Source organism: Mucilaginibacter sp. JRF, from assembly GCF_015223065.1.
Classification (GTDB): domain Bacteria; phylum Bacteroidota; class Bacteroidia; order Sphingobacteriales; family Sphingobacteriaceae; genus Mucilaginibacter.
In genome coordinates this window covers 287,028-344,698 of the sequence record NZ_JADFBY010000003.1, presented here as the reverse complement: position 1 = coordinate 344,698, position 57,671 = coordinate 287,028, and the positions used below count along the sequence as shown (strand labels likewise).

The window sequence follows — 57,671 nt, the reverse complement described above, 5'->3', positions numbered from 1 at the left end:
GGATAACATATTGTACAGGCAACGAATTGCGGGCACCGCTACCGCCGCCGCTTATGGTTTGCTCCTGCGATACCAGGGCGCGAGCATCAGGCATTTTGGCCAGTTTGGCATTTAGCCAGTCGGCAATTTCCTGTTGCGAGCGCGAGCGTTCATTGGGCAATACCAAGCCTATGCGCCCAAAACCTGAGTTGGCCGCCCCCGCGCCACCGCGCGATGGCGAAATGATCTCGAGGTTTACATTAGCTTCGGGTATCGAGTCGGTTATCAGTTGGGCAACCTCATCCATATAATGGGTCATGTACTCGTAAGTAGCACCCTCAACGCCGGTAACGCTATAGCGCAGCATGCTTCGGTCATCCAGCGGAGCTAATTCTGACGGGATGGTTTTTGAGGTAAAAAAGAATACTGCTATACCTACTGATACCACCAGGATAGCAACAGCTACCCATTTGCGCTTCATAAAGTTGATAAGCGTTTCGGTATAGCCGCTGGTCATCTTTACAAAGAAAGGCTCCGTTTTTAGGTAGAAGTTTGATTTTTTTTGATCCTTACGTATCATGATAACGCTTAGCATCGGCGTTAATGATAGTGATACAAAGGCCGATATCAACACCGCGCAGGCTACCACTACCGCGAATTCGCGGAACAAACGACCGGTAAAACCTTGCAGAAATATAATAGGCAAGAACACCGCGGCCAGGGTAATTGAGGTTGATATTACAGCGAACAATATCTCCGCCGAACCCTCAAACGCGGCCTTACGCACGGGCATGCCTTCTTCTATTTTTTTGAAGATGTTTTCGGTTACCACAATACCATCATCAACCACCAAACCGGTTGCCAGTACAATACCCAACAGGGTAAGTATATTCACCGAGTAGCCCAGTGTGTACATGATAAAGAATGTACCGATAAGTGATACCGGTATATCTATCAGCGGACGGAAAGCGATCAGCCAGTCGCGGAAGAAAAGGTAGATAATGATAACCACCAGTACGAACGACAGGATCAGCGTTTCCTCCACCTCTTTGATGGATTGCTTGATGAATTTGGTATTATCCATTGTCACCTTAAGCTGAATATCGGGTGGTACATCTTTCTTGATCTGCTCCAGGCGGCGGTAAAACTCGTCGGCTATCTCTACATAGTTGGCACCCGGTTGTGGTACCAAACCCAAACCCACTTTAGGCACGCCATCCTCTTTAAGGGCGGTTTGCTCATTGGCCGAGCCTAATACGGCGTAGCCAATATCGCGCAGGCGGATAACCTTATTGCTATCACTGCGGATGATCATGTTATTAAAATCATCCTGCGTGCGCAGCTTGCCTATGGCGCGTATGGTAACCTCGGTATTGTTACCCTCCAGTTTACCGGCGGGCAGTTCCACGTTTTCCTGCGCAAGGGCGGCGCTTATATCGGTAGCGGCAAGGCCCATGGCGGTTAACTTATTCGGATCGATCCATAAACGCATGGCGTACTGGCGTTGCCCTAACAGGTTAATGGAGCTTACGCCGGGTATGGTTTGCAGGGCTTCCTGCAAATCGTTCTCGGCGTAATCATTTATCTGCATAATGTTACGCGTGTTACTGCTAACGATCAGGGTTATAATGTTATCGGCATTGGCATCGGCCTTGGTAACCACCGGCGGGGCATTAATATCCTGCGGTAGCTGGCGTTGCGCTTGCGATACCTTATCGCGCACATCATTGGCAGCGGTTTCCAGGTCGGCATCCAGATCGAATTCGACCGTTATATTGCTTGAACCTACCGAACTGGTTGACGATATATTACGGATGCCTTGCACACCGTTAATAGCCTTTTCGAGCGGCTCGGTGATCTGCGATTCAATAACATCCGAGTTGGCGCCCGAGTAGGACGTAGATACTGAGATGATAGGCGGATCAACCGAAGGGAAATCGCGCACGCCCAAATAGCGGTACCCTACAATACCGAATATCACAATGGTTACCGACATTACAGCCGCCAGTACGGGCCTTTTTATACTTACCGACGATAAACTCATTTCCTGCTCACCTTTTGTATTTTAACCGGCGCTTTTTGCCTTAACTGTATTATGCCCGATATGATCACGCTATCGCCGTTCTTTAAACCATCGGTTATCTCTATCTGCGTATCGGTACGCAAACCGGTTTTTACTTCGCGCTGTACGGCCATGCCGCTATCAACCACAAAAACATAATTGGTTTTTATATCGGGGATAACGCTTTGCGTAGGCACCATAATGGTTTTAGGTATCTGGTCGAGAGCGAGGCTTATTTTGGCAAAGCTGCCCGCGGTTAATGCACCATCCGGGTTAGCGGCACGGGCACGTACGGTAATGGTACGCGAGTTAACATCAACCGATGGTTCAATGGCATACACCGTAGCGCTGAATTTTTTTGATGAACTCTCGGTAGTAAAATTGATTTTACCGCCTGCCTTAACCAGCGAAAGGTATTTTTCAGGCACCGAAAAGGTAAGCTTAGCCGGATCGATATTTACCAGCGTAGCGATAGGCGTTTGCGGTGATATATACCCACCCGGACTAATATTACGCAAACCAATAGTGCCCGAAAATGGTGCGCGTACCTCGGTACGGGTTATTTGCGCCTTAACGGCATCACTTTGCGCCTTTAATGCATTGTATGATGCCAGCGAGGTTTGGTACTCCTGCTTGCTGATGGCTTCCTTCTCCAGCAACTGGCGGTTGCGGTCCTCATTCTCTTTGGCCAGCGCTACATTGTATTCGTTTTGGGCTAAGGATGCCTGAAGATCCCGATTGTATATTTTAACCAGCAACTGGCCTTTTTTTACACGGCTGCCCTCGTTAAAGTAAATACCCGTAACATCGCCCGATGCCTGGGCTACCAGGTTAACCTGCTCGTTAGCGCTGATGGTACCGGTAATATCAATAACGGTGTTCAGCGTGGTGTCATGGGCAAGCAATACGTTTACAGGTACCGGCCCGCCCCGGCGGCTTTTACCTCCGCCGCCCGCGGCAGCATCGTTCTTAGCAGCTCCTTCGCCAAAGAATTTGTTGTACAATAGGTACCCCACCAGCAGTACCAGCAGGGTGTAAATAATATATCTGATCTTCATAACTTACAATATGCCCCTCAACAGGCTTAGCGAACGTGCTACAGGATGTGTATTTGATACCTGTAATATCTGCACCAAAATAATCGTAATTGGTTCACAAAAGGTTTTATGTATCAACCATTTTACATCTCATTTGTGTTACAAAAGCTTTACCCTACAAGGCAAAATTTTATAAATTGCCGGATGAAAAAATTTCTATCATTAGTTTATACTTTTTTAATACTGAATTTAATGAGCATTACGGCCTTTGCGGCACCTGCGGCTAAGATCAGCTACACGGTTACTTTTCCTGAAGCACAAGCGCACTATGTTGATATTGAGATGAAGTTGAGCGGATTAGCGCAAAAAACAACCAACCTAAAAATGCCCGTTTGGACACCCGGATCATACCTGGTGCGTGAGTTTGCCAAAAATGTGGAGGGCTTTACCGCCTGGAACGGCAGCAAGGCTATTGAAGCCGGTAAGGTGAATAAAAATACCTGGCGCATAAATACCACCGGCATTACCGAGCTTACGGTTAAGTATCGTGTGTATGCCAATGAAGTATCGGTACGTACCGCTTTTATTGATGCATCGCATGCTTTCCTGTCAACATCGGGCTTGTTTTTGTACCCACAAGGGATGCTTAGCCAGCCATCAACCATAAAAATAGTGCCTTACAAAGGCTGGACAACCGTATCAACCAGCCTTGAGCAGGTAGGCGGCGATCAGTTCACGGTTACGGCTCCTAACTACGACATATTGTTTGATTCGCCGATTGAGGTAGGTACACAGGATGTATTTAATTTTAAAGCGGCAGGCGTTAACTACGAAGTAGCCATGTACGGCGGCGGCAATTACGATAAGGAACGCCTTAAGGTTGATATGCCTAAAGTAATTGAGCAGCACACCAAAATATTTGGCGAAAACCCTAATAAACGTTATGTATTCATAGTACATAACTTTCAGCGTGGTGGCGGCGGCCTGGAGCACCTGAGCTCAACAGTATTAGGTGCATCGCGCGATGGTTATGCTACCGAGCGTGGTTACCTGGGCTTTTTAGAGCTGGTATCGCACGAGCATTTTCACCTGTGGAATGTTAAACGCTTGCGCCCGATAGCGCTTGGTCCGTTTGATTACGAGAACGAAAATTACACCACCAACCTTTGGATAGCCGAAGGCTTTACCGCTTACTACGAAGCTAAAGCCATGCGCCATGCCGGTTTATTACCTGCGGATGGTTATGTAAATACCTTGGCCGGCAGCCTGAGCAATCACGATAATCAGCCGGGCAGCAAAATACAATCAGCAGCCGAGGCCAGCTTTGATGCCTGGATCAAATTTTATCGCCCTAACGAAAACTCGAACAACTCAACCATATCATATTATGGTAAAGGCTCTATCATTGCCTACATGCTCGATCTGGAGATCATCAACAGCTCAAACGCTAAATACTCGTTGGATGATGTGATGAAGTACATGTATAACGAGTACTACAAGGTTAAAAAGCGTGGTTATACCGATGCCGAGTTTAAGCTTGGTTTGGAGAAATTCGCGGGCAAAAAGCTGGACGACTTTTACAAGAAATACATTACCGGCGTTGAATTCCCTGATAATGCCACCTACTTTGGTTACGCCGGTTACAAGGTTACTGATGAACTGGCCGGTACCGATGTGCCTGCATTGGGTATAGCTACATCAAGCGGCGGTGGTCGTTTGGTGGTTACGGCCGTTAGTCGTGCCAGCTCGGCATGGGTTGATGGTATCAACGTTAACGATGAAATAACCGCTGTTGATGGCAGCCCGGTTACTGATGCCGCCGCCATTGTGAACGGCAAAAAGGTAGGCGACAAAATAAACGTTACGATTACGCGCGATGGTAAGCAGCTGATATTACCGGTTACCCTGCTGAAAAGCACCCGCGTTAAATACAAAATTGAACCGGCTGATAACGCTACCGAAAAACAATTAGCTGTACGCAAAAAATGGCTTAACCTGTAATTCAGAGTACACAGTATGTTCGCAAAAAAGGCCGTTAGTTATTCACTAACGGCCTTTTTTATTGTCTAATCGGTATAAATGGGTTTCGGCATAGTTTATGGTACAGTATAGTTATCTATCAATGTTTAACTATAAAAAATAAAACTATGAGATCTCTATTGTATATTATTGCTGTTATCCTGATAATAGGTTGGGCAATAGGTGTATTTGCTTACACTGCAACAGGTTTAATTCACGCATTATTGGTAATAGCAATTATAGCATTGCTGTTGGGCATTATTCGCCGCGATACAGCAATATAATTACTTAATAACCTAACCAAAGGGGAGCAGCGATGCTCCCTTTTTTGTTGGGGTTAGTTTTGGGTTTTGTTTAAGGTGTAGTGAACAAAGATGCATTTTATCAGGAGGGCAAGTAACCCTGATGATATTGCTGAAACTATTATTAAACCCATGCCGATATGATAATGCGGGAATACGAATAAGGATATTACCCTCAATAAAGCTATACCTAAAAATAACAAGGCACAATCCCTCCAAAATTTTAGTATACCGGGATTGTTTGCAACAGTTGTTTTGGGTAATAAGATTATGCTATAAGCAATTACGCTCAAACCTATAACTGTGCTAAAATGCTGCATCAGCTTAAAATAATGTACACCAATAATGCTTTTGCTTGCCAAAAAATCAATGTGTAGCACAAACCAGCCAGTTACATGTGTAAAGGCATCCCAAAACAAATGGCTTAACGCGCCAAGGGCTAATGATAGTATGATAACGAACCACCGCATTGCTGATGGAGCAGATTGTTTATTATCGTTTTTTAATAGCCAAAACCGCTGCCGCAAGTAATCGGGTAAATGATCTATCAATAGATTTTTAACATAGGTTTGGTACAGCAAAAACAACAGTAAGCCGACAGGTAAATCAAAATACAATATGCCCAACGGAGTGTGGCTGTACAACGATTTGATATCCATCCGCAGAAAATACTCAAAATCGGGAGTGAGGCTGCCTATCACAAGTGCGGTGAGAGAAATATAACGTTCAGAGATTCGGCCTAATGGTAATACTATTGCAGGATGAGCAGCTGTAAAAGGCATTCGGTTTTTTTATTTGTTAAAGATGTGAAAAAATACCGGGTGAGCACAACCTGCAACAAAAAAGCCGTTCCTGATCAGGAACGGCTCACTCATAAATCATATTAATCGCTAAAAACTATTGCTTTGTTGAAGTGGTTTTACCGATCGCGTATAACCTATTATCATATAAGCTACAATTTGTGCGGCCTGTTGTTTGAGTAATTATGCGCCTTTTTTTGTTTTAAGGCTATCCATAAGCTGCTCGTACAGATCGGTGCCCTTGGTTTTTTGCGGTTTGAGCTTTTTGATGGTTGGCCGCTTGCCTTTGGCTTTCGCCTTAATGATCTTCAGTAACTCGGTATGGTACTCATCCTTAAATTTCGATACATCAAAATCCTCAGCGTACTGATTGATGAGGGCGAGGCCTACATCCAGTTCCTTTTTGCTCACCTTTACTTCGCCGGCAATGTTCAGGTCTTCAGTGCTGCGTATCTCCTGCCCAAAGCGTATTTTGGTTATTACCAGCACCCCATCAACCGGGTGAATAATGCACAGGTTTTCGGTGCTGCGTAACACAAACCGCCCGAGCCCCGCTTTTTTTGATTTGATGAGCGCCTGCATCAGCAGGGCATAGGCTTTGTTGTTTTTGGTATCGGGCTCAGTGTAGTACGATGTTTCGTAATACATCGGGTTAACATCGGCAATGTCAACAAAGCTCTCTATCTCTATCACCTTACTTTTTTCGGGCGCGGCATCCTCAAAATCGCGTTCCTCTAAAATGATATAGTCTTCATCAAGCTTGTAACCCTTAACAATTTTCTCGTAGGGTACTTCCTTATGTGTTTTTTCGTTTACGCGCTGATAGCGGATGCGTGAATGGTCGCGCCCGTCGAGCATATCCAGATCGAGCGAGCTGCTTTGCACGGCCGAGTATAATTTAACGGGTATGCTCACCAACCCAAACCCTATTGAGCCTTTCCATATTGATCTCATAACAAAGCGTTTAATGCTTTACTATAACTGTTATAAGTGCGAAAGGGTTTTGAGCCTTTGCTTATTTCATTACATTGGGTAACAGCGAAATGCCATATTTCTTCGCTATCTGGGGGTATACTTTAAGCAAGTTATTAGCTTTACCGTCTTTCTCAAATATAGCTTCCCAAGTACTTAGCGGCTCCCAAATGAACGAGCCTATGCCTTTACCATTGGGTACATTAAAGGCGATATCATTGACCTCGCGTTTAAGCATGGTGTATTCGGCTACCATAATTTGCTTATTGTATTTTTTAGAGAGTAGCGCCAGGTTGTTCTTCAGATCGGCAGGGGTGCCGTGCCATTTTGGGTAGTATGACAGGCCGATAACATCATAAGGCACGTTCCTGTCGCGCATGGCATCGTAAAAAAATTGCGATTCCAGCTCCTGCCCACCCAAGGCCACGTGCAGCATAATAATTGATTGCGGACTAACCTGCTGCACGCCCTTCACACCCGAGTATAGCAACTGCGCCAGCGAATCAAGATTGCCGATATGCGCATCAGGCCATATCATGCCGTGGTTTATTTCGTTGCCTACCTGCACCATTTCGGGCGTGGTGCCTTGCGCTTTAAGTTGCTGCATAACATCAACCGTAAAGTCATGCACCGCTGTTTTTAGTTCATTAAAGCTTTTACCTTCCCAGGCTTTGGGTTTGTACTGCTGTTGTGGGTCGGCCCAGTAATCGCTGTAATGAAAATCGAGCAACAGTTTTAGTCCGGCGGCTTTTACCCGTTTGGCCATTTGTTTGGTATGCTCCAGATCGCAAAAGCCCCCATTGGGCGAATAACCTTTCGGCTGCGCCGGATCATTAAAAATGCGCAGGCGTATGTAATTAAAGCCATGATCCTTCAATATCTCAATAGCATCCTTCTCCACTCCATCCACCGAGAATTTGATGCCTTTGGCTTCCAACTCAGGCAAAAAAGAAATATCGGCACCCAATATCTTATCCGTAGTGGTTTTGGCGGTATACACATTGTTAGTAACCTTGTGCGGTTTGCCGGGTTTAACGGCATGTATCTCGGTAGCGCCGGGCCAAAGGCTATCAACCTTGGCCTCAAATTTTATATGCTCTATTTTGTTGCCCGCTTTTAATACAATACGGGTAGTGCCATGCAAATCGGTTTTCCAGGTGCTATCGCTGATGCGTAATTGGTTAATGTTTTTGTTGCCATTAATGCTGGCTATACGGGCATCGCCAATAACTTTATATACTACCGGCAGGTTTGCCCCGTGCTGGTCTTTACCATTTTGGTCGATGATCTTTACAAGCAAAACGGCCTCATCTTTACCGTTGGCTATAAAGGTTGTTTTATATGGAGTTACCTGAACTTCGGTAGGTTTTGAATTTTGGGCTACCGAGCCAGTGGCCGGTAACAGCAATAATGCAGCTGTAATGGCTTTTAAAAAACGCATCATGAGGTTGTATAATTAGTGGGCTGTAAAGTTACCATCAAACAACCGATATTTAATAATATCAGCATGGAAAATACTTGCAGCCAAAACCTGAATAAACCAATTTGAATGCCGCATGTTATGCTTAACCATTTACTGTTGGCAATTTTGTTTACTATTGTTACGTTTACCACTTGATCGCATGATCATTTATTTTCAACATCACCTTATGCTTAAAAAAATAAGTGCCCTACTTGTAATACTTTCCATTTTAACCGGCGGATTAACACAGGCGCAGGACAAAACATCATTCGATAAAGGCCTGTATGCCCAAAAGGGCGACACGCTGAAATACCGCATACTATTCCCCGTGCAGTTTGATCCGAACGTGAAATACCCGTTGATCATTGTACTGCATGGCGCGGGCGAGCGTGGCAGCAATAACGAATCGCAACTGGCTTATGGTACTAAGCTCTTTCTTTCGCAGGAAGTAAGGCAGCAGTACCAGGCTATAGTGGTTTACCCGCAATGCCCTACGGATAGTTATTGGTCAAACGTTGATATTCAGAAGGACTCGCTCAGCGGCAAACGGAAATTCTATTTTCAGGAAGCAAAGGCCGAGCCTACCAAAGCTATGAAGGCCTTAATGGGTTTAACAAAGGAGCTGTTGAATAAACCTTATGTGAATAAGAAGCAAGTGTATATCGGTGGCCTGTCCATGGGGGGCATGGGTACGTTCGAGATGCTGCGCCGTCAGCCTAAAACCTTTGCCGCGGCATTTGCCATTTGTGGTGGAGATAATAGTTTGAACGCAAAAATATACGCTAAAAAAGTGCCGCTATGGGTATTTCATGGCGCTAAGGATAACGTAGTTCCGGCGGATCATTCAGAGGTAATGGTAGCCGCCATACGTCAGGCAGGTGGCGACCCACGTTACACGGTTTATCCCAATGCAACGCACGACAGCTGGACACAGGCTTTTGCCGAGCCCGACCTGCTGCCGTGGTTGTTCTCGCACAAAAAATAATTATTACAGGGCCGATGTTATCCACCAGGTGTTGCCGAACGGATCGGTAACGCCTGCGCTGCGGCCATAGCTTTGGTCGGCAGGTGGCATAATACTTTGCGACCCTGCATCAAGCGCCAGTTGATAGGCATTATCACAATCGGCCACATATACAAACATGCCTGCATTTTGTACGCTGTATTGCTCGGTAGCCTCGGCAAACATAATGCTGCTGCCAAATATGCTTACCTCGCCATGCATTAAGGTTTGATCGTCACGCAGGGTACGGCTCTTTTTCTCCGCATCAAAAACAGCCGATGTAAAATCATAAAATTTCAAGGCATCTTTCAAGATCAGATAAGGCATTACGGCCTGGTAGCCTTCGGATATGTTTACTTCTTTCATAACAGGTGGTTTATAGGTTTAACAATGGCAGGGGCGTACTGTTGTGTTAAATTTTTATGAGCGGTATGTTCAAGGTTTGTTAAAAGGTAACTTTTTTGCTTTTCGTTTCAATATAGCGTTTAATTTGCTAATTTTCGGAACTAAGATTTTCGTTTATAGATACATGTCCCTGAATTAAATATGCGTATTGATTTTAAACTATCGGTTGCGGCCCTGGCCCTTTGCGTAGCCTCAACCGGAGCCTTTGCGCAGGTAAAAAAGAAACCTGCACCATCGCCAAAACAAAAACCTGCCAACGTTGCCGAGCAGGTTAAAGCAAGCACATTACCTGTTGATAAAGATGTTATTATAGGCAAGCTGCCTAACGGTTTAACCTATTACATCAGGCAAAATGCCCAGCCGCAAAACCGTGCCGAGCTATACCTGGTTAACAAAGCCGGATCAATATTGGAGGCCGACAATCAGCAAGGCCTTGCCCACTTTACCGAGCACATGGCCTTTAACGGTACCCGCGATTTCCCGAAAAACGCGCTGGTTAACTACCTGCAAAGCTCGGGTGTAAAGTTTGGTGCCGATCTGAATGCCTTTACATCATTTGATGAAACTGTATATCAATTGCCTTTACCTACCGATAGCGCCAAGGTGTTTGAACGTGGTTTCGATATACTGGCCAACTGGGCTGGTTATGTAAGCTTTGATCAGGCTGAACTGGATAAAGAGCGTGGCGTTATTTTAGAGGAACTGCGCCTGCGTGGTAAAAACGCCCAGGAACGCCTGCAACAACAGGTGTTGCCTACTATGCTGAGCAATTCGCGCTATGCTACCCGTTTGCCAAAAGGTAAAGAGGATATCATCAAGAATTTTAACCTGGCTACCATAAAAAGTTTTTATGACGATTGGTATCGCCCTAACCTGCAAGCGGTAATTGCCGTGGGCGATTTTGATCCGAAACGTGTGGAGCAGCTTATAAAAGAGAAATTCTCGCAGCTTAAAAACCCGGCATCGCCAAAACCACGTACCGAATACATTGTAGCCAGTACGCCAGGCACCAGCGTAAAGTTCGCTACCGATCCGGAGTTTCCGTACACCGTGGCGCAAATTATTGTTAAGCTGCCGGGTACCGAAGTTAAAAACACTACTGATTATATGCAGAGCATGCGCACCGGCTTGTTCAACCAAATGCTGAATGCCCGTTTAAATGAGCTGCTGCAAAAATCAAACCCGCCGTTTTTATATGGCAGCGCCAGCTACGGCAATTTTATTGGTAAGCAGGATGCCTTTACATCAGTAGTAGTGGCCCGCCCCGGGGAGTTGGAAACCGCCGTTAAAACTTTAGTTGGCGAAACTGAACGTGCCCGCAAATTCGGCTTTACATTAACCGAGTTTGAACGTGCCAAGCAAAATGCCTTGGTACAAATGGGCGATGCCTTTAAAGAGCGCGACAAAACCCGTTCATCAAACTTTGTGAACGAATACCAGCAACACTTTTTAAACGGAACAGGCATACCGGGCATAGCCTGGGAGTATCAGTTCTACCTGGATAATATTGACAAGATCACCCTGCAACAAATGAACGCCATGGCCGCCAAATTTATTACAGGCCAAAGTCGTGCTATAATTGTTCAGGCTCCGGATAACGAAAAACCAAAATTGCCAACCGAAGCCGCTTTATTAAGCTGGATAGGCGAGGCCGGTAAAAATGTAACCGCTTATGTTGATAACGTGAGCACTAAGCCATTGATCGATAAAATACCGGAAGCCGGCGAGATCGTAGATCAAACCCGTGATGATTCTATCGGCGTTACTACCCTTACCTTTAAAAACGGGGTTAAGGCCATGCTAAAACCTACCGACTTTAAAAATAACCAGGTGATACTGACCGGCTACAGCTACGGCGGTACATCGGTAGTTAGTGATCTGGATTATACATCGGCAAATATGGCCGCGGGTGTTGTTGGTGGCAGCGGTGTAAGCGAGTTCAATCAAATTCAATTGCAAAAAATGATGACAGGTAAAAGCGTATCGGTTGAGCCCTACATCAGCGATTATACACAAGGCTTTAGCGGTAACGCCACCACTAAGGATCTGGGTACGGCCATGGAGCTGGTTTACCTGTACTTTACGCAGCCACGCAAGGATAACGATATATGGCAATCAAACATGAGCCAATGGCGCTCAGCATTGGTTAACCGTAACCTCGACCCTAACAGTGTGTTTCAGGATACGGTATCGGCAGTACTTAACCGCTATAACTTTAGGGCGATGATGCCAAGTGTAGGCCGTTTAAATACCGCCTCGCTCGATAAGGCTTACGATTTTTATAAGAGCAGCTTTGCCAATGCCAACGGCTTTGTATTTACACTGGTAGGCAGCTTTGATATTGATGCCGTTAAGCCTTTGTTAGCTACTTACCTGGGCAGCCTGCCATCAACCGCAACCAAGAGTACTTATAAGGACTTAGGCATGTACCCACCTGCGGGCATTGTTACCAAAACGGTAAACAAAGGTATCGGCGAAAAAAGTACAGTTCAACTGGTTTTCAGTGGCGATTATGATTATACCGAGGAGAACAACATGCAGCTTGACGCGCTGGAGGAAGTGCTTAACATTAAACTGATAGAGCGCCTGCGTGAGCAGGAGAGTGGTGTTTACGCGCCGGGTGTACGTTCTATGTATCAAAAAATTCCGGTAGGTCGTTATACTTTCACCATAAGCTTTGGTTGCGCGCCCGAGAATGTAGATAAACTGGTAGCTGCCACAATGGATGAGATCAACAAGATCAAGACCACAGGTGCTCAAGCTACCGATATTCAGAAATTTAAGGCTGAGGATATGCGCTCAAAACAAGTACAGCTGCGCGAAAACTATTTTTGGGCAGGTTACCTGGCCAGCGGTTCGCAGTATGGTTTAGATCCGCACCGAATCATCCGCTACCCAAAAACGGTTGAAAAAGTTACCGTACAAAGTACCAAGGATGCCGCCAACAAATACCTGAGCGGTAAAAACCTGGTAAAACTAATATTGATGCCTGAAAAGAAATAAGGCATCCAAAAGCATCAACAAAAGCGGCATACCCACAAGGTATGCCGCTTTTTTGTTTTAGTGAATATCCAGATATGAGCCGGCACTATCGTGCGCTTTATGCACGGTTATGGCTACACATTTTTTACTTTGTTTATCAATATCAAAGGTGATGCCCTTGTCGTTATCATCAAAAACCAGCAAGCCTTTTTCTGTGGCAGTGGCATTATCTACCGGCTTTAACTTGTAGTGTTTTTCAATATCTGTCAAAAGCTTTCCGGTGCCTATGCTATCCTCAGTTTTAAACCAGGGCGAATTCACCATGATCAGTTTAATGCGGCTTATCTCCTCATTGCCCATATTACGGCGGGCAAAAACAGCGGTGCGGTATTTATGGGTATCCTTACTGTACCAGGCCATCAGCGAGCTGCCCATCGCCGCGTCGGACGAGTCGGGTTGCCCAAGTTTTGCCATGGCACTATCCACAGGCAAACCAATGGTTAGGTGCCCGATGCCTTGTCCGGGTTTTATCATTTGATCCGGTTTTATTTCGGCCTTTAAGGCGATAGAGTCAGTATCAGTACTATCAACAGATGATTTAGTAGCCGGGCTATTGCAGGCCATCATCAGCGGAGCTACCATTATTACAAATATTTTCTTCATAAAAAACCAGAATTGATGTAGCTATAATAACCATTTACACCTTATATTGTTATTCACATTTATATGGGTACACCGGGGCAAAAGGTTATACAAAATTGGTACAAACTAAAAAGCTGGAAGCAGTTTCCGTTTCAAAAAGAGATGGAGGCTGTATACCTCGATGGTTATTCGGGCCTGTTGAACGCGCCGACCGGCAGCGGTAAAACATACGCCCTGTTTCTGCCTTTTTTGGCTGGTTATATCAATAAATATCCCGACACATGGCAAACCCGTAAGGATAATGGCTTGCTGATGATGTGGATAACACCCCTGCGTGCACTTACCAACGATATCCGCAAGGCCATGCAGGAGGCCTGCGACGAGATAGGCCTGCCCTGGAAGATAGCCACCCGCACCGGCGATACATCAGCCGCCGAAAAACAGGCCCTCAAAAAAAAGCTGCCCGAAGTACTGCTTACCACCCCCGAAAGTCTGCACCTGATGCTGGCCCAAAAGGAGTACCCCAAAATATTCAAAAGCCTGCAAGTAGTAGTGGTTGACGAATGGCACGAACTGCTCGGCACCAAACGCGGCGTACAGGTGGAGTTGGGGTTGAGCAGGTTGAAGAACCTTGGCAGTTTACAGTTTGCGGTGGGCAGTGAAAATGAGGCATCGAAGCAGGTAAATAATACAAGCCAACCGCCAACTGCGAACTGCAAACTGAAAATCTGGGGTATCAGCGCAACCATAGGCAACCTGGAGCAGGCGGCCGAAGTGCTGCTGGGAAATACCTTCCCGAAGGAAAGTATACGTATGGTGCGGGCTAATATTGAGAAGAAGCTGGATATACGATCCGTTATACCTGATAATATTGAAAACTACTCGTGGACTGGCCACATCGGCGTAAAGCTGTTGCCACAGGTGATGGATATTGTGGCCAAAAGCAAAACCACGCTGATATTTTGTAATACCCGTTCACAATCAGAGATATGGTATCATGCCATTTTAGATAATTACCCGGAGTATGCCGGTGTGATGGCCATGCACCACGGCTCGCTGGATAATGAGTTGCGCAACTGGGTAGAGCAGGCCCTGCATGCCGAAGCCTTAAAGCTGGTGGTATGTACTTCGAGCCTGGATCTGGGGGTGGATTTTCGTCCGGTAGATACCGTGGTGCAGGTGGGTAGCCCTAAAGGTGTAGCGCGCTTTATGCAGCGGGCGGGCAGGAGCGGGCACCATCCCGGCGCGGTATCAAGGGCGTATTTTGTGCCTACGCATTCGCTCGAACTGTTGGAAGGGGCGGCGCTGAAAGAAGCCATAAAACGTGGTGTTTTTGAAAGCCGCGACCCGATGCTGCTCACCATGGATGTGTTGGTGCAGTACATGGTGACGCTGGCCGTGTCCGATGGTTTTCGTGCCGATGAATTATTTGAGGAGGTAAAAACCACCTACGCCTTTGCCGATATTACCCAAAACGAATACGGGCAATTGCTTGATTTTATAACCCGGGGCGGCAAAACCCTGGCTCAGTATGATGAATTTTTAAAAGTAGAGGTAGAGAACGGATTGTACAAGGTGAACAGCCGCCGTGTAGCCATGCGGCACCGATTAAGCATAGGCACCATTACCAGCGAAATGACCATACGGGTGAGTTGGCTGAGTGGTGGTTCGCTGGGTACTATTGAGGAGGGCTTCATCTCAAAACTGAAACCGGGTAACACCTTTTGGTTCGCGGGGCGTAGCCTGGAGTTTGTGCGGGTTAAGGAGATGACGGCCTACGTAAAAAAATCGAATGCCAAAAAAGGACTGATCCCCAGTTGGGCGGGGGGCAGGATGCCCTTATCGTCGCAACTGTCGGCTGTGTTTAGGGATAAGCTGGATGAGGTATCGCACGGCGTGGAAAAAGATGTGGAGGTTAAGGCCTTGAAACCTTTATTCGCGCTGCAAAACAAAATATCGCACCTGCCGCAAAGCAATGAGTTCTTGATCGAGTCGTTCAAATCGCGCGAGGGGCATCATCTTATTTTTTATCCGTTTGAGGGGCGGTTGGTGCATGAGGGGATGGCCTCTATATTAGCTTATCGTATAACCAAGGTAAAGCCCGCCAGTTTCTCCATCGCCATGAATGATTACGGTTTTGAGCTGCTGGCCGATGAGGATATCGCTATTGAGGAGATTTTAGAGGATGCTGATTTTTTCTCCTTAGATAATCTGCTGGATGATATTCACAGCAGCCTGAACGCTAATGAAATGGCCCGGCGTAAATTCAGGGACATTGCACACATTGGCGGGTTGGTGTTTACGGGCTATCCCGGTCAGCAGATCAAGAACAAGCATTTGCAGGCATCAACCTCGTTGTTGTTCGAGGTGTTTACCGAATACGAGCCCGATAATCTGCTGATACGGCAAGCTTATAACGAGGCGTTGTCATTCCAGTTAGAGGAATTTCGTTTACGTGCCGCCCTACAACGCATCGCCGGGCAAAATATCATATTAAAACATATTGACAGGCCAACACCTTTCGCCTTCCCCATTATGGTAGATAACCTGAGTCGCGACAAGCTCACCACCGAAACCCTGGAAGAACGTGTAGCCAAAATGGCCCGCCGGTACGATTTGAGTGGTGATGATGAACCGCAGGCCAAACGCCCCTCGCGCAGGCAGGGAATTGTCCGTAAAAAGGGCTTTTAGTTGCCAAAAATTAATCGTGGCTTAATTTTTAATATAAAAAACTATATTTGCCACATAAAAATTCTCAAGGGGTGCCTTGCTTTGGTCAAATAAACTATCAACAGATGGTTTGCCAAAACTGAAAGACAGGCTGAGATCATACCCGTGCCCCGGCCCTGAAGGGAGTTATGCTGAGCGCTCAGTTATAACTCACCCCTTCAGGGGCCGGGGGCAGCACCTGATCCGGATAATGCCGGCGTAGGGAGAGGTAATAAGTTAAGTGTACTGCATGTTCGCCCTGACTTGCGGATGGTTTAACTAAATTTTCTGTACTAAACACATTGAAAAAATTAATCGTGGCGATCATCGCCCTGCTGTTGCCATATTTGGCATCGGCCCAGTTTTCCGTATCCGGAAAAGTAACCAATCAAAACGGCGAGGTATTGCCCGGTGCAACCGTAAGCATTGCCAGCGCGCAACAAAACACCGTAACCGATGCCTCCGGCCAGTACAAGGTAAGCCTGTCAACGGGTACTTACAGCGTAGTAGTTAACTACATCGGTTACCAGCAAACCACTAAAAGTATAGCGGTGCGGGGTAACCAAACCGTTAATTTTAACCTGGTACCATCAAACTACACTACCGAGGAGGTTACCATTACCGCAACCCGCGCGGGTAAAAACTCGCCAACGGCCTTTACTAACCTCAGCAAAAAGGATCTTGAGAAAAACAACTTCGGTCAGGACTTGCCATTTCTGCTTAACCAAACACCATCGGTAGTGGTAACATCTGATGCCGGCGCGGGTGTGGGCTATACAGGCATCCGTATCCGTGGCTCTGATCCATCTCGTATCAACGTAACCATCAACGGCATTCCGTATAACGATTCGGAAAGCCAGGGTTCGTTCTTTGTTGATATTCCCGACATCGCATCATCAGTAAATAACATACAGGTGCAGCGTGGTGTAGGTACCTCAACCAATGGCGCGGGTGCTTTTGGTGGCAGCATCAACGTACAAACCGCTACCCGCCGCGATACCGCTTATGCCGAGCTGAACAATTCCGCAGGCTCATTTGGTACGGTAAAAAACACCGTGAGTGTAGGTACGGGTTTGCTGGGTAACCATTTTAGTTTTGATGGCCGCTTATCGCGCATACACTCTGATGGTTATATCGACAGGGCATTCTCTAACCTTAAATCGTACTTTTTAAGCGGCGCTTATTATGGCAAAAACACCACTATCCGTGCCAACGTTTTTACCGGTTACGAGCGTACCTACCAGGCCTGGAACGGTGTGCCCGATTACGAGATACTGAACAACAGGCAGTATAACGAATACACCTACAAAGACCAGGTGGATGATTATACCCAAAACCATTACCAGTTATTGGTTGATCAGCGTATATCTGATAAATTATCTTTCAGCGGAGCCTTGCATTATACCAAAGGCAAGGGTTATTACGAGGAATTCCGTGAGGGCGATTCGGTGAAGAACTATGGTTTAAACCCTGTTATTTATGGTGCCGATACTTTGTTTACCAGCAATATTGTGCGCAGGCGTTGGTTGGATAATGATTTTTATGGCGTTACCTACGCTTTAAAATATCTGCCTAACGATAAATTGAATATGACCCTGGGCGGCGCCTATAACGAATACAAAGGCGGGCACTATGGTAATATCATCAACAGCAGCAACACCATCAATGTGCCTTATAATTATGAATACTATCGTGATGATGCCAAGAAGAACGATTTTAACATCTTCGCCCGTGCCGAGTGGAACCTGGATAAATGGTTGCTTTATGCCGATATGCAGTACCGCTACATCTACTATTCGTTTTTAGGTTATGATTTTAGCCTGAATAACGTGCAGCAGAGCGCTACGCTGAATTTCTTTAACCCGAAGGCGGGTGTTACTTACAAGATCAACGATCAAAGCAACGTATATGCCTCTTTCGCGGTAGGTAACCGCGAGCCTAACCGTAACGATTATACCAATTCATCGCCCCAAAGCCGACCAAAGGCCGAAAACCTGAAAGACTTTGAAGCGGGTTATCGCATCAATACCCCACGTTTTACAGCCGGTGTAAACGGTTTTTACATGCTCTACAAAAACCAGTTGATAGTAACCGGTCAGCTGAATGATGTAGGCTCAGCCATTCGCCGAAATGTAGAAGACAGCTACCGTGCCGGTATTGAATTTGATGGTCGTGTAAAAATAACCGATCAGCTGGCCTGGGGTGCAACGGCAACCGTAAGTACTAATAAGATAAAAAACTACGGCCAGTTCTTTACCAATTATGATGATAACAGCCTGGTTGAGCTACAGCTAAAGAAAACTACCATCGCTTTTTCACCGTCGTTCATCGGGTCGAGCGAGATCAGCTATTCGCCAATAAAAGGAGGGGAGATCGCCCTGTTGAGCAAATACATCAGCAGTCAGTTTTTGGATAACACCATGAACACCAACCCGGCGGGTTACACGGTTGATGCGGAAAGCATTAGCAACCCATACGCAGCCAACCGTAAAATAAGCGGCTACTTTGTTAATGATGTGCGTCTGCGTTACAATTTTAGCACCAAGGCGGTTAAGAACATCGGCATTGGTTTATTGGTGAACAACATCCTCAACAAAAAATACGAAGCCAGCGGCGCTACATACCCGGGGCTGAGTGGCAGCAATATTTATAATTACAATTATTACTACGTGCAGGCTACCAGGAATTTCCTGGCATCGTTGAGTTTGGCGTTTTAGTGACCCCACCTAAATCCTCCCCGAGGGGGAGGACTTTAGTTTAGCCTTCCTTGAGGAGGGTAGAGGGTGAAAAAGTTAAAAAGTCCTCCCCCTTGGGGAGGGTTGGGTGGGGTATTTAATACTTGTCATTCTGAACGATAGAGAGGAATCTGCACGCGTTCAATAGCAAAGCGACAGATTTCTCCTCGTACCTCGTTCGAAATGACAACGATTTTCATTTAGGAGGGGTATATGCAACATTGGATAGAACTATTCATCAAAGAAATAAAAGGAACCGGCCTGCTGCAATGGATAGCCACCATTTTTGGTGTGGCCGAGGTACTGCTGGCTAAGCGTAATAATATATTACTGTACCCGGCGGGTATCATCGGCATAGTGCTGTCGTTATATTTATTGGTTGATGTTCAGCTTTATGCCGAGGCGGCGTTGAATATGTATTACCTGGTGATGAGTATTTACGGCTGGGTGTACTGGATGAAAAAGCGCGATGAGCCACCTGTGCAGATCAGCTATGCCAACCGCAACGAATGGTATATTACCCTTGGCATCAGTTTAGGGGGATGGGCGGTGTTTTATGTGCTGCTGAAATACTTTACCCCGTCGGATGTGCCGATACTTGATTCCTTTGTATCATCAACCGCCTGGGCTGGGATGTGGCTTTTGGCCCGCCGGAAGATAGAGAACTGGGTATTGCTCAACATCAGCAATTTTGTGGCGGTGCCCCTGTTGTTTTATAAGAGTTTGCCCTTGTTTGCCTGCCTTACCATCTTTTTGTTCGTGGTGGCCATATTCGGTTATTACGATTGGAAGAAGAAGCTGGAGGGTAAACTAACCGTAGCTCACTGATCAAACATTACCTATGCATCCATCTACATTATTAAAACCCGAATGGGTTGATATTATACGCCGCCATGTGCCGGAAGCGGAAAAGACGGGCAAGCTGCACCCGGTGCAATTAGCGCTGGTGCATGAGCAGGGCTGGTTCAAGTTTTTGGTACCTGCCGCTTATGCAGGCCTCGAACTTAACCTGCCCGATCAGGTGCGTTTAGAGGAAAGCCTGGCTTGGGTCAACGGTAGTTTGGGCTGGGTGGTAACGCTGTGCAGTGGTGCGGGTTGGTTTGGTGGGTTTATTGAGCCTGATGCCGCCGGGGACATATTCGCTAACCCGCAACTTTGCCTGGCGGGCAGCGGCGCGCCAAGTGGTACTGCAACTATTACCGAGGATGGCTACATCATCAACGGCGAGTGGAAATATGCCAGCGGTATACAACATGCCACGCACGTAACTGCCAACTGCGTAATAAAGCAAGGCGACGAAACGGTGTTGAATGAGGATGGTTCTCCGTTGATATTGCCCTTTGTTTTTAACCGCGAGGATGTCAATATACAATCGGCATGGAAATATGTGGGTATGATGTGTACCGGCAGCGATGCTTACCGGGTAGATAACCTTTTTGTACCTGCTAACCGTTGCTTTAAAATAGATGCTTCGGCAGCTAAGGTTGACGGCGCGTTGTATTATTATCCCTTTATGCAATTAGCCGAGGCTACCCTTACCGCCAATATGAGCGGCTTGGCCATTCACTTTACCGATCTGTGCGAAACCTTGTTTGCCGATAAACCCTTTCGCGGGCGGTATAATGCTGTGCAGCAGCAAAAAGTGCAGCAGTTGTTGCAGGTAAGTGTAGAAAAGCTGAACAATGCACGTGCTGATTTTTACCAGGCGGTTGATGCATCGTGGCAGGCTGTGAGCCAAAAGGCTGATAGTGCCAAAGAGTTAAAGGCCGTGAGCACCACAGCGCATACCTTAGCTACTCTTGCGCGAAATGTGGTAGACGAGCTATACCCTTACTGCGGATTAATAGCCGCCAACCCCGATACCGAAATTAACCAGGTATGGCGCGATCTGCATACGGCAAGCCAGCACAGTTTGTTTACCTTTTCTACTTGATAGCAGGGAGGTTAACAGCATCAAAAATACTTTTTTGGGCAGCCATTTTTTCAACGTCCTGCCAGGTACGAGGGGCATCGGCCGATAGGTTGGTGCCTTTCTCTTTGCCGATCAATATGTCGTCCTCAATACGGACGCCAATGTTCCACCATTTTTTATCGCACTCGCTACCCGCAGGTATATAAATGCCCGGCTCAACGGTTATCACCATGTTCTCTTTCAGCTCGCCGCTGTAGTCACCCTTATCGTGCACATCAAGCCCCAGGTGGTGCGATACGCCATGCGGGTAATATTTACGCAGATCGGCCTCGGTTTTTATGATGCCTAATTTTATAAGTCCGGCGGCAAGTACTTCACCTGTTTTCTTTTCCAGATCGGCATAAGGTACACCGGCCTTGCAAAGCTTAAAAACTTCTTCCTGCGCATCATAAACCAGTTGGTAAATGGCCTTTTGTTCTTCGCTGAATTTGCCGTTGGCCGGTATGGTGCGGGTAACATCGGCCGAGTAGCCATGATATTCGGCACCCACATCAAGCAGCACCAGTTGATTATCTAACTTCATGGCGCTGTTTTCTTCGTAGTGTAAAATACAGCCGTTGCCGCCCACACCTATAATTGGCGGATAGCCTTCATCCTCGGCACCGTATTTTTTATGCACGTAAAGCAGTATGCCCTCCAACTCCCGTTCGGACATGGTTGGCTTTACCGCACGCATCACCTCAGCATGCGCAATGCTCGATAGTGCTACCGATTTTTTAAGCAACACCAATTCCTCGGGAGTTTTAACACCACGCAGCGCCAAGGTAAAATTCTGGAAGTTTTGCATGCCGCCCAACAGTGCTTTTATTTTGGCCTTGGCATCCTGTAACGATGCTGCATCGGGCTTGGCTATCAGTTGTTGTATAATGGGGCTGTTTTTGTAAGCCTCTTTTTCCAGTTTTGGCTTCAGGTAGGCAACAACCCGGGGCATCAGCTCAGGCGTGGCACGCTCGTACAAAAAGCCCAGATCGCCTGATAGTTCACTATCAATGGTAGGCGCGTTTACTTTTTCTTTAAAGGATTTGATCAATCCGGCCAGTTCACCGGTAGCATCAGCAGGCAGGCCATCATATATTACCTCGCTGAATTTTTTGAAGTCGATAGGGAAACCCGCGAAAGCTTCGCTGTTGTAGGCACGTTTAAAACCAAGCTTGGTCTTAGCCCCATCAACACCCAGGCGTTTACCGGTCCATATTTCGCGGGAGGCATCGCGCTTGCGTACAAAAAGCACTTCGTTGTAAGCACTGTCGCCGGCACCTTGCATATCCTTAAATATCAGCAAGGCGGCATCAGGTTCCTTATATCCCGAAAAATAATACAGGTCAGGATTGGCATGATACACATAGTTCACATCGTTGGAGAAAACACGCTCAGGGTAAGCAAATATTACCGTTACCGAGTTGGCGGGCATCATATCGCGCAGTGCCTGTCGCCTAACCGCATGGAACGACGCGCTCAGGTAATCAGTAGGTGACTTATCAGTAGTTTGGGCGATGGCTTGTACAGCGCCAATACCTGCTATAGCTAATGTTAAAATTGCTTTGCCGAGGAGTTTCATTGTTGGTGTGATAATGTGTTGGATATTACAGGCATGAATATACAATTAATAAATTCACTCCATAATATCTCCCGGCTTAATTTGTTAAAGCCAAAACATCATCACTAAAAGAAAATCTTACTCCGATAGGATAGTAAACCTGAAATCCAGCGGTTCAAAGTGTTTTATCAGCTCATCAATAAATTCCTGACCCCATTTTACATAGAACAATCCGAAATTCTCGGCACGTTCCTGTAAACTGTTTTTAGGAAATAGCTCGGCCTTGATGTGCTCTACCTGCTCCAGGCGGATATGGTAATTAGCACGTTCGGCTTTTACCATCTTTTTCTCCAGGTTATCAATGGCATGCTTAAGTCGTGCACTTACGGCCTCGGTTGATGGGGCAAGGGTTGGGTCGATCTTGTAGGCGCGTAGTTTTATCTTCTCAAAAATGGATTTTAGTTCGCGCCATTCTTCGTTTAGCGATAGGGTATGTTCGCTGTGTTTTTTTACCCAGTTATTCTTTATCAGGTCGGCAGACTTAAATATATCCACCGGCGAGAGCTCCATCTGGCCTATCTTGGCCGATATGCGTTTAGGGATCACCAGGCCCGAGTTTCGCAATATCAGTATCGGGAAGTCGACACCGTAATGGTCAAAGTTAGCTTTCAGTTCGAGCCAGTAAACCACCTCGGCACCACCGCCAATGTAGGCTATGTTAGGCAAAATACACTCCTGGTAAAGCGGGCGCATTACTACATTCGGACTAAAACGCTCGGCATGGTCAGCTACTTCGGTTTTCAACTCAGCCTCGCTGAAGGCTATCTCCGTATTTAAAACCTTGTAGGCGTCGCCCTCAAATACTATACGCTCGCGCAAGCCATCCAGCAGGTAAAAAAAGTTGATCTCGCGTGGGTTAACCTGTATGCCAACACCCAGTTTTTCTAATTCCTGATTGGTGGCGCTGATATGTTTAAAGCTGTTTTGCTCAATGATGTCGCGCTCAATAATTGGCGCGAATTGTTTTTTAAAGGCGATATCATCCGCGTCAATAACCACCAAACCGTACTGACCGAACAAGGCGTTCACTAAATAGCGGGTAGCATCGGCCAGTTTATCAAAGCCGGTGTAGGCCTTTTCAACTATTTGCGCTAATGGCAGGGCATGGTTTTCCAAACCCAAAACACCCTTATATTGGTTAAGCGCCTGACGCATACTATCCGGATTAATGCGGCCTGTAGCGCCTGATGCCTCGTACCACCAGTGTACTTTTTTGCCGCCTATGTTGGTATAGTTTATCTCGGCAAAATCATGGTCCTCACTGGCCATCCAGTAAACGGGCACAAAGTTTTTATCAGGAAATTGGGCTTTTAGTTGTTGAGTAAGCTTAATGGCGGTAACTATCTTATAGATAAAATACAGCGGCCCCGCGAAAATATTAAGCTGATGGCCCGTAGTTACGGTATACGTATCGGCCGATGAAAGTTCTTTTACACGTTCAAGCGGTGTGCGGGTCAGCTCGCCGTCAATATGGGTAATTGCGTTGTACTGGCGGGTAAGCACATCAACCAATACCTGCCTGTCGGCAGTTACGGTTTTAGCGGCCAGCAGTTTGGCAAAGCCGTCCATATCCGGGCGGTAGCCATAAAACGGACGAAGCGCCGGGGCATCGTCCACGTAATCAATAACCGTTTGCGAAAAGAAACCGGTATCCTTATAGCTGATACAGTTAGCATCCATCAGCCCAAAAGTAAACGATTAGGTTAAAAGAACCGAAAGTTTAATTTATTTTACAATCTGTCCATAAAGGTCGAAGTCCTCGGCATTGTCAATTTTAACGTTAACAAAGCCACCAACGGTTGCATAATCAACATTAGCATCAATCAACACCTCGTTATCCACCTCGGGCGAATCAAACTCGGTACGGCCAACAAAATAGCCGCCATCCTTTTTGTCTATCAGTACTTTATAGGTATTGCCAATCTTCTCCTGGTTTTTCTCGAATGATATGCCCTGCTGAATTTCCATAATGGCATCGGCGCGTTCCTGTTTTACTTCATCAGGTACATCATCAACCAGTGTATGGGCATGTGTTTTTTCTTCGTGCGAATAGGTGAAACAACCCAAACGATCAAAGCGGGTATCTTCAACCCATTGGGCCATTTCTTCAAAATCCTGCACGGTTTCGCCAGGGTAGCCGGTTATCAGGGTGGTACGCAAAGCGATGTTAGGCACCCTGTCGCGTATCTCACTCACCAGGTCGATGGTTTTTTGTTTGGTGATACCACGACGCATTGATTTTAGCATGTTATCCGTAATATGCTGCAATGGCATATCCAGATATTTGCAGATGTTTTCGCGCTCGTTCATCACATCCAGCACTTCCATCGGGAAACCCGAAGGGTAGGCATATTGCAGCCTGATCCATTCGATGCCGTTAACATCCGACAGGCGGCGCAGCAATTCGTCCAGATTACGTTTGCCGTATAGGTCAAGGCCATAATAGGTCAAATCCTGGGCTATCAGTATTAATTCCTTAGTGCCGTTTTTGGCCAGGTTTTTAGCCTCGGTAACTAACTCGTCAATAGGTTTGGTAACATGCTTTCCGCGCATCAGCGGGATGGCGCAAAATGAACACGGACGGTTACAACCCTCAGCAATTTTAAAGTAAGCGAAATGAGATGGCGTGGTCAGCAAACGCTCACCTATTAACTCATGGCGATAGTTGGCGCCAATGGTAGTCAATACATCCTTAAGATCATTAGTACCAAAGTAGGCATCAATATTAGGTATCTCGGCCTGAAGCTCGGGCTTATAACGTTCGGACAGGCATCCGGTAACAATAACCTTACCCACTTTGCCCTGCTCCTTAAGCTCGCTGTATTGTAGTATGGTATCGATAGATTCCTGCTTGGCGTTATCAATAAAACCGCAGGTGTTGATCACCACAATATCATTACTGCTTACCTTATCGGCCTCATGCACCACATCAAAAGCATTGCCCTTAAGCTGCCCCATCAAAACTTCCGAATCGTAGATGTTTTTAGAGCAACCTAATGTAACTACGTTCACACGCGGTTTACTTATTGATTTTACCTGTCTGTTAATTTCCTTAGTCTTCATATTGCCAACCCGTCATTGCGAGGAACGAAGCAATCTCTTTTACTACTTGTCATTTAATGCGAGGTTGAGATTGCTTCGTCGTACCTCCTCGCAATGACTTTATATTATTATTTAGCTTTTAAACAAGCTATCTACAAAACTCTTGCGATCAAACAATTGCAGATGATCCATTGCTTCGCCTACACCGATGTATTTAACCGGTATCTTGAACTGGTCGGATATACCGATAACCACACCGCCTTTGGCTGTGCCATCGAGTTTGGTGAGGGCTAAGGCGTTAACTGCCGTTGCCTCGGTAAACTGCTTGCATTGCTCAATGGCGTTTTGGCCGGTTGAGGCATCAAGCACCAGTAATATTTCGTGCGGGGCACCGGGTACCACCTTTTGCATTACGTTCTTGATCTTGGTCAACTCGTTCATCAGGCCTACCTTGTTGTGTAAACGACCGGCGGTATCAATAATAGCAACATCATCACCGTTTGATACTGCCGAACGCAGAGTATCATAAGCTACAGATGCCGGGTCAGACCCCATGGCCTGTGCCACTACCTTTACGCCAACGCGCTCACCCCAAAGTTTGATCTGGTCAACCGCCGCCGCGCGGAAGGTATCCGCAGCGCCCAGCACTACCTGGTTGCCCGCTTGCTTTAGCTTGTGAGCCAGTTTGCCGATGGTAGTGGTTTTGCCTACGCCGTTAACGCCAACCACCATAATTACATAAGGTTTATGGCTGCCGTATTCAAAGCTGGCAAAATCGTTACTGTTGTTTTCGGCAAGCAGTTGCTGTATCTCATCGCGCAGCAGGGTATTAAGCTCAGATGTATTTACATACTTATCGCGCGCTACACGTGCCTGTATACGATCAATTATTTTAAGGGTTGTGCTAACACCAACGTCTGATGTTACGAGCACTTCTTCCAGATCGTCAAGCACATCATCATCAACGGTTGATTTACCGGCGATGGCCTTGGTTATTTTGGAGAAGAAATTGTCCTTGGTTTTTTCAAGCCCGGTGTCAAGCGCTTCCTGTTCCTGTACGGTATTTTCTTTTTTCTTGAAGAAATCAAATAAACCCATAATTATATGCAGATATTGATTATTTGCAAATATGCAGATATGTAAATGTGCAGATTAAAAGCTAAAAATGCGCAACCTGCAAAAATCTTTACATTACAGCCATACAGCTTTAATGCTGATTTGTGTCCCTTCCGTACGCCATGTGTCATGCTGAGCCTGTCGAAGCATTCCATCACCTCACCGCTTTCAATAAAGCTTGTGATTACATCTGCATATCCGCACATCTCCTCATCTACTTCCGGTACAACAAAAAAAGCCCTCTCGTTAAATACAAGACGGCTTCTGTAGCTTATCAGAACGTAAGGGAACGAATTAAGCTTTAGCTTCGTTAATAGCGTCCTTAACGTGATCGTTGTGTACGATAAGTTCTTTGAAAGTGTAAGCACCTGTTTTTGGTGATTTAACCGCGGTGATCACTTTAGAATATTCTTTGCCTTTACCTGTTTTCAGGGTTGCAACTACTTTCTTTGCCATCTCTGTTTAATTTTATGCTGATAAAACATGCCGATAATAGGAACCGGCAAATGCTATCAAGCTAATTACTTAATCTCTTTGTGAACTGTTACTTTACGCAGAACAGGGTTGAATTTTTTTAGTTCAAGCCTTTCAGTTGTATTTTTTTTGTTCTTGTTGGTAATGTAGCGAGACATGCCTGGCAAGCCGCTTTCTTTGTGCTCAGTGCACTCCAGTATTACCTGAACTCTGTTGCCTTTTTTAGCCATGGTATTTTTATATTATGGTATTAGCTACTTACTGCAAATAAATGCAGGCAGCTTGTTACCAAGTTCAATCTATTAAATGTAACCTTTTTTAACAAACTTGTTTATACAAGCGGTTATACCATTTTTGCTGATGGTTTTAACAGCAGAAGTAGATACCTTTAAGGTTATCCATTTATCTTCTTCAGGGATGTAAAACTTTTTAAGTTTTAAGTTAGGATAAAATTTACGCTTGGTTTTAACGTTCGAGTTTGAAACGTTGTTACCGTTCATATATCCTTTACCTGTTAAATCACAAATTCTTGACATGACAATTCGTATTAATTACAACCTCTGTTTTAAAGAGGAGTGCAAATATCTGAATTTTTTGATTAACAGGCAATAGTGATGTGGAAAATTTTTAAAAATCTTTATAATCAACACAAAAGCATGTTGAAAAATGTATTTTAGGCGGCATTAGTTAACCCCGTGGCTAATTATATTTTGTAACCAATTTTAACTTTTTAAACCAATGAAGATCACTTCGTTTGAGCAATACGAGCAAGCGTACAAGCAAAGCGTTGAACAGCCAGAGCAATTTTGGGCCGGTGTTGCTGAGAATTTTACATGGAAAATGAAATGGGACAAGGTTCTGGAATGGAACTTTAAAGACCCTGATGTTAAATGGTTTAACGGGGCCAAACTTAATATTACCGAGAACTGCCTCGACCGCCATCTGGAAAAAAATGCCGACACCCCGGCCATCATCTGGGAACCTAATGACCCAAGTGAAGATTTCAGGATACTTACCTACAAGCAACTGCACGATAAGGTGTGCCAGTTTGCCAACGTACTAAAAAACAACGGCGCCAAAAAAGGCGACCGTATATGTATATATATGCCGATGGTACCCGAGCTGGCTATTTCAGTTTTGGCCTGTGCCCGTATCGGCGCTATACACTCGGTAGTTTTTGGCGGCTTTTCAGCCCAATCCATTGCCGACAGGATAAAGGATGCGGATTGCAATATCGTGATCACATCTGACGGAGCTTACCGCGGCAATAAGGATATCCAAATGAAGAACGTGATTGACGATGCGCTGGTTCAGTGCCCGTCGGTTAAGCGTACCATCGTGTTAACACGTACACACACACCGGTATCAATGATCAAGGGGCGTGATGTTTGGTGGGAAGATGAGATCAAAAAAGTTGAAACACAAGGTAATCCCGAATGCCCTGCCGAGGAAATGGATGCCGAGGATATGCTTTTCATCCTGTACACATCGGGCTCAACCGGTAAACCTAAGGGTGTGGTACATACCTGCGGTGGCTACATGGTTTACGCGGGATATACCTTCGCCAATGTATTTCAATATAATCCGGGCGAAGTTTACTTCTGTACAGCTGATATTGGTTGGATAACCGGACACTCGTACATTGTTTACGGGCCGCTATCGCAAGGGGCAACCACGCTGATGTTTGAGGGCGTGCCTACCTTTCCGGATGCAAGTCGCCTGTGGCAGATAACCGAAAAGCATAAGGTTAACATTTTATATACCGCGCCAACGGCAATACGCTCGCTAATGGGTTTCGGGCCTGATTATTTGAAAGGTCACGATCTAAGCTCGCTTAAAAAGCTGGGATCGGTAGGGGAGCCAATTAACGAGGAAGCCTGGCATTGGCTGGATGATAACATAGGCCATAACAAATGCCCTATAGTTGATACCTGGTGGCAAACCGAAACCGGCGGCATCATGATAACCCCGATAGCGGGCGTTACCCCAACCAAACCAGGCTATGCCACTTTACCACTACCGGGTATACAACCAGTTTTGGTTGATGAGAACGGCAAGGAGATAGAAGGCAACGGCGTTAGCGGTAACCTATGTATCAAATTCCCGTGGCCGGGCATACTGCGCACCACCTACGACGATCACGAGCGTTGCCGCACCACCTACTTCGCTACTTACGATAACCTGTACTTTACCGGCGATGGCTGCCTGCGCGATGATGATGGTTACTACCGCATTACCGGCAGGGTTGATGATGTACTCAATGTATCAGGTCACCGCATTGGTACTGCCGAGGTTGAGAATGCTATCAATATGCACAGCAGCGTAGTTGAATCGGCCGTGGTAGGTTACCCGCACGATATTAAGGGGCAAGGTGTTTACGCCTATGTGGTTAGTCCGGATATGCACGAAAACCCCGAGCTTACCCGTAAGGATATCATCATGACGGTATCACGCATTATCGGTCCGATTGCCAAGCCTGATAAAATTCAGTTTGTAAGCGGATTGCCCAAAACACGATCAGGCAAGATCATGCGCCGCATACTGCGTAAAATAGCCGAAGGCGATACCTCCAATCTGGGTGATACCTCAACATTGCTTGACCCTGCGGTGGTTGAAGAAATAAAGCAGGGGGCTTTGAAGTAAACGCCTTTTTCTTGAGGGTGAAACCCACCTAAATCCTCCCCGAGGGGGAGGACTTTAAAACCACGCAATGACGCGTTTTTCTATTGCATTATCCCACTTGTCATTTCGAGCGATAGCGAGAAATCTGCACGCGTTTAATAGCAAAGCGACAGATTTCTCCTCGTACCTCGTTCGAAATGACATTATTTTAAAGTCCTCCCCCCGGGGAGGATTTAGGTGGGGTTAAAAAGCGCGTAGGCCTGGCAGAAAACCGGGCCAGGGAGTATGGCCTTGTGGGCGGAAGGTTTTTTCTGCCTTGATGTTTGGTTACTTTGCATCTAAGGTAAAGTAACTGGCCTCTGCGGCCAAGAGCAGACTGACGATTGTAAAAGCACAATCACCTAACAAAAGCACTGTCTTAAAGCCGCTTCATTACCTGTTCTAAATTTCTTTTGAGCGATCAAAAGAAACAAAAATCGCCGGCTACGCCCTGCCCGGTGAAAGTTTGTGCTTTGGCAGGGCTTGTGCTGTTCCGGGCATTTCTGATGCCGGTGAGATAGTTTATTTACGGTTTGTGCTTTTTGTATTTTTGCGGAGATCAACATTAAACAGACAAGGCGGGAATGATCATTTCCGCCCTGTCTGTTTTTATAAGTTTCAGTATCTATCGTAACCTATCAGCCGATCTTACCAGCTTTTCATCACGCTGTATGGCGCGTAGGGCGAAGATCATCAATATAATGGCTATCGAACTCAGGAACATGCCGATGCCCATGTTGGCAAAATCAATTTGTAAACCACCCGGAACAACGCCTTTTACTGTTTGCGCCATCCAGAAGCTGTAACCAATAATTACCAATATAGCGCTGTAACATAGTGCTACCTGCTGCTTGCGTTTTTTGTAGAAGAAGATGATGAGCGTAGGTAAAATAGCTACCGGGGCGGCAAGTATCTTCACGGCTATAAACTCAATGGTGTACTTGGTGCCATCGGCTAATTGCTGGTATACGCCTTGTATGCTCACGTTTGATATGGTGCCGTTAATATTTACATTGTTAATAAGCGGAAAAACGTATAAGCCAAACAGTACCAGCGTGGCTAAAAAAAGATAGATGGATTGTATGCGTTGTATCATGTTGGGAAAAAATGAATAGGTTATGTTTAACCTACGCAGCAAAGATAAAATTGTTTAAATAATAGCCTGAGTTTTATTTGTAAACAAGAGTTTACTTCGTGCAGATTAATATCCGTATAAACAATTACTACCTTTGCCAGCGTGACCACCCAACGTTACTTTATTGAATTGGCTTATGACGGTACGCGTTATCATGGTTGGCAAATACAGCCCAACGCGGTAACCGTGCAGGAGCTTTTGAACAAGGCGCTCAGCACCGTACTGCGCCAGCCCATTGATACCACCGGCTGCGGCCGTACAGATACCGGTGTGCACGCCACAGAGTTCTTCGTGCATTTTGACCTTCAGTTATCTGAGGAAAATGCCGCAAAAACTCCCCCTTCAGGGGGCTGGGGGGCTCGCCTGAACGCCCTCTTGCCAACCGATATCGCCATAAAAAATATAATGCCTGTACATATTGATGCCCATGCGAGGTTTGATGCCACGCTGCGGTCGTATCAGTATCATATCCACTTTAACAAAGACCCGTTCAGGCATAATTATTCGTGGCTGATAAAGGACAGGCCGGATATCGGGCTGATGAATGAGGCGGCGAAGATCATTATGGAATATATTGATTTTAGCTGTTTCAGTAAATCGAACACACAGGTAAAAACCAATAATTGCAGGATTAGCAGGGCTGAATGGGTGGAAACGGATGGGGGGATTGTATTCCATATTTCGGCCGACCGTTTTTTACGTAACATGGTGCGGGCTATTGTTGGCACGCTGATGCAGGTTGGTCGTAAGGCTATTGAGCCTGAAGATGTACGAGCCATTATTGAAAGCAAAAACCGTAGCGAAGCCGGAACATCGGTACCTGCATGCGGTTTGTATTTAACAGAGGTGAAATATCCATATTTAGCCCCTAACCCCTAAAAGGGGAATTTATTGAACCACCAACATGAAATTGTTTAAGATATTCAAACGATCAAAAGCCACTCCTTCAGGGGGCGGGGGTAGCGTTACCGGAAAAGCGCTCGACTGGCAATTGCTGGGTAGGGTGATGGGGTATGTTAAGCCTTATCGTACTACGTTTGTGGTATCGGTGGTGCTTACCATTTTTTTGGCGGTGATAGCGCTGGCGCAACCCATATTGATCGAAAAAACGCTGGATAATCATATTGTCACCGGCGATTATGATGGCTTGGTATTTATGGTGGGTTTGATGCTGGCTCAATTGGTAATTCAAACTGTGGCGCAGTATTACCAAACTTACCTTACAAGTGCCTTGGGACAATCGGTTATCCGCGATCTGCGGATTGATGTATTTAACCACATCACCACCCTACGTTTAAAATATTTTGACCGTACTCCTATCGGGATGCTGATCACCCGTACCGTGTCTGATCTGGAAACCATTGCCGATATTTTTGCTGAGGGCTTGATCTCCATCATGGGCGATATGTTACTACTCATCGCTATCATAGCTTACATGTTCTCGCAGGATTGGAAGCTGGCGCTGGTTACTTTGCTGCCAATGCCCTTGCTGATATTGGCAACATCTATATTTAAGGAAGCCATTAAGTCGGCTTTTCAGGAGGTGCGCACACAGGTAGCGCAATTGAATACTTTTTTGCAGGAGCATATATCGGGCGTTAGCGTTATACAATACTTTGCCCGAGAGGAGCAGGAATTCCGCAAATTCAACGACGTTAACAAAAAACACCGCGACGCGCACATCCGCAGTAACTGGTCGTATTCTATTTTCTTCCCTGTGATTGAGATATTGTTTGCCGTTTGCATGGGTTTGCTGGTTTGGTATGGCTGTAAACGTATACTAACCGATGAGCAGATCAATTCCATCTCGGCATCAAAACAAGGTATTACAACCGGTACCATAGTGGCTTTTATTACGCTGCTTAACCTATTGTTCAGGCCGATAAGGCAGTTGGCCGATAAGTTCAATACCCTGCAAATGGGTATGGTTGGTGCCGACCGTATTTTTAAAGTACTTGATACCGATGAGGTAGCCGAAAATAAAGGCGAGCTTAAACCGACGGTGCTGAATGGCGATATCCGTTTTGATAAGGTATGGTTTGCTTATAATGATGATAATTGGGTGCTAAAAAACATCAGTTTTCATGTTAAGTCCGGCGAAACACTGGCACTGGTAGGCGCTACGGGTGCGGGCAAATCATCAACCATAAATATACTTAACCGTTTTTACGAGATAGGCCAGGGCGAGGTAACTATTGACGGGCAGGACCTAAAAAACTATGAAGTAAATTACCTGCGTTCGCGCATTGCCACGGTTATACAGGATGTGTTTCTGTTTAGCGATACCATTGCCAATAACATCAGCCTGAACAACCCATCCATCACCCGCGAACAGGTTATTGCCGCGGCTAAGGATGTTGGCGCGCACGATTTTATTGAACGCTTGCCGGGCGGCTATGATTATAATGTGCAGGAACGTGGTGCCACCTTATCGGCAGGGCAGGCGCAGCTGATATCTTTTATCCGTGCTTTGGTGTACGATCCGGCTATTCTGGTGTTGGATGAAGCAACTTCATCGGTTGATACCGAAACTGAGCATCTGATACAAAACGCCATCCAGAAACTGATGCAGGGTCGTACGGCTATTGTGATAGCCCACCGCCTTTCGACCATACAAAACGCTGATAATATTATTGTGCTTGATCATGGTGAGATAAAGGAAATGGGTACGCACCAGCAACTGCTACGTATTGAGGGTGGATATTACCGCAAACTTTACGATCTGCAATTAAATTCATCAGGCATTACCCGGGATATTTCGTGATAGTGGCGTAATTAATCAGGCTGCACCTGGCCTTTGTCCATTCCTTTTTCCGCAGGCGGATTTTTTACAGGATCAACAGGCTGTTCTTCCTTTTCGCGTTCTTTGGCAATGTTCTCCTGTTGGGGCTCATCGCCTTTATAGGTTTTATCTTCCTTCTTTTTCACGGCTTCGTTACCGTCATCGGCAGGTCTGTGGGTAGGCGTGTCTGATGGGGATGGTTTTTGATGGTCGTTTGCTGGCTTTGTCATGTTATAATAAACAGGCGTTATAATATATTGTTTATGCAGGGCGGGCAATTAACAGGGGTGGTATCACGTTAATTTTTGTTAAACTGGGCCGGTTGTAGGGTAATAGCTTATTTAATAACATATAAACTTTTACCTTTATGGCAGGTTTGTTAATTTCGCCAGTGTGGTATTGTGTAATGTTGCAATGCCGCCTATGTAAAAACACCACAAAATCTGTTAGTAATAAATGGAAGAATTTGAAGCAAGCGCGTCGGCACAAAAAACCAAATCGATATACATATCAACCGTATTTGGTTTGGCCATGGTATTATTAATGGTTGGTTTGCTGGGTTTAATACTGGTACATGCCAACAACCTTTCGCGCTACGTGAAGGAGAATATCGTACTTAATATATTTGTTGACGAATCGGCACACGAGCCTGATGTACTTGAGCTGCAAAAACAGCTTGAAAGCAACGTAATGGTAAAGCAAACCCAATACGTAACTAAGGAGCTTGCCGCCATGCACCTTAAAAAAGATCTGGGTGAGGATTTTGTGAAGTTTCTGGGTTATAACCCACTTTCGGGCTCACTGGATGTATACCTGAAGGCCGACTACACCAACAACGCCAGCATCGAAAAATTTACGGCCACCCTGCTTAAAAATCCATTGGTAAAAGAGGTTAAGTACCAGCAATCACTGGTTGATGATATGAATAACAATATCACCTCTATCAGCTTGGTTATCCTGGCCTTCGCGGGCATATTCGTGGTGGTATCAGTAGCGTTGATCAATAACACCATCAGGCTGGCCATTTACTCGCAAAGGTTCCTGATCAAATCAATGCAGCTGGTGGGTGCTACCAAAATTTTTATACGCAAGCCTTTTATAGTGTATGGCATATGGCATGGCCTGTTAGGCGGCTTAATAGCCATCATTATTTTAATGGGCACCCTGTACTTTGCCCAGATGCAGATACCTGACCTTGTGGTGCTGCAAAACTACACCGAATTCGGCTTAATATTTTTAGGAGTTATAGGCCTGGGGGTATTTATATCAGGCTTTAGTACTTATTTGGCTGTTAACAGGTTTTTACGTTTAAAAATTTACCAGCTATACCGTTAATCAACTATAATCTATCACTCAATAAAAAAATTACAATAAAGCATGGCACAACAACCAGCAAAACCGGCTACCACTTTCAGGGCCGCGACAAAAACCACACAGCCCGATACACCTGTTAACTTTATCTTTAATAAAGATAATTACGTGATGTTTATTATAGCTATTGCCATTGTGGCCATAGGTTTTGTGCTGATGGCCGGTACTACCGATATTTACAGCACCACTAAAATTGTTGTTGCACCCGTGGTTGTGCTTGCAGGCTTTGGAGTAGGGTTTTACGCTATACTACGTAAACCGGCAACCAAGGCATGATCAATATGATACATGTCATCATCCTCGCTATTATCGAGGGGTTGACAGAGTTTTTACCCGTATCATCAACCGGGCACATGATCATTGCGTCATCAGCAATGGGCATCGCTTCTGATCCTTTTATCAAGCTGTTTACCATTGTCATACAATTAGGCGCCATCCTGTCGGTAGTGGTATTATATTTCAAGCGCTTTTTTCAGTCGACCAGGTTTTACTTTAAGCTGTTGGTGGCCTTTATACCGGCCGCAGTATTTGGCTATTTGTTGAGCGATACTATCGATCAGTTGCTTGAAAGCGCCCTGACAGTAGGTATTACCCTGTTTTTGGGTGGTATTGTGTTGCTGTTTGTTGATAAGTGGTTTAATAGCCCTGTAGTCACCAAAGAAGAAGATATAAGCTTCCCGACAGCATTAAAGATTGGCTTTTTCCAGTGCCTGGCCATGATTCCGGGTATGTCGCGCTCGGCATCAACCATTATTGGCGGCATGACGCAGAAGCTTAGTCGTACAGCTGCTGCCGAGTTCTCGTTCTTTTTGGCCGTACCAACCATGTTTGCCGCAACCGGCAAAAAACTGCTGGACTACTATAAAGATGGCCACAGCTTTACCGGCGACGAGGTTAAACTAATGGTTATAGGTAACGTAGTGGCGTTTGTAGTTGCTATGTTGGCCATACGAACCTTTATTAGTTTTTTAGAGCGTAAGGGCTTTAAGCTGTTCGGCTGGTACCGCATTGTGGTTGGAGGTATTATTATAGCCCTGTACCTGAGCGGCCATAACCTGGAAGTGATTTAAAATAAATTACCGATATTTGTATTAAATAGCGATGGGTGTTTATCCATCGCTATTTTTGTTAGATAGTATTACGTGAAAGAGAATTATACCAACATAAATGAATTTGCCGAGGGTCAACTGCTGTTGATCAATAAGCCTTACAAATGGACGAGCTTTGACGTGGTAGGCAAGCTGCGCAACGCCTTTAAGCCGCTAAAGCTAAAGGTAGGCCACGCCGGTACGCTTGATCCGCTGGCTACGGGGCTGCTCATTATCTGCACCGGTAAAATGACCAAGCAGATAGACACCTTTCAGGCCGAGGAAAAAGAGTACACCGGTACTATGGTGCTGGGTGCCACAACCCCATCGTACGATATGGAAACCGAGGTTGACCAAACTTTCGATATCAGCGATATATCCATTGAAGGTATGCGCGCGGCTTTGGGGCAATTCATCGGTACTATTCAACAATATCCGCCGGCGCATTCAGCCATTAAAATTGACGGGGAGCGGTTGTACGAAAAAGCCCGCCGTGGCGAGGAGGTAGAACGCCGTGCCCGTGAAGTTACCATTGCCGAGTTTGAACTGACCCGCATTGAACTGCCTGAAGTTGATTTTAGGGTAACATGCAGCAAGGGTACCTACATACGTTCGCTGGTGCACGATTTTGGCGCTGCCCTTGGTAATGGCGCTTACCTATCGCGCTTGCGCCGTACCCGCAGCGGTAATTTTAAAATAGAGGATGCCCGCGAGGTTATGGAGATGGTGAACATCATCCGCGACCTGAAGAACAGCGAACAAGTGGCCGAATAGTTGCAGGCTAATATTGCAATTATGTTACCATTAACATTATCTATCAGTAAGGCTATCAATTACATTTGTGCCCAATGAAGATCTACCATCATATTGATGAATTTACCGCTATTGAAAATGCCGTGGTTACCATTGGCACGTTTGATGGCGTACATATAGGCCACCGCAAAATCATCGCCGGTATAAAGGAATTGGCCGCGGCATCAGGCGGCGAAACGGTTATACTCACCTTTTTTCCGCACCCGCGTATGATATTGCATCCGGAGGATGAGGGTTTGAAGCTGATCAACACGATTCACGAAAAGGCTGAACTGCTGGAGCAGCTGGGTATCGACCACCTGATCATTACCCCGTTCTCTCGCGATTTCTCCAATCAATCCGCCGAGGAATATATACGCGATGTGCTGGTGAATAAGATAGGTACCCGCAAAATAGTTATCGGTTATGATCACCACTTTGGTAAGGACAGGCAGGGTAGTCTGGCTGATCTGCTGCGCCTGGGGCCGGTGTATGGTTTTGATGTGGAGGAGATACCCGAACAGGATATTGATGATATTGCCGTCAGCTCCACCCGAATACGCAATGCCTTGCTTGATAATGATATTGAGCATGCCAACTCATTTTTGGGGTACGAATTCTTTATCACCGGTAAGGTAATGCGTGGCGATCAGATCGGTCGCAAAATTGGCTATCCAACGGCAAACATCCTGATTGAAGAACATTATAAGCTGATACCTGCCGATGGTATTTTCGCTGTAAAGGTTAAACTGAAGGATCAGGAATATAAAGGCATGGCCTACATTGGTCAGCGGCCTACCATTAATGGCATTACCCGTAATATTGAGGTTAATATATTTGATTTTAATACCGAGATATATGGCGAGCAGCTGCGCATGGAGTTTTACCATTATGTGCGTGGCGATATCAAATTCAACTCGCTTGATGAACTTACCGCACAGTTGGCCAAGGATCAGGAAGCGGTATTGAAATTGCTGGTATAAACCGGCGGGCCTTGTAATTATAATTTAAATATTTACATTTAGCGGCTCTGATTTTTAGATGATAACCTATGCCGAAGTTGAACCTCGATAAACAGGAAAGTGAGTTTCTGAATAACACCATCTCTCATTGGGAAAAGGAGGGGCTGCTGGATAACGCGCATGCCGAAAAGCTCCGTTCATCATACGAGGTAAAGGGTTTCGACTGGATGCGCCTGTCCAAATACTCCTTTTGGATAGCGCTGGCCTGTGGTGTTATAGCTATTGGGTCGCTTATAATAAACGACGCGGTTATTGAATGGCTGCAACAACTATACTACACGCCCGATATTGTAATAAGCATAATTGCCGGTACTGCCGCCGCCATATTTTACTACCAGGGCCGCAAACGCGAACGTTTATTCCCCGAGCAGGTTTTTAGCAACGAGGCGCTGATATTTACCGGCGTACTTTTTACGGCATGCTGCATTGCTTACTTAGGCAAAAGTTTTGATAATGGTTCGGGGCACTACTCACTGTTGTTTTTGCTATCGGTATTTATATACGGCTTGCTGGCCTGGCGTATGGATTCGAGCCTGATATGGTTGTTCGCGCTGATATCGCTGGGTAGCTGGTTTGGTACCGAAACTGGTTATCAAACCCGTTGGGCAAATTACTTTTTAGGCATGAACTATCCGCTGCGTTTCGTGGCTTTCGGCATATTGCTGGTATCGGTAGTTTATGTGCTTCGCTCCAAAAAATGGTTCGAAAGGTTTTGGGAATTGACTTACGTGGTGGGCTTACTCTACCTGTTTCTTTCCCTGTGGATGCTAAGCATATTTGGCAACTATGGCAGTGTGGATGCCTGGTACCAGATAAAGCAGATCAGCCTGTATTACTGGGGTATTATATCGGCCGTTGTAGCGGGCGGTTTTTTATGGCTTGGCCTTAAAACTAAGGATGCCATTGCCCGCGAGTTCGGCATCACCTTTTTGCTGATATTTATTTATACCAAATACTTTGAATACCTGTGGGATCACATGGATCGTACCATATTCTTCACCATACTGGCGCTTTCATTTTGGCTTATCGGCCGCAAGGCTGAGCGTATATGGAACATCCGCAGCGCTAAGGATAAGAATCATGACGGTGTGATAAACGTATAAAATAAAAGGGGCGCAATTTGCGCCCCTTTTGTTTTGCTTAGCTGTATATGTTAACTCTGTATGGCATCTTCATGTATTCCCTCGGCTATCTCCTCAATGGTTTTGCGGTTAAAGGCATCAAGGTCTTCGGGTTTGCGGCTGGTCACCAAACCCTTGTCGGTGACCACTTCCTGATCCACCCATTCGGCACCCGCGTTTTTCAGGTCAGTTTCCAGCGATGGGTATGAGGTAAGTGTACGGCCTTTTATCATGCCGGTTTCAATTAGTAATTGCGGGCCATGGCAAATGGCGGCAACCGGTTTGCCCTCATCCAAAAACGCCGAAGCGAAGGCCACAGCCTCTTTGTTCAGGCGTAGTTTGTCGGGATTAAGTACACCACCAGGCAGTACCAACGCGTCATAATCATCCGGACTGGCCTTGCTCAGTTCAACGTCAACATCTACCTCAATACCCCAGTCGGTATGGTTCCATGCCTTTATTTTGCCGCTTTTGGGCGATATGATATGCACTGTGGCACCGGCTGCCTCCAATGCTTCTTTAGGGCTGGTTAACTCCACCTGCTCAAAACCTTCTTCGGTAAGGATAGCCACCTTACGATTGCTTAACTTTGCCATAATAGCCTTCTGTTTTTAATTTATATTAAATTTTATTAACTAATATAAATTACAGGCAAAGGCCGCCAAAGGTTTTAAACTTTATTAAATTGGCACCTCCTAAAAATTATTGTTTATGACGAAGCAATACATCATCATGTTTATTATATACACCGCTATAATGGCAGGTGTATACACATTTATATTTAACCAGCAGTTCTCGGTAGCTTTCATCAAAAGCGTGATAGCGGGTGTGCTATTTGTGGGCTTATATCATTTGCTGGTACGTTGGTTAGGTAAGCGCAAAACACAATAAAAAAAGGGATAACCAACCGGCTATCCCTTTCCTTTATTTTCAATTCTCCACTTTGGGGCGATTTAGAGGGTTTTACGCCTCTACACCTTGTCCTATCAAATTCTTAGCAGCCAAATACTCCGCTATCTGCACAGCGTTGGTAGCTGCGCCTTTACGCAGATTGTCTGACACGATCCAGCAGTTCAGGGTATTGTCCTGTGTTTCATCACGACGGATACGGCCTACAAATACCTCATCCTTATCGTGCGCGTCAAGTGGCATTGGGTATTTCAGGTTGGCGGTATCATCAACCACAACAACACCCGGTGCAGCGGCTAATAGCTCGCGTACTTCGGCCAGGTCAAAATCATTCACAAACTCAATGTTTACTGATTCTGAGTGACCGCCCATAACCGGGATGCGCACTGTGGTAGCAGTTACCTTAATGCTGTCATCGCCCATTATCTTTTTAGTTTCGAGGATCATTTTCATCTCCTCTTTAGTGTAACCGTTTTCGGTGAACACGTCAATTTGCGGAATCACGTTCAGGTCGATGGTATATGGGTATGCCATCGGGCCTTCAACGCCGTTACGCTCGTTAAACAGCTGGTCAACCGCTTTAACACCTGTACCGGTTACCGATTGGTAGGTTGATACTACAACGCGTTTAATTTTATATTTATCGTGCAGTGGTTTTAAGGCCACTACCATTTGTATGGTTGAGCAATTCGGGTTAGCTATAATTTTATCTTCGGCAGTTAAAGTATCGGCATTAACTTCGGGTACAACCAGTTTTTTGGTTGGGTCCATACGCCATGCTGATGAATTATCAACTACTGTAATACCGGCCTCGGCAAATAAAGGAGCCTGAGCCAATGATGTGCTGCCGCCTGCTGAAAATAAAGCAAGATCCGGCTTCTGTTTAATCGCATCCTCAACAGAAACCACCTTATACTGCTTACCCTTAAAAGTGATCTCTTTACCAACACTTTTTTCTGAAGCTACGGGGATTAATTCTGTTACCGGGAAGTTGCGTTCATCAAGAACCTGCAACATTTTAGTGCCCACCAAGCCTGTGGCACCTACTACTGCGACTTTCATTGTTTTTTAAAAAATTGTTTTTGTGAAGATGGTATGGATGCAACACAACATCTTCTGTTTGTTGAATAAATTAATGTAACTGGGTCAGTTAACAAATTCAAATATCAGCAAAAAAACTCATATATGCTGATTGTTTGGATAATAACATTTGATAATACGTTTTACCAATGTTATCACAATTCTATTTTTTACATTTGCGGCATATTAACTCCTGATGACCGAAATGATTTTAGTTATCGGCGCCAATGGGCAAATTGGCACCGAATTGGTAACTGCTTTACGCGCCAAGCATGGCAATAGCCAGGTTGTAGCATCTGATCTTCATGCGCCAAAGAATGCCGACAGCAACGGCCCCTTTGAGCAGGCAAGCGTAACAGATGCGGCGGCCGTGCGCGCTATATTTGAAAAGTATAAACCAACCCAGGTTTATTTGCTGGCCGCTATATTATCCGCGGTGGGCGAGCAAAAGCCTAAGCTGGCCTGGGATCTGAACATGAATGGTTTGCTTAACGTGCTCGATCTGGCTGTTGAGTTCAAGGTAGCCCGGGTTTTCTGGCCAAGCTCTATCGCCGTATTTGGCCCTAACTCGCCAAAGCAAAACACGCCACAGTATTGCGTAATGGACCCAAACAGTGTTTACGGTTTTAGCAAACTGGCCGGTGAGCGTTGGTGCGAATACTACTTTGAAAAATACGGTTTGGATGTACGCAGCATACGCTACCCCGGTTTAATAGGCTGGAAAGCTGCGCCGGGCGGTGGCACTACCGATTATGCCGTGCATATTTTCCACGAGGCATTGGCTAATGGCGAGTACCAAAGCTTTCTTTCGGCAGGTACCGAGTTGCCTATGATGCACATGGAGGATGCTATTCGCGCTACTATCAGTTTGATGGAAGCCCCGGCAGAGAGCCTGACCATCCGTTCATCATATAACCTAGCCGGTGTAAGCTTTACGCCCGAGCAGTTGAACGAGGAGATCAAACAACACTTACCCGACTTTAAATTATCCTATTCAGAAAACGATCCGCGTCAGGCTATAGCCGATAGCTGGCCAAAATCAATTGACGATTCACAGGCTCAGAAAGACTGGGGCTGGAAAGCTGAATTCGACCTGCCAAAACTGGTTGAAGATATGTTGCTGAATTTAAGGAAAATAAAATAACTTAGAGGCGCTTCTAAACTAAATATTGTCATTTCAATCTTAATTTAAAATTGGGGTTTGAAATGACAATATTAATGTATACCTTTGCGCCCGATTTGGCAATGTCGCCAAATACGTTATTTAAATTCATGAACCCATTTATTCAACTGGGAATCCGTCATGATATTGTTAATGCCATCACTGAGTTAGGATTTGAAAATCCTACGCCAATCCAGGAACAGTCAATCCCGGTATTGTTAACAGGCAGCAACGATTTTGTCGGATTAGCCCAAACCGGGACCGGTAAAACTGCTGCCTTTGGCCTGCCATTGTTAGAACTGCTGGATTTCGACAACAATCAACCTCAAGCGTTAGTGCTATGCCCTACACGCGAGCTGTGTTTACAAATTGCTAATGATCTTAAGAACTACTCAAAGAATGTTAATAACGTTCATGTAGTAGCCGTGTATGGCGGTGCCAGCATCTCTGATCAGTTACGCCAGATTCGTCGTGGTGTACAGATCGTGGTTGCTACCCCGGGCCGTATGCTTGATATCATTGGCCGTAACGCCATTGATTTTTCGAACGTTAAGTATGTAGTGCTGGATGAAGCTGATGAAATGCTCAACATGGGCTTTCAGGAAGATATAGACAATATCCTTTCTACCACCCCGGAGGAAAAAAAGACCTGGCTGTTTTCAGCCACCATGCCTGCCGAAGTTCGCAGGATCTCTAAAAAATATATGGAAGATCCGTATGAGCTTACCATGGGTACCAAAAATACCGGTAATGCCAACATCGACCATGAGTACTATGTAGTACGTGCCCGCGACAAATATGCCGCGTTTAAACGTATTGTTGATTTTAACCCTGAAATTTTTGGTATAGTATTTTGCCGTACCAAAATTGAAACTCAGGAAATTGCCGAGGCACTTATAAAAGACGGTTATAATGCCGACTCACTGCACGGCGACCTTTCGCAACAACAACGCGATAAGGTGATGAAACGCTACCGCGAGCGCAGCCTGCAATTATTAATTGCTACTGACGTTGCCGCACGTGGTATTGACGTTAATGATGTTACACACGTTATTAACTACTCACTGCCTGACGAAATTGAGAATTACACCCACCGTAGCGGCCGTACCGCACGTGCCGGTAAAACAGGTGTATCTATCTCTATCATCAACGGTAAGGAGATGGGCAAAATTCGCCAGATTGAAAAGGTTATAGGTAAACGCTTTGTTAAGGCCGAGATACCTACAGGCTTTGATGTTTGCGAAAAACAATTGTTTGCCTTAGTACACAAAGTACATAATGTTGCAGTGAATGAGCAGCAAATTGAGCAGTACATTCCGCGCATTATGGCTGAGTTTGAAGATCTGAGCAAAGAGGAGATCATCAAGCGTTTTGCCTCATTAGAGTTTAACCGCTTCCTTGACTATTACAAAAATGCTCCTGATCTGAATGCTACGTTTGAAGACAGGCCGGCAAGAGAAGGCGATAAATTTAACCGTACCGGTATGCGTTCAGACTTTACCCGTCTGTTCATTAACCTGGGCTCGGTAGATGAGTTTAACCGTGGCGATCTGTTGGGTTACATCTGTAACAACACCAAGATCAGCGGCCGTACCGTAGGTAAGATCGACGTTAAAGGTGTTTACTCTTTCTTTGAAGTAAGCAACGATGATGTTAACAAAGTATTTGAAGGCTTTAAAAACGTTGACTTTAACGGCCGCGATGTACGTATCGAATTAGCCGGCGAAAGCAGCGGTAATGATCGTCGTTCAGGTGGTGGCGGTGGCTACAAAAAACGCGATGGCGGAGGTTTCCGTGGTGGCGAGCGCCGCGAAGGAGGCTTCAAAAATAATAACAACGGTGGTGGCGGTTTCCGCGATTTTTCAGGCAAACGCCGTGAGGATCGTACCGAGCGCCGCAAGCGTTATTAATACTTCGTTTTTAATTAATAGGATATAACTGCTCAAATAGTGAAGTGAGTGAGCAGAGTTTTTAGTTGGTTTAGTTTGACAAGCCCTTTCGCTATCGCGAAGGGGCTTTGTTTTTTATAGGTTATTAAATTATTTCAGTAGTAAATAATATTCTATAAAAATCAGCTAAATTGCAACATATTCGTAACTGGTTTTAAGTCAACATAAAGAACGCCACCCCCGCATGAAACGCCTTTTACCGGCAATATTATATTGCTTTTTATCTGTATTGTTTGCTGGCGAGGCATTAGCACAGCGCAACCTGGTAACTGAAGTTCAAAAGAAAAACCTGGAGAGTTTTTCGCAACAGTTATCGGCATCATACACGGCCGGTAAGCAAAAGGCTATGGCATTGGCTCCGTCAAAAAACTGGGTTACCCGTAAAATAACCGCGGGCGGCAGGGTAATATCATTACAAGGGGTAAACAGCTTAGGCTTTCCGCGCTTTTTGCGTACCAGTAATACCGAGGCCGCGGCAGCTACACGCACCAACGCCGTGCAGCCAGGTGGAGAATTAGACCTTGACCTTTCGGGCTCTGATGCCATATTGGCTAATAAACTGGCTATATGGGATGGCGGCACCGTTTACCGCGATCACCAGGAATTCGCTAACAAAACCATTACTATTGGCGCCAACCAAACCGGCGCTATTGAGCATACCACCCACGTTGCAGGCACATTGGTAGCCACAGGCATCAGGCCGGTAGCTAAGGGCATGGCCTTTGGTATAGGTACATTACGATCATTTGATTTTGATAACGATATTGCCGAAATAGGCACTAACGCGGCAAATTTATTGGTATCAAACCACTCGTATGGCGATATTGCCGGTTGGGATTTTGATAATGGCCGCTGGACATGGTATGGCCTGCCCGGCGATGATGAGGATTACCTGTTTGGTTTTTACGATGAACGTGCCCAGGCCTGGGACAGGATAGCTCACGAGGCACCATACTATCTGATAGTTGAATCGGCAGGTAACAGCCATGCTTATACAGGCCCCTCAATAGGTTCAACCTACTACGGCTACCAAAGCCGTACCGATCAAACCATTGTTGAAAAAGGTGGTCGCCCGGCAAATATTAGTGATAATGATGCCTATGATGTAATATCAACAACAGGCAATGCCAAAAACATACTTACCGTTGGCTCGGTAAACCAATTACCTAACGGGCCGCAAACCGCTGCCGGTGTACGGGTTTCAAGCTTTAGCAGCTGGGGGCCTACGGATGATGGCCGTGTAAAGCCCGATATTATGGGCATGGGCGCCAGTGTAGTATCAACCTCAGCCAGCGGAGCTACCAGTTACAGCACTTTATCGGGCACATCAATGGCATCGCCAAATGTGTCAGGGTCAATAATATTATTGCAGGAATACTTTGCCCGCCTGCATCACGATAGCGTAATGCGTGCCGCCACACTAAAAGGCCTGGTATGCCATACCGCTTTTGATGCCGGTAACGCCGGGCCTGATTATATATTTGGTTGGGGCGTTTTAGATATGCGTAAGGCAGCCCAAACAATCACCAATAACGGCACAAGCTCATACATGGGTGAAAGTACCTTGCAACAAGGGCAGGTTGAAACTTACTCATTCACCGCAACCAGCAACGGCCCGCTGTGGGCAACCCTATCATGGACGGATTATGAAGGCACAGTAGCTGCCGCGGGTACATTGAACAATCGTACCCCTAAGTTGGTGAATGATCTGGATGTGCGCATAAGCAGCAGCGAATCAGGTATTGTAATGCCGTGGATACTTGACCCGGCCAATCCATCATCGCTGGCAACACGCGGCGATAACGTGGTTGATAACGTTGAGCAGGTATACATTCCATCAGCAGTTGAGGGCGAAACATATACCGTTACCGTAGCAAACAAAGGTACGTTACGTGGCGGGCTGCAAAATTACTCCATCATTATTTCGGGCGGGCAGCTTACCTCTAAGAACGGTACCGTTGCGGGCGAAGGCCTCACCGTATACCCGGTACCGGCAAGTGATTTTATAAATGTACTGGTTGATATTAAATCGGCAGGCAATGTACGTATGCAGCTGATTGATATTGGCGGCCGTATAGTGTATGATAACACACGCACCGCCCCGGCAGGTAACTTTAATACCCAGATAGCGGTAAACAACCTGGCATCGGGTACTTACGTGTTACGCTTAATAGCCGGAAGCCAGGTTGAAACCAGGAAAATATTGGTAGTAAGGGCCGATTAAAAAGTATACTTAATGCCCAGGCCGGGCGCCAGGTCAAAGAATGGGCCTGCAAGCTCAACGCGTGGGTTAAGATCAAGGCTAATGCCTATGGGCGAATTGGGTATAACATACTCCAAACCTAATACGCCATCGGCACCAATCAGTATTTTGCTGTCCTCAAAAACTTCGTCCCCACCAAGTTTTTTATACTTACCCGCGCTTACCGAACCGGCGTGAGCGCCAAAACCATAGTAAAATTTAAGGGCATCGGTATTAAAGGCTGTTTGGTGTATCTCGTACAAGCCGGTAATAACCAAGCCGCCTCGTCTAAATCCTAAAACACCCTCAAGCGCGGTGTTCTCGTTAGTAAAGTGTTTTACAGAAATACCGTTCTCGTATCCGCCAAATTTTAGTCCGGCAGCGGTGGTATAACTCTGCGCCTTCGCGCTATCTGCAACAAATAATAATGTAAATGCTGAAAGTAAAAGTAAGAGTGTTTTCCTCATTGGATATATTTGAATTGTTTTGCAAATAAACGGCATATTATATATTTTATGTTAACGCTAAGCAAAAAACACCATATTGCGGTGCTAATAAGGTAAAACACAGATGAAAAGAATAACCATCGCGGTTACAGGTATACTATTATCTGCCCTGATAATACTTACACAATCATGCACCGAATACAAAAAAGGCATGGTGGTATGCGCTTATCCGGATGCATCGCAGGTTGGTATTGATATATTAAAGCGCGGTGGCAATGCTGTCGACGCGGCGGTTGCCGTGCAATTTGCCCTGGCTGTTACCTTGCCTGAGGCCGGTAATATTGGCGGCGGTGGCTTTATGGTTTACCGGGCCGCTAACGGCGATGCGGCCACGCTGGATTTTAGGGAGAAAGCCCCGGCCGCGGCAAGTACCAATATGTATCTTGATTCGGTGGGGAATGTTAAGCCTGATGAAAGTTTGTATACCCACAAGGCTTCGGGCGTGCCCGGATCCGTTGATGGTATGATAGAGGCGCACAAGAAGTATGGTAAACTAAAATGGGCCGATGTGGTGCAACCGGCTATCGAACTTGCCCGCAAAGGTTTTAAGGTTACCAGGCTACTGGCTAAAGATCTGAACAATCAGCAGGAAACATTTAAAAAACTAAACCCCGGTAAAAAATACTTTATAAAGGATAAATGGGGCGAGGGCGATATTTTAGTGCAGGAAGATCTGGCAAAAACGCTGGAGCTGATACGCGATAAAGGCCGCGCGGGTTTTTACGAGGGTAGAGTAGCAGAGCAGATTGTAGCCGAAATGCACTCGGGCAATGGCTTGATCACCCTGGCTGATCTGAAAGGTTATCATTCGGTTTGGCGTGCGCCGATAGTAGGAAAGTATAAGGATTATAAGATAATTACCATGCCGCCACCATCAAGCGGTGGTATAGCGCTGTTGCAGTTGTTGGGCTCGGTTGAAAAATATCCTTTATCGCGATGGGGCTATAATGCCGATTCGACCGTGCGGTTAATTGTTGAAGCTGAACGGAGGGTGTACGCCGATCGCTCAAAATACCTCGGCGACCCGGATCATTATAAAGTACCTGTTGATAGTTTGCTGAACAGCGACTACGTAAACAAGCGCATGCAAAATTTTAGCTGGACCAAAGCTACCCCAAGCAGTACTATACAACCCGGAAGCTTTGCAGGATACGAAAGCGACCAAACCACCCACTACTCCATAGTTGATAAGGATGGCAACGCGGTATCAATAACCACCACGCTTAATGGTAGCTTTGGTTCAAAAATATTTGTAAAAGGTGCCGGTTTTTTACTGAATAACGAGATGGACGATTTTAGCTCAAAGCCCGGTGTGCCTAACATGTATGGGTTAATAGGCGGTAAGGCCAACGCCATACAACCCGGCAAACGCATGCTATCATCCATGACGCCGACCATTGTTGAAAAGCAGGGCAAGCTTTATCTGGTGGTAGGTACCCCCGGCGGATCGACCATTATAACATCGGTATTTCAAACCATACTGAATGTGGTTGAATTTAACATGCCGGTACAGGAGGCCGTGAGCTCGCCCCGTTTCCATCACCAATGGCTGCCCGATGTGGTGTACAATGAGCCGGATGCCTTTATACCAACCGTTCAATCGCAGCTTAAACAAAAGGGCTACGAACTGAAGAATGATAACAGCATAGGCCGGGTAGATGCCGTACTGATAAACCCCAATGGTAGCTACGAAGGTGGCGCCGACCCACGTGGGGATGATACGGCGGCGGGATGGTAGTGTAAGTAAAATTGATGCTTCTGTACACATTTGTACACCATTCAGGACAATTGTATGACAGGCGCCATTTGACCGGCCACTCTGTTTTCATTCCCCGCAAAATATCTTAAAAAAAACTTTTTTGACCTTTTGAGGCGACACGTTGTATCACAAATTTATACAACATTGTATGCTAATGCTTGCACTTTTTAGCTTCAAAAGGTTGGTTTTAATTCTTTTTTAATGGATCGGGCTCCCGGGCATTTGTATTGGTTTACCTGCTTTGGCCATTTGGCATTGTATTGGAATAACATCAATCACAAAACGTCAGCATCATGGTTGTCATCGATAAAAAAAATAACGCTAACGCAGATGAGGAGCAAACCTGGGAAAACCCGGCCAATCCTGAAAAGCCTGCCGATGCCCGCGATCAGGAACAACTGGAACGCCAGCTTAAAGAGGCCGAACGCAGAAAAGACAACCTGAGCGATGAAGACGAGGAAAAAACAAAAAAAACTAAATAACTGACAAACTAAAAATATTCAACTATGAAAACCTTCAGAAAAACATCAATAACTAAACTGGTAACCAAGTTTGATAATGAGTTAAAAGAGCTTTTGATGAATGATTTGAAAGCGATTAAACAAGCGAAAAATCAGTTTGTAAGTGCGATAAACAACAACGGCCTGTCGGCTGCCTAATAATAAATTGTTCAACCTGTAATTATCATCTACCTATGAAAAGCATCAACAACAAACCGGCAGCAAGTAAATTAGTATCAAAGTTTGATAACGAACTACGTAATATGTTAATGAGTGATCTGCAAGCATTCAGGGCTAAAAATCCTAAAATGGGCAACAACCAAGGAGCGGTACAACAAACGTTGTCGGCTGCCTGACCATCATATACATCTACCTATAAAAAAGAAAGTTTTTCGCATTACCTATGGAAAACGCAGAGCCTTGCAATTGTTGCAGGGCTCTATTTTTTTATGGCGTACTTAACAATAAGCGCCGCTGTTTTAGCTGATGCGCCCGGCGTGCCCATGCATATATCCAGCTCGTTGTAATTGTTGAGCATTTGCCGACGGTAGGATTTGTCGTTGATCAGGCTGTTTAGTTCATTATATATTTCCTGCGGATTGCATTGCTGCTGTATTAGCTCGCGCACCACCAACTTATCCATAATAAGGTTAACCAGCGATATGAATTTTATTTTGATGACCATGCGCGCGATGGCGATGGTAATGGTACTGCCCTTATAAACTACTACCTGCGGTACATGGAACAAAGCGGTTTCTAACGTTGCCGTGCCCGATGCTACTACTGCCGCTTCGGCATGTTGCAACAGATTGTAAGTGGCGTTGAATACAATGGGTATGTTGTGCCCTTTTAAATAAGGCTGATAGTACGCGGCGTTGAACGATGGCGCACCGGCAATAACCAATTGATGATCGGGGAAGCGCTCCTGCATGGCCACCATATCGGGCAACAAGTGGTTAATCTCCTGCTTGCGGCTGCCGGGTAGCAGGGCAATAATGGGTTTGCCCTCAAGCTTATTATCCTGCAAAAAAGTGGCTGATGGTTTAAACGCGGCAGCGGCATCTAACAATGGGTTGCCTACATAATCAACCTGCATACCCCATTGCTTGTAAAAATCTACCTCGAACGGCAGGATACAAAACATGTGGTCAACCACTTTTTTAATATTGAGTACACGCTTTTGATTCCAGGCCCAAACCTTTGGCGATATGTAATAGCACACCAGCAGTCCCTGTTTTTTGGCGTACTCGGCTATCTTCATATTAAAGCCGGGGAAGTCTATCAGTACCAGTACATCCGGCTGCCATTGGGTAATATCCTGCTTGCACTGTTTCATGTTTTTGAGGATGGAGCGCAGGTTAAGCGCCACTTCCACAAAACCCATGTAGGCCATTTCGGCATAATGTTTTACCAGGGTGCCGCCCTCGGCCTGCATCAAATCGCCGCCAAAATAACGGAACTCGGCTTGGGAATCCTGCTCTTTCAGGGCTTTCATCAGGTTAGCCCCATGCAGATCGCCCGAGGCTTCGCCGGCTACCAGGTAATACTTCATGCGGTAAATATCAGCAAAATTAATTGTTAAACTTCCAGCTGTTGAGTATCGGTATGGCGTGGTGGGCGGTCATGTCAAACTGAACAGGTACTACCGATACGTAACCATTATCCAATGCCCAAACATCAGTATCCTCACCCTGGTCATTCAACTGAAAAACACCGGTTAACCAATAGTATGGGCGTTTGTGCGGGTCCATGCGCTCATCAAACTCCTCGGCCCATTTTGCATTGGCCTGGCGGCATATTTTGATACCCTTTAACGGCACAGCCGGAAAGTTAACGTTTAACAATGTGGCTGGCGTTAAGCCATGCTCCAATACTTGCAAGGCTATCTGCTTAACGTATTTAACGCAGGGCTCAAAATTGGCCTGCTGTGTATAATCATCCAGCGAAAAACCTATGGATGGTATGCTCTCTATAGCGCCCTCAACAGCGGCCGACATGGTGCCTGAGTATAATACATTAATGGAATTGTTCAATCCGTGATTGATGCCTGATACACACAGGTCGGGTTTTTTGCCTTTAAAAACCAGGTTTACGGCCAGCTTAACACAATCAACCGGGGTGCCCGAGCATTTGTACATCTCGATGCCCTCGTACAATTCTTCCTTATCAAAACGCAGTGGTTTGCCAATGGTAATAGCATGCCCCATGCCCGATTGCGGACTATCGGGCGCTACAACTACTACACGGCCAATATCATTCATGGCGTAAATAAGCGCCTTGATTCCCGGCGCGGTGATGCCATCATCGTTCACCACCAAAATGGTAGGCTTGTTCTTTTTCATAGGCTGCAAAGCTACTATTTAATTAGGATATGGATTATCGCGCCCCGCTTGAAGCCAAGGCTCAGTCAGCGGAATTTTTTTACCTTTGCCGCATGGCATCCATCAAACCATCGGTACCAAAGGGTACCCGCGATTTTTCTCCGGCCGAAATGGCAAAGCGTAATTTTATTTTTGATACCATTAAGTCGGTTTTCCGCAAATATGGCTATCAGCAGATAGAAACCCCCGCTATGGAGAACCTGAGTACCCTTACCGGTAAATATGGTGATGAGGGCGATAAGCTGATGTTTAAGATATTGAACAGCGGCGATTATCTGTCGAAAGTAAAGCCCGAAAAATTAACCCAGGCTGATTCAAACGCGCTGGTGTCTGACATTTCCGAAAAAGCCCTGCGTTACGATTTAACCGTGCCTTTCGCGCGCTACGTGGTGCAGCATCAAAATGATATTACATTCCCTTTCAAACGTTTCCAGATGCAGCCGGTTTGGCGTGCCGACAGGCCGCAAAAAGGTCGTTACCGTGAGTTTTACCAGTGCGATGCCGATGTGGTAGGTTCTGATTCGCTGCTTAACGAGGCTGAATTTGTACAGATATATGATGAAGCTTTAAGCAAACTCGGACTAAAGGATTTTACCATCAAGATTAATAATAGAAAAATACTATCGGGTATTGCCGAGGTTATCAACAAAAGCGATAGCATTATTGACCTTACCGTAGCCATTGATAAACTGGACAAAATAGGTTTGGATGGCGTTACCGCCGAACTAATTACCAAGGGTTTTACGGAAGATGATATTGAAAAGCTTAAACCGGTTATTCTGCTGCAAGGCTCCAATACCGAAAAGCTAACCAGTCTGCGCCAGGCTTTAGCCACATCCGCAACCGGACTTAAAGGCTGCGATGAAATTGAAACGGTATTGAACTTTATCAACACTGCTCCTCTACAAAAAGCGGTTTTGGAGCTTGATATCACCCTTGCCCGCGGCTTGAATTATTATACCGGCGCTATATTCGAGGTAAAAACCAACGAAGTGCAAATGGGCAGCATAGGCGGCGGTGGTCGTTATGATGACTTGACGGGCATGTTCGGTTTGAAAAACCTTACCGGCGCGGGCATCAGCTTTGGTGCCGATAGGATATATGATGTAATGGAAGAGCTTAACCTGTTCCCTACCGAGGCGGTGCAAAGTACCAAAGCGTTGATATGCTGCTTTGATAAGGATGCCGAAGCATACGCCTGGCCATTACTGCAACAACTGCGTGCTCAGGATATTAAGGCCGAGCTTTATCCTGCCGGAGCCAAGATCAAAAAGCAAATGGATTATGCCAATAATAAGCGGATAGCTTACACCATATTAATTGGCAGCGAGGAGATACAAAGCGGCGAACTCGCCTTTAAAAATATGATGACCGGCGAACAGCAAAAGCTAACCGCCGGCCAAATTATTGAAGCGTTAAAACAGGCCTAAGCCTGTTTTAATTGTTTTTATCTCGATTTCTTTTTGCCACCTAACAGTTCGGCAAGCTTTTCGTCAAGGTCATCACCACGCAGGTTTTTGGCGATGATCTTTCCATCGGGACCTATTAAAAAGTTTTGTGGTATAGAGCGTACGCCGTAAAGTCCGGCGGCTTCGTTGTTCCAGTATTTCAGGTCAGATACCTGCGTCCATACCAGTCCATCCTGTTTAATGGCTTCCAGCCATGAAGCTTTAGCACTTTGCGGATCTAATGATACACCTAACACGGTAAAGTTTTTATCCTTATACAGATAGTAGGCCTTCACCACATTTGGGTTTTCCATACGGCAGGGCTTGCACCAGGCGGCCCAAAAATCTATCAGCACGTATTTCCCTCTGAATGATGACAGGCTAACCGGTTTGCCGTTCACATCGTTCTGCGTAAAGTCGGGAGCCATGGCACCAATTGCGGTACTGCGCAAACCTTCTAAAGCATGCTGAATAGCCTTGCCTCCTGTCGAGCTCTTTAACTCCGGGCTTAATTTACTGAACAGAGGCTCTATCTCCGAAGGTTCGGGCGAGGGGCCACCCAGCGAACTTACCGCAAGCAGACTGATAAAGCTGTCGGGGTTTTCCGTAATAAAGTTCTTCATCACCGTTTTTTGTTCGGTTTGCAGCGCCTTGTATTTGGCCTGCATGCTGTTTTGAAACGCTGCCGAACTTTTCTGCTGATCGGTAGCGGCGGCAGCTTCGGTATTTATTTTTTTAGCTTTCTCGTTGATAGGCTTAAGCAGATCAACCAGCTTTTTGTTATCGTCGTTTATTTTAGAACCGTTGATGGTAGCTTTACTAACCGAATCGGTACCGGTAATGGTAAAGCTTTCCTTGCCGATAAACAACGGCAGCATCTCGGCGGTTTTTGATTGCCCCCCATCCTGAAAGTTCAGATCAACATAACGCTCAAAACCCAATCCCCGGCGATCAATAAACAGCGTGGCATTGGTAGGCTCAATTATACGGCCGTTAAATTCAAAGGTGCCGTTTTTAAACTCGGCCGAATCGGTAACATTATTATCGCCTACGCGGTAAGCCAGGTAAGCTTTGGCGGGGGCGTTTAGCTTGCCCAGTTTTCCGTTTATTTTAAAAGGCGCATCGGTTTGCGCAAAAGCCATTGCCGGTAATAAAAGGGCAGCGGCCAGAGTAATTTTTTTCATTAACTGATTAACGTGTAAATAACTACCTAATTGTATCAGGCGAGTTTTTGATAAGTGCGCCACCAAAGGTCGGGCATTTCGCCGGATACGGCAGTTTTATAATCCTCGTACCTGCAAGGCACCAAATGGAAACGCTCATTCATAGAGCCATGCGTAGGGTAGGGCACCTGCATCCACCAACGGTCGGATTTTTTGCTTTTTACAAATACCAGTTCATGGTCGTCGTGCTTAAGGCTGGTTTTGTATATCAGATACTGCGATTTCGGGTTGAGCGGGAAATCGCGCTTGCGGTTATAAAAACCATCTACAAAACACCATATCATTTGCGCCAGCAGCATGGCGGTTTGGCCGTTGCTATCGTAAGCCGGGTTGTATTCGTAAAATCCTATCGAACTTAGCTTGTCATTAAAGCCCGCGTATCGGCAAAGCTGACAAGCCTCCTCGCCGTAAAAACCATTTGGCGTAGCGTTGGCATTCCCCATAGCCTCGGCCGAGCGTATGGCCGAAACGTCAAAACTGATCATGTTGGCATTACGTACGATGGGCTCGGTAACGGCAACTTGTCCGCTCAATTCACCCAGTCGATGCACATCAAAATATAGCTTCTCCATTACGCGCAGGCTTTCCTGGCTGGTGAAGTAGGTTTGATACCCCAGGTTACTGAAGTTGAACAGGTAGTTAGGTTCGTGCAAAAATATTTTGCTTAAGTACGATGCCGATGAGGTTTCAATAGTGCCGTGATTGGTGTCATCCTCAATATCAAAATGCGAATCGATCACCACCAGGTCTACCTTTTGTTCCAGGTTTTCGTAACCGAGATACTGGGCATAGGTCAGATCCTGGCTACCGCCTATTATTAATGGAAAGATATCTTGTTTGATCAGTTCCTCCACTACGGTTTTAAGGGCATAGTAAGTATCAGTAACCGCGGCACCCTGCCTGATGTTACCCAGGTCGACTATCTTGGTATTGTAATTACCCTCGTTAAGTATATATAACTTTTCGCGCACATGATCCGGCCCGTGCGAGCAGCCATCATTATTATCGGCATTGCGGCCTTCCTGAACACCAATTATGGCAATGTCAACCTTTTGCTCCAGATCAGGAAAATCAACAGAGTGATGCTCAATTTTTGCGCCTAACTGACTGGTGTAATAGCCCTTTTTAGGAGTTATACGCTTCAGGTCTATCGGGGTAAAAAAATCAGCTAATGACATATTGATGTGCGGATATGTTGAAGTGCAAATGTGCGAATTGTTTTTGAACTATTGTCTGAACCTGAATTTTCAGAATTTTAGGATTTTCAGAATTTCTTGGGTACTTCACATTCTGCTAATTCATTAATTCTGAAAATTCAGGTTCAAGACAAATTCCGTAAATTCTGGTTCAGACAACTCCGATAATTCTGGTTCAGACAATAGTTCAAAAACAATTCGCACATTTGCAGCATGATCTTAATAACTGGCGCAACAGGTTTTTTGGGGGCTGAGGTTGCTTTGCAATTGGTAAAGCAGGGTGAGCGTGTGCGTTGTATTAAACGTGCATCGTCGGTTATACCTGAGATACTGAAACCCCATGCGGCGCTTATTGAATGGTTTGATGCGGATATGCTGGATGTGTTCGCTTTGGAGGATGCTTTTGCAGGTGTAACGCAGGTGTATCATGCCGCGGCATGGGTGTCGTTAAAGCAAAAGGAAAAAAACCCGATGATTGCCGCCAACGTTGCGGGTACGGCTAACATAGTAAACCTGTGCCTTGATAATAATTGCAAGCTGGTGCATGTAAGCTCCATCGCGGCATTGGGCCTGGCTAAGCCCGGTGAGGTTATTACAGAGAATACCCATTTAGATGTAAGTACCGAAACCGACGGTTATGCCATATCAAAGCTGGAAAGCGAGATGGAAGTGTGGCGCGGTATTGCCGAAGGGTTGGATGCGGTTATTGTAAACCCATCGCTCATTATCGGTGTAAATGCCGGAGATGAGGGTACCGGGCAGATATTTAATACGGTACGTAAGGGCTTGAAGTTTTACACCAGCGGCACCGCCGGATTGGTTGATGTGCAGGATGTAGCCAAAAGCATGATCGCGCTGATGAACAGCGATATTACCGCCGAGCGCTTCATTATCAATTCCGAAAACCTTGCGTATAAACAGTTAGTTGAAGAAATAGCTCAGGGCTACGGCATACCGGTGCCCGCCAAAGAAGCCAAACCCTGGGTGATGAACCTGGCCTGGCGCGCCGCAGCCTTTATTGCCGCCATTACCGGTAAAGACCCATTCCTTGATAAAATAGCTGCACAATCAGCTGTTACCACCAAGTACTTTGATAACTCCAAGATCAAGAAAGCTATCGGCATTGAATTTAAACCGGTGAGCGAGAGTATCAGGGAGATATGCGCTTTATAAACAGCGGCACATACAATTCTGAGTGTTAATTTATAATGCTGCTGCTATTTATTGTTGCAGTATAATTCGCCGACCTTTTTAAGGGATGATTTCGCATCTCTAAAATATTTTTAATCAAGTACTTGAAAATCAAAAATTACTCCGTACTTTTGCAGTCCTTAAAATAGGAATAAAACTGTAAAGAAACAAAGCAAGAAATGCCTACTATTCAGCAATTAGTTAGAAAAGGTAGAGTAGCTCTGGAAGACAAGAGTAAGTCACCAGCGTTGGACAGCTGTCCACAGCGAAGAGGCGTGTGCACCCGTGTGTACACCACTACCCCTAAAAAACCAAACTCAGCAATGCGTAAAGTTGCCCGTGTGCGCCTTACTAACGGTAAAGAGGTTAACGCCTACATTCCGGGTGAAGGTCACAACTTACAAGAGCACTCTATCGTGTTAATCCGTGGCGGTCGTGTTAAGGATTTACCTGGTGTACGTTACCACATCATCCGTGGTGCTTTAGATACTTCAGGTGTTGCCGGCCGTAATCAGCGCCGTTCTAAATATGGTACTAAGCGTCCTAAACCAGGTCAGGCAGCTGCTGCACCTGCAAAAGGTAAAAAGAAATAATAAGGAGGATAATAGAAAATGAGAAAGTCGAAACCAAAAAAGAGAATTATCCTTCCTGATCCAAGGTTCAATGATACTTTGGTAACAAGGTTTGTAAATAACATGATGTATGATGGTAAAAAATCTACCGCGTACTCAATTTTTTACAATGCTGTTGATATTGTTGAAAAGAAAACCAGCGAAAGCGGTTTAGATACCTGGAAAAAAGCATTAAACAACGTTATGCCTGCTGTTGAAGTTAAATCTCGCC

Annotated in this window: 52 protein-coding genes (2 of these 52 cut by a window edge); 29 read left to right on the top strand and 23 right to left on the bottom strand. The window is 45.7% G+C overall.

Annotation, left to right across the window (positions count from 1 at the left end; all coding sequences use genetic code 11):
• Together IM792_RS10260 and IM792_RS10255 are read right to left on the bottom strand one after the other, a co-directional pair.
• Nucleotides 1-2,023: the 5' portion of an efflux RND transporter permease subunit gene (locus IM792_RS10260; RefSeq protein ID WP_194101752.1), read on the bottom strand. Its footprint begins 1,106 nt before the window's first position; only the first 2,023 of its 3,129 coding nucleotides appear in the window; it begins with the start codon at nucleotides 2,021-2,023; its stop codon lies beyond the left edge, outside the window.
• Nucleotides 2,020-3,099, bottom strand: a complete 1,080-nt coding sequence (locus IM792_RS10255; RefSeq protein WP_194101751.1) for an efflux RND transporter periplasmic adaptor subunit — start codon at nucleotides 3,097-3,099, stop codon at nucleotides 2,020-2,022. The genes IM792_RS10260 and IM792_RS10255 overlap by 4 nt, the downstream gene beginning before the upstream one ends.
• A 183-nt stretch (nucleotides 3,100-3,282) precedes the next feature.
• Between IM792_RS10255 and IM792_RS10250 the strand changes: the two genes are divergently transcribed.
• Nucleotides 3,283-5,079: a PDZ domain-containing protein gene (locus tag IM792_RS10250; protein WP_194101750.1), complete on the top strand. Its 1,797-nt coding sequence runs from the start codon at nucleotides 3,283-3,285 to the stop codon at nucleotides 5,077-5,079.
• 146 nt (nucleotides 5,080-5,225) lie between these two features.
• The gene (locus IM792_RS10245; RefSeq protein ID WP_194101749.1) at nucleotides 5,226-5,381 is read left to right on the top strand and encodes a lmo0937 family membrane protein; all 156 of its coding nucleotides are present in this window, start codon (nucleotides 5,226-5,228) and stop codon (nucleotides 5,379-5,381) included.
• Nucleotides 5,382-5,434: 53 nt separating this feature from the next.
• Here IM792_RS10245 and IM792_RS10240 read toward each other — a convergent pair whose 3' ends face one another.
• From IM792_RS10240 to IM792_RS10230, 3 genes are all read right to left on the bottom strand, one after another.
• Nucleotides 5,435-6,181: a DUF4184 family protein gene (locus IM792_RS10240; RefSeq protein ID WP_194101748.1), complete on the bottom strand. Its 747-nt coding sequence runs from the start codon at nucleotides 6,179-6,181 to the stop codon at nucleotides 5,435-5,437.
• A 201-nt stretch (nucleotides 6,182-6,382) separates the two neighbouring features.
• Nucleotides 6,383-7,153 carry a Ku protein gene (locus IM792_RS10235; RefSeq protein ID WP_194101747.1) on the bottom strand — a complete coding sequence of 257 codons (771 nt, stop codon included), beginning with the start codon at nucleotides 7,151-7,153 and terminating at the stop codon, nucleotides 6,383-6,385.
• 61 nt (nucleotides 7,154-7,214) lie between these two features.
• A complete protein-coding gene (locus IM792_RS10230) occupies nucleotides 7,215-8,615 on the bottom strand; it encodes a glycosyl hydrolase 53 family protein (protein WP_194101746.1) in 1,401 nt (466 codons plus the stop codon).
• Nucleotides 8,616-8,820: 205 nt separating this feature from the next.
• Between IM792_RS10230 and IM792_RS10225 the strand changes: the two genes are divergently transcribed.
• The gene (locus IM792_RS10225) at nucleotides 8,821-9,618 is read left to right on the top strand and encodes a prolyl oligopeptidase family serine peptidase (RefSeq protein WP_194101745.1); all 798 of its coding nucleotides are present in this window, start codon (nucleotides 8,821-8,823) and stop codon (nucleotides 9,616-9,618) included.
• A 3-nt stretch (nucleotides 9,619-9,621) separates the two neighbouring features.
• On the opposite strand, the gene IM792_RS10220 is transcribed toward IM792_RS10225, so the two are convergent.
• Nucleotides 9,622-10,002: a VOC family protein gene (locus IM792_RS10220; RefSeq protein WP_194101744.1), complete on the bottom strand. Its 381-nt coding sequence runs from the start codon at nucleotides 10,000-10,002 to the stop codon at nucleotides 9,622-9,624.
• 180 nt (nucleotides 10,003-10,182) lie between these two features.
• Here IM792_RS10220 and IM792_RS10215 point away from each other — a divergent pair, with 180 nt between their 5' ends.
• Nucleotides 10,183-13,044 (top strand): insulinase family protein, encoded by a 2,862-nt coding sequence (locus tag IM792_RS10215; RefSeq protein WP_194101743.1) that lies wholly within the window; start codon nucleotides 10,183-10,185, stop codon nucleotides 13,042-13,044.
• Between the two features lie 57 nt (nucleotides 13,045-13,101).
• Here the strand turns inward: IM792_RS10215 and IM792_RS10210 are convergent, their stop codons facing one another.
• Complete coding sequence (locus IM792_RS10210; RefSeq protein ID WP_194101742.1) at nucleotides 13,102-13,686, bottom strand: hypothetical protein; 585 nt, start codon at nucleotides 13,684-13,686, stop codon at nucleotides 13,102-13,104.
• A gap of 63 nt (nucleotides 13,687-13,749) precedes the next feature.
• Between IM792_RS10210 and IM792_RS10205 the strand changes: the two genes are divergently transcribed.
• The 4 genes from IM792_RS10205 to IM792_RS10190 all read left to right on the top strand — a co-directional run bounded on the left by IM792_RS10205 (nucleotide 13,750) and on the right by IM792_RS10190 (nucleotide 21,042).
• Nucleotides 13,750-16,356, top strand: a complete 2,607-nt coding sequence (locus tag IM792_RS10205; protein WP_194101741.1) for a ligase-associated DNA damage response DEXH box helicase — start codon at nucleotides 13,750-13,752, stop codon at nucleotides 16,354-16,356.
• Nucleotides 16,357-16,676: 320 nt separating this feature from the next.
• On the top strand, nucleotides 16,677-19,091 hold the full coding sequence (locus IM792_RS10200; protein ID WP_228085015.1) for a TonB-dependent receptor: 2,415 nt from the start codon (nucleotides 16,677-16,679) through the stop codon (nucleotides 19,089-19,091).
• Between the two features lie 231 nt (nucleotides 19,092-19,322).
• Entirely contained in the window at nucleotides 19,323-19,937 is a 615-nt protein-coding gene (gene pnuC, locus IM792_RS10195; RefSeq protein ID WP_194101740.1) for a nicotinamide riboside transporter PnuC, read from the top strand.
• A 13-nt stretch (nucleotides 19,938-19,950) separates the two neighbouring features.
• Entirely contained in the window at nucleotides 19,951-21,042 is a 1,092-nt protein-coding gene (locus tag IM792_RS10190; protein ID WP_194101739.1) for an acyl-CoA dehydrogenase, read from the top strand.
• Here IM792_RS10190 and IM792_RS10185 read toward each other — a convergent pair.
• The 7 genes from IM792_RS10185 to rpmB form a co-directional block, all read right to left on the bottom strand.
• Nucleotides 21,035-22,639 (bottom strand): aminopeptidase P family protein, encoded by a 1,605-nt coding sequence (locus IM792_RS10185; RefSeq protein WP_194101738.1) that lies wholly within the window; start codon nucleotides 22,637-22,639, stop codon nucleotides 21,035-21,037. The two genes, IM792_RS10190 and IM792_RS10185, sit on opposite strands and share 8 nt — an antisense overlap.
• 117 nt (nucleotides 22,640-22,756) lie before the next feature.
• Nucleotides 22,757-24,358 carry a bacillithiol biosynthesis cysteine-adding enzyme BshC gene (gene bshC / locus IM792_RS10180; RefSeq protein ID WP_194101737.1) on the bottom strand — a complete coding sequence of 534 codons (1,602 nt, stop codon included), beginning with the start codon at nucleotides 24,356-24,358 and terminating at the stop codon, nucleotides 22,757-22,759.
• Between the two features lie 45 nt (nucleotides 24,359-24,403).
• Nucleotides 24,404-25,741: a 30S ribosomal protein S12 methylthiotransferase RimO gene (gene rimO, locus IM792_RS10175; RefSeq protein WP_194101736.1), complete on the bottom strand. Its 1,338-nt coding sequence runs from the start codon at nucleotides 25,739-25,741 to the stop codon at nucleotides 24,404-24,406.
• A gap of 111 nt (nucleotides 25,742-25,852) precedes the next feature.
• A complete protein-coding gene (gene ftsY / locus IM792_RS10170; RefSeq protein ID WP_194101735.1) occupies nucleotides 25,853-26,818 on the bottom strand; it encodes a signal recognition particle-docking protein FtsY in 966 nt (321 codons plus the stop codon).
• A 312-nt stretch (nucleotides 26,819-27,130) separates the two neighbouring features.
• Entirely contained in the window at nucleotides 27,131-27,292 is a 162-nt protein-coding gene (locus IM792_RS10165; RefSeq protein ID WP_194101734.1) for a DUF4295 domain-containing protein, read from the bottom strand.
• A gap of 65 nt (nucleotides 27,293-27,357) precedes the next feature.
• A complete protein-coding gene (gene rpmG / locus IM792_RS10160; RefSeq protein ID WP_194101733.1) occupies nucleotides 27,358-27,540 on the bottom strand; it encodes a 50S ribosomal protein L33 in 183 nt (60 codons plus the stop codon).
• A gap of 72 nt (nucleotides 27,541-27,612) precedes the next feature.
• Entirely contained in the window at nucleotides 27,613-27,846 is a 234-nt protein-coding gene (gene rpmB / locus IM792_RS10155) for a 50S ribosomal protein L28 (RefSeq protein ID WP_194101732.1), read from the bottom strand.
• A gap of 202 nt (nucleotides 27,847-28,048) precedes the next feature.
• Here rpmB and acs point away from each other — a divergent pair, with 202 nt between their 5' ends.
• Entirely contained in the window at nucleotides 28,049-29,953 is a 1,905-nt protein-coding gene (acs, locus tag IM792_RS10150) for an acetate--CoA ligase (protein ID WP_194101731.1), read from the top strand.
• Between the two features lie 643 nt (nucleotides 29,954-30,596).
• Here acs and IM792_RS10145 read toward each other — a convergent pair.
• Nucleotides 30,597-31,067 carry a DUF4293 domain-containing protein gene (locus IM792_RS10145; protein WP_194101730.1) on the bottom strand — a complete coding sequence of 157 codons (471 nt, stop codon included), beginning with the start codon at nucleotides 31,065-31,067 and terminating at the stop codon, nucleotides 30,597-30,599.
• 141 nt (nucleotides 31,068-31,208) lie between these two features.
• Here IM792_RS10145 and truA point away from each other — a divergent pair, with 141 nt between their 5' ends.
• Complete coding sequence (truA, locus tag IM792_RS10140; protein ID WP_194101729.1) at nucleotides 31,209-31,985, top strand: tRNA pseudouridine(38-40) synthase TruA; 777 nt, start codon at nucleotides 31,209-31,211, stop codon at nucleotides 31,983-31,985.
• Nucleotides 31,986-32,010: 25 nt separating this feature from the next.
• Nucleotides 32,011-33,870: an ABC transporter ATP-binding protein gene (locus tag IM792_RS10135; protein WP_194101728.1), complete on the top strand. Its 1,860-nt coding sequence runs from the start codon at nucleotides 32,011-32,013 to the stop codon at nucleotides 33,868-33,870.
• 11 nt (nucleotides 33,871-33,881) lie between these two features.
• On the opposite strand, the gene IM792_RS10130 is transcribed toward IM792_RS10135, so the two are convergent.
• Entirely contained in the window at nucleotides 33,882-34,118 is a 237-nt protein-coding gene (locus IM792_RS10130; RefSeq protein ID WP_194101727.1) for a hypothetical protein, read from the bottom strand.
• A gap of 226 nt (nucleotides 34,119-34,344) precedes the next feature.
• Between IM792_RS10130 and IM792_RS10125 the strand changes: the two genes are divergently transcribed.
• The 6 genes from IM792_RS10125 to IM792_RS10100 all read left to right on the top strand — a co-directional run bounded on the left by IM792_RS10125 (nucleotide 34,345) and on the right by IM792_RS10100 (nucleotide 39,264).
• A complete protein-coding gene (locus IM792_RS10125; protein WP_194101726.1) occupies nucleotides 34,345-35,223 on the top strand; it encodes a permease-like cell division protein FtsX in 879 nt (292 codons plus the stop codon).
• A 42-nt stretch (nucleotides 35,224-35,265) separates the two neighbouring features.
• Complete coding sequence (locus IM792_RS10120; RefSeq protein ID WP_194101725.1) at nucleotides 35,266-35,535, top strand: DUF3098 domain-containing protein; 270 nt, start codon at nucleotides 35,266-35,268, stop codon at nucleotides 35,533-35,535.
• Nucleotides 35,535-36,329 (top strand): undecaprenyl-diphosphate phosphatase, encoded by a 795-nt coding sequence (locus tag IM792_RS10115; RefSeq protein WP_194101967.1) that lies wholly within the window; start codon nucleotides 35,535-35,537, stop codon nucleotides 36,327-36,329. The genes IM792_RS10120 and IM792_RS10115 overlap by 1 nt, the downstream gene beginning before the upstream one ends.
• Before the next feature lie 72 nt (nucleotides 36,330-36,401).
• The gene (gene truB / locus IM792_RS10110; protein ID WP_194101724.1) at nucleotides 36,402-37,121 is read left to right on the top strand and encodes a tRNA pseudouridine(55) synthase TruB; all 720 of its coding nucleotides are present in this window, start codon (nucleotides 36,402-36,404) and stop codon (nucleotides 37,119-37,121) included.
• Between the two features lie 74 nt (nucleotides 37,122-37,195).
• The gene (locus IM792_RS10105) at nucleotides 37,196-38,122 is read left to right on the top strand and encodes a bifunctional riboflavin kinase/FAD synthetase (RefSeq protein ID WP_194101723.1); all 927 of its coding nucleotides are present in this window, start codon (nucleotides 37,196-37,198) and stop codon (nucleotides 38,120-38,122) included.
• A gap of 68 nt (nucleotides 38,123-38,190) precedes the next feature.
• Nucleotides 38,191-39,264: a DUF2157 domain-containing protein gene (locus tag IM792_RS10100; protein ID WP_228085013.1), complete on the top strand. Its 1,074-nt coding sequence runs from the start codon at nucleotides 38,191-38,193 to the stop codon at nucleotides 39,262-39,264.
• 50 nt (nucleotides 39,265-39,314) lie between these two features.
• Here the strand turns inward: IM792_RS10100 and IM792_RS10095 are convergent, their stop codons facing one another.
• Entirely contained in the window at nucleotides 39,315-39,878 is a 564-nt protein-coding gene (locus IM792_RS10095) for a type 1 glutamine amidotransferase domain-containing protein (protein WP_194101722.1), read from the bottom strand.
• Between the two features lie 115 nt (nucleotides 39,879-39,993).
• On the opposite strand from IM792_RS10095, the gene IM792_RS10090 reads away from it, so the two are divergent.
• Nucleotides 39,994-40,173, top strand: coding sequence for a hypothetical protein (locus IM792_RS10090; RefSeq protein WP_194101721.1), 180 nt, complete (start codon nucleotides 39,994-39,996; stop codon nucleotides 40,171-40,173).
• Between the two features lie 72 nt (nucleotides 40,174-40,245).
• On the opposite strand, the gene IM792_RS10085 is transcribed toward IM792_RS10090, so the two are convergent.
• Nucleotides 40,246-41,253 carry an aspartate-semialdehyde dehydrogenase gene (locus IM792_RS10085; protein ID WP_194101720.1) on the bottom strand — a complete coding sequence of 336 codons (1,008 nt, stop codon included), beginning with the start codon at nucleotides 41,251-41,253 and terminating at the stop codon, nucleotides 40,246-40,248.
• 214 nt (nucleotides 41,254-41,467) lie between these two features.
• Here IM792_RS10085 and IM792_RS10080 point away from each other — a divergent pair, with 214 nt between their 5' ends.
• The 3 genes from IM792_RS10080 to IM792_RS10070 all read left to right on the top strand — a co-directional run bounded on the left by IM792_RS10080 (nucleotide 41,468) and on the right by IM792_RS10070 (nucleotide 46,606).
• Nucleotides 41,468-42,415, top strand: coding sequence for an NAD-dependent epimerase/dehydratase family protein (locus tag IM792_RS10080; protein WP_194101719.1), 948 nt, complete (start codon nucleotides 41,468-41,470; stop codon nucleotides 42,413-42,415).
• Between the two features lie 128 nt (nucleotides 42,416-42,543).
• Complete coding sequence (locus IM792_RS10075; RefSeq protein ID WP_194101718.1) at nucleotides 42,544-44,343, top strand: DEAD/DEAH box helicase; 1,800 nt, start codon at nucleotides 42,544-42,546, stop codon at nucleotides 44,341-44,343.
• A gap of 223 nt (nucleotides 44,344-44,566) precedes the next feature.
• Complete coding sequence (locus IM792_RS10070) at nucleotides 44,567-46,606, top strand: S8/S53 family peptidase (RefSeq protein WP_194101717.1); 2,040 nt, start codon at nucleotides 44,567-44,569, stop codon at nucleotides 46,604-46,606.
• Here the strand turns inward: IM792_RS10070 and IM792_RS10065 are convergent.
• Nucleotides 46,603-47,091, bottom strand: a complete 489-nt coding sequence (locus IM792_RS10065; RefSeq protein ID WP_194101716.1) for a hypothetical protein — start codon at nucleotides 47,089-47,091, stop codon at nucleotides 46,603-46,605. The genes IM792_RS10070 and IM792_RS10065 overlap by 4 nt on opposite strands.
• 103 nt (nucleotides 47,092-47,194) lie before the next feature.
• On the opposite strand from IM792_RS10065, the gene ggt reads away from it, so the two are divergent.
• The 4 genes from ggt (at nucleotide 47,195) to IM792_RS10045 (ending at nucleotide 49,745) form a co-directional block, all read left to right on the top strand.
• Nucleotides 47,195-48,868, top strand: coding sequence for a gamma-glutamyltransferase (gene ggt, locus IM792_RS10060; RefSeq protein WP_194101715.1), 1,674 nt, complete (start codon nucleotides 47,195-47,197; stop codon nucleotides 48,866-48,868).
• 314 nt (nucleotides 48,869-49,182) lie between these two features.
• Entirely contained in the window at nucleotides 49,183-49,371 is a 189-nt protein-coding gene (locus IM792_RS10055; RefSeq protein WP_194101714.1) for a hypothetical protein, read from the top strand.
• Nucleotides 49,372-49,395: 24 nt separating this feature from the next.
• A complete protein-coding gene (locus tag IM792_RS10050) occupies nucleotides 49,396-49,548 on the top strand; it encodes a hypothetical protein (RefSeq protein ID WP_194101713.1) in 153 nt (50 codons plus the stop codon).
• Between the two features lie 35 nt (nucleotides 49,549-49,583).
• Nucleotides 49,584-49,745 (top strand): hypothetical protein, encoded by a 162-nt coding sequence (locus IM792_RS10045; protein ID WP_194101712.1) that lies wholly within the window; start codon nucleotides 49,584-49,586, stop codon nucleotides 49,743-49,745.
• Nucleotides 49,746-49,828: 83 nt separating this feature from the next.
• Here IM792_RS10045 and lpxB read toward each other — a convergent pair whose 3' ends face one another.
• Nucleotides 49,829-50,941, bottom strand: coding sequence for a lipid-A-disaccharide synthase (gene lpxB / locus IM792_RS10040; protein ID WP_194101711.1), 1,113 nt, complete (start codon nucleotides 50,939-50,941; stop codon nucleotides 49,829-49,831).
• 19 nt (nucleotides 50,942-50,960) lie between these two features.
• A complete protein-coding gene (gene surE, locus IM792_RS10035) occupies nucleotides 50,961-51,731 on the bottom strand; it encodes a 5'/3'-nucleotidase SurE (RefSeq protein ID WP_194101710.1) in 771 nt (256 codons plus the stop codon).
• A gap of 92 nt (nucleotides 51,732-51,823) precedes the next feature.
• On the opposite strand from surE, the gene hisS reads away from it, so the two are divergent.
• On the top strand, nucleotides 51,824-53,200 hold the full coding sequence (gene hisS, locus IM792_RS10030; protein WP_194101965.1) for a histidine--tRNA ligase: 1,377 nt from the start codon (nucleotides 51,824-51,826) through the stop codon (nucleotides 53,198-53,200).
• Nucleotides 53,201-53,217: 17 nt separating this feature from the next.
• Here the strand turns inward: hisS and IM792_RS10025 are convergent, their stop codons facing one another.
• Complete coding sequence (locus IM792_RS10025; RefSeq protein WP_194101709.1) at nucleotides 53,218-54,402, bottom strand: AhpC/TSA family protein; 1,185 nt, start codon at nucleotides 54,400-54,402, stop codon at nucleotides 53,218-53,220.
• 35 nt (nucleotides 54,403-54,437) lie between these two features.
• Entirely contained in the window at nucleotides 54,438-55,619 is a 1,182-nt protein-coding gene (locus tag IM792_RS10020) for a formimidoylglutamase (RefSeq protein ID WP_194101708.1), read from the bottom strand.
• A 231-nt stretch (nucleotides 55,620-55,850) separates the two neighbouring features.
• On the opposite strand from IM792_RS10020, the gene IM792_RS10015 reads away from it, so the two are divergent.
• From IM792_RS10015 to rpsG, 3 genes are all read left to right on the top strand, one after another.
• The gene (locus tag IM792_RS10015; protein WP_194101707.1) at nucleotides 55,851-56,810 is read left to right on the top strand and encodes an NAD-dependent epimerase/dehydratase family protein; all 960 of its coding nucleotides are present in this window, start codon (nucleotides 55,851-55,853) and stop codon (nucleotides 56,808-56,810) included.
• 197 nt (nucleotides 56,811-57,007) lie between these two features.
• Nucleotides 57,008-57,421: a 30S ribosomal protein S12 gene (rpsL, locus tag IM792_RS10010; RefSeq protein ID WP_079717716.1), complete on the top strand. Its 414-nt coding sequence runs from the start codon at nucleotides 57,008-57,010 to the stop codon at nucleotides 57,419-57,421.
• An 18-nt stretch (nucleotides 57,422-57,439) separates the two neighbouring features.
• Nucleotides 57,440-57,671 carry the 5' end (the start) of a 30S ribosomal protein S7 gene (gene rpsG / locus IM792_RS10005; protein WP_194101706.1) on the top strand. Its footprint extends 236 nt past the window's final position, so 232 of the gene's 468 nt are visible here — the first part of the coding sequence; its start codon is at nucleotides 57,440-57,442; its stop codon lies off the right edge, out of view.

What these genes read in the sequence shown, in the direction of transcription:
- IM792_RS10240 (WP_194101748.1), bottom strand. Translation starts at nt 6,181, where the DNA reads ATGCCTTTTACAGCTGCTCATCCTGCAATAGTATTACCATTAGGCCGA.
- IM792_RS10250 (WP_194101750.1), top strand. Translation starts at nt 3,283, where the DNA reads ATGAAAAAATTTCTATCATTAGTTTATACTTTTTTAATACTGAATTTA.
- IM792_RS10120 (WP_194101725.1), top strand. Translation starts at nt 35,266, where the DNA reads ATGGCACAACAACCAGCAAAACCGGCTACCACTTTCAGGGCCGCGACA.
- IM792_RS10165 (WP_194101734.1), bottom strand. Translation starts at nt 27,292, where the DNA reads ATGGCAAAGAAAGTAGTTGCAACCCTGAAAACAGGTAAAGGCAAAGAA.
- rimO (WP_194101736.1), bottom strand. Translation starts at nt 25,741, where the DNA reads ATGAAGACTAAGGAAATTAACAGACAGGTAAAATCAATAAGTAAACCG.
- IM792_RS10255 (WP_194101751.1), bottom strand. Translation starts at nt 3,099, where the DNA reads ATGAAGATCAGATATATTATTTACACCCTGCTGGTACTGCTGGTGGGG.
- IM792_RS10050 (WP_194101713.1), top strand. Translation starts at nt 49,396, where the DNA reads ATGAAAACCTTCAGAAAAACATCAATAACTAAACTGGTAACCAAGTTT.
- ftsY (WP_194101735.1), bottom strand. Translation starts at nt 26,818, where the DNA reads ATGGGTTTATTTGATTTCTTCAAGAAAAAAGAAAATACCGTACAGGAA.
- IM792_RS10015 (WP_194101707.1), top strand. Translation starts at nt 55,851, where the DNA reads ATGATCTTAATAACTGGCGCAACAGGTTTTTTGGGGGCTGAGGTTGCT.
- IM792_RS10075 (WP_194101718.1), top strand. Translation starts at nt 42,544, where the DNA reads ATGAACCCATTTATTCAACTGGGAATCCGTCATGATATTGTTAATGCC.
- IM792_RS10185 (WP_194101738.1), bottom strand. Translation starts at nt 22,639, where the DNA reads ATGAAACTCCTCGGCAAAGCAATTTTAACATTAGCTATAGCAGGTATT.
- IM792_RS10065 (WP_194101716.1), bottom strand. Translation starts at nt 47,091, where the DNA reads ATGAGGAAAACACTCTTACTTTTACTTTCAGCATTTACATTATTATTT.
- IM792_RS10090 (WP_194101721.1), top strand. Translation starts at nt 39,994, where the DNA reads ATGACGAAGCAATACATCATCATGTTTATTATATACACCGCTATAATG.
- hisS (WP_194101965.1), top strand. Translation starts at nt 51,824, where the DNA reads ATGGCATCCATCAAACCATCGGTACCAAAGGGTACCCGCGATTTTTCT.
- IM792_RS10245 (WP_194101749.1), top strand. Translation starts at nt 5,226, where the DNA reads ATGAGATCTCTATTGTATATTATTGCTGTTATCCTGATAATAGGTTGG.
- pnuC (WP_194101740.1), top strand. Translation starts at nt 19,323, where the DNA reads ATGCAACATTGGATAGAACTATTCATCAAAGAAATAAAAGGAACCGGC.
- IM792_RS10080 (WP_194101719.1), top strand. Translation starts at nt 41,468, where the DNA reads ATGACCGAAATGATTTTAGTTATCGGCGCCAATGGGCAAATTGGCACC.
- bshC (WP_194101737.1), bottom strand. Translation starts at nt 24,358, where the DNA reads ATGGATGCTAACTGTATCAGCTATAAGGATACCGGTTTCTTTTCGCAA.
- IM792_RS10070 (WP_194101717.1), top strand. Translation starts at nt 44,567, where the DNA reads ATGAAACGCCTTTTACCGGCAATATTATATTGCTTTTTATCTGTATTG.
- IM792_RS10145 (WP_194101730.1), bottom strand. Translation starts at nt 31,067, where the DNA reads ATGATACAACGCATACAATCCATCTATCTTTTTTTAGCCACGCTGGTA.
- lpxB (WP_194101711.1), bottom strand. Translation starts at nt 50,941, where the DNA reads ATGAAGTATTACCTGGTAGCCGGCGAAGCCTCGGGCGATCTGCATGGG.
- surE (WP_194101710.1), bottom strand. Translation starts at nt 51,731, where the DNA reads ATGAAAAAGAACAAGCCTACCATTTTGGTGGTGAACGATGATGGCATC.
- IM792_RS10135 (WP_194101728.1), top strand. Translation starts at nt 32,011, where the DNA reads ATGAAATTGTTTAAGATATTCAAACGATCAAAAGCCACTCCTTCAGGG.
- ggt (WP_194101715.1), top strand. Translation starts at nt 47,195, where the DNA reads ATGAAAAGAATAACCATCGCGGTTACAGGTATACTATTATCTGCCCTG.
- IM792_RS10095 (WP_194101722.1), bottom strand. Translation starts at nt 39,878, where the DNA reads ATGGCAAAGTTAAGCAATCGTAAGGTGGCTATCCTTACCGAAGAAGGT.
- rpsL (WP_079717716.1), top strand. Translation starts at nt 57,008, where the DNA reads ATGCCTACTATTCAGCAATTAGTTAGAAAAGGTAGAGTAGCTCTGGAA.
- IM792_RS10100 (WP_228085013.1), top strand. Translation starts at nt 38,191, where the DNA reads ATGCCGAAGTTGAACCTCGATAAACAGGAAAGTGAGTTTCTGAATAAC.
- rpmB (WP_194101732.1), bottom strand. Translation starts at nt 27,846, where the DNA reads ATGTCAAGAATTTGTGATTTAACAGGTAAAGGATATATGAACGGTAAC.
- IM792_RS10205 (WP_194101741.1), top strand. Translation starts at nt 13,750, where the DNA reads ATGGGTACACCGGGGCAAAAGGTTATACAAAATTGGTACAAACTAAAA.
- IM792_RS10125 (WP_194101726.1), top strand. Translation starts at nt 34,345, where the DNA reads ATGGAAGAATTTGAAGCAAGCGCGTCGGCACAAAAAACCAAATCGATA.
- IM792_RS10045 (WP_194101712.1), top strand. Translation starts at nt 49,584, where the DNA reads ATGAAAAGCATCAACAACAAACCGGCAGCAAGTAAATTAGTATCAAAG.
- IM792_RS10220 (WP_194101744.1), bottom strand. Translation starts at nt 10,002, where the DNA reads ATGAAAGAAGTAAACATATCCGAAGGCTACCAGGCCGTAATGCCTTAT.
- IM792_RS10105 (WP_194101723.1), top strand. Translation starts at nt 37,196, where the DNA reads ATGAAGATCTACCATCATATTGATGAATTTACCGCTATTGAAAATGCC.
- IM792_RS10020 (WP_194101708.1), bottom strand. Translation starts at nt 55,619, where the DNA reads ATGTCATTAGCTGATTTTTTTACCCCGATAGACCTGAAGCGTATAACT.
- IM792_RS10235 (WP_194101747.1), bottom strand. Translation starts at nt 7,153, where the DNA reads ATGAGATCAATATGGAAAGGCTCAATAGGGTTTGGGTTGGTGAGCATA.
- IM792_RS10230 (WP_194101746.1), bottom strand. Translation starts at nt 8,615, where the DNA reads ATGATGCGTTTTTTAAAAGCCATTACAGCTGCATTATTGCTGTTACCG.
- IM792_RS10055 (WP_194101714.1), top strand. Translation starts at nt 49,183, where the DNA reads ATGGTTGTCATCGATAAAAAAAATAACGCTAACGCAGATGAGGAGCAA.
- IM792_RS10085 (WP_194101720.1), bottom strand. Translation starts at nt 41,253, where the DNA reads ATGAAAGTCGCAGTAGTAGGTGCCACAGGCTTGGTGGGCACTAAAATG.
- IM792_RS10190 (WP_194101739.1), top strand. Translation starts at nt 19,951, where the DNA reads ATGCATCCATCTACATTATTAAAACCCGAATGGGTTGATATTATACGC.
- IM792_RS10130 (WP_194101727.1), bottom strand. Translation starts at nt 34,118, where the DNA reads ATGACAAAGCCAGCAAACGACCATCAAAAACCATCCCCATCAGACACG.
- IM792_RS10215 (WP_194101743.1), top strand. Translation starts at nt 10,183, where the DNA reads ATGCGTATTGATTTTAAACTATCGGTTGCGGCCCTGGCCCTTTGCGTA.
- rpmG (WP_194101733.1), bottom strand. Translation starts at nt 27,540, where the DNA reads ATGGCTAAAAAAGGCAACAGAGTTCAGGTAATACTGGAGTGCACTGAG.
- acs (WP_194101731.1), top strand. Translation starts at nt 28,049, where the DNA reads ATGAAGATCACTTCGTTTGAGCAATACGAGCAAGCGTACAAGCAAAGC.
- IM792_RS10210 (WP_194101742.1), bottom strand. Translation starts at nt 13,686, where the DNA reads ATGAAGAAAATATTTGTAATAATGGTAGCTCCGCTGATGATGGCCTGC.
- IM792_RS10225 (WP_194101745.1), top strand. Translation starts at nt 8,821, where the DNA reads ATGCTTAAAAAAATAAGTGCCCTACTTGTAATACTTTCCATTTTAACC.
- IM792_RS10025 (WP_194101709.1), bottom strand. Translation starts at nt 54,402, where the DNA reads ATGAAAAAAATTACTCTGGCCGCTGCCCTTTTATTACCGGCAATGGCT.